Below are 55,827 nucleotides of genomic sequence, written 5' to 3'. Positions count from 1 at the left end.
GAAACCGCGGCGCAGGGCATCAGGCGACGCGAACGGGGATCTTGGCTTGCTCGGAGCGCGCATGGCCACTCTCCTCTTGTGTCGTGGAATCGAGCGCCTGGGCATCGGCGCCGGCGTCGACGGTGTCCGGAGCATGCTCCTCGACCAGCGACTTGAGCTCGGGAATGCAGCTGCCGCACTGGGTGCCGCAGGCGAGCCGTGCGCCCAGCGCCTCGACGCTGGCGTCGCCGGCGCGGATGGCCTCGACGATGGTCGTCTGGCCCACCTGATGGCAGCTGCACACCAGCGGGCCGGCATCGGCCTCGCCGGCGTCGCAGCCGGCCAGCAGCCGGCGACGCACGTCGCCCTCGAGCGTCGCCTCGGCGAAGCGCGCATCGAGCCAGGAAAGCCCCGGCAGCTCGGCGGGCGGCGCCACCATCAGCCACCAGCGCAGCCGGCCGTTCTCGAGCCCCGCGGCGCGCAGCCGACCGCCGGCCGGGTCGTCGCTCCACAGGCTCGGCGCCGTGGGCAGCCACTGCCGCGCCCAGGCCAGCCAGTCGCGCGGCGAATCGTCCGTCTCGCCGCCGGCGAGCTGCCAGCGCTGGCAGTGGGCCAGCGGGATGCGCGCCCAGTAGGCGCCGTCGTCGCGGCCGGCGAAGTCGCCGGCTTCGCCCGGGGCGATCAGCAGGGTCGCCTCCCAGCCCACCGCCAGCGGCGCCAGGCTCACCGCGCCGTGCTTGGCTTCGGGCTGGCCGGAGATCGGGTCGAGATGGGCGGCGAGCAGGCCGCCGGTGCGCGCCGCGCCGGTGAAGCGGTCGGTCCAGTGCATCGGCACGAAGGCCTCGCCGCGGCGCTGGCCCTTGGTCAGCCGCACCCGGGCGCGGTACTCGCCGCCGGCGCCGGTCAGCCGCGCCAGCTGCTGGTCGCCGACGCCGAAGGCGGCGGCGTCCTCGGGGGTGATCTCGGATGAAGGGCTCGGCGCGGTGATTCGATCAGCCGCGGCGCCCGGGCGGTGCGGGTCATGGGTGTGCCACTGGGTCGCGCACCCGGCCGGTGTTGAGGCGCAGCGGACGCGCGGCACTGAGCGCCTGTTCGGGGCCGCGCGGACGCACCGGCAGCAGCCGGGCCCGGCCGTCCGCGGTGGCGAAGCGACCGTCCTCGAACAGCCGCGCGGTGCCGCGGGGGGCCTCGGCGGTCACCGGCCACTGGATCGGCGCCAGGGCGTCGTAGCCGGCGCGTTCGAGCCCCGCCAGCGCCGAGATGTCGAACGGCCGCGCCTCGTGGCCCGGCTGCCCGGGGGCGTTCTCGAAGCCGGAGAGCCGGGCGTGCTCGGCGAAGATCTCGCCGGGATGGCCGTAGTCGAAGGCCTCGCCGAAACCCAGCCGGCGCGCCGCCTCGCACACGATCCACCAGTCGTGGCGCGCCTCGCCCGGCGGCGGCAGCATCCCGCGCTGGCGCGAGATCCGACGCTCGGAGTTGGTCACGGTGCCGTCCTTCTCCGACCACGACGAGGCCGGCAGCACGATATCGGCGTAGGGCAGCAGGTCGGTGTCGGCCATGCATTCGGAGACGATCACCAGCGGGCACGTCTCGAGCGCCGCCCGCACCCGATTGGCGTCGGGCAGGCTGACCGCGGGATTGGTGGCCATCACCCACAGCGCCTGGATCTCGCCGCGCTCGATGGCCTCGAACAGCGCCACCGCCTTGTGCCCGGGCGCCTCGGGCAGGGTCGGCGTCAGGTGGTCGGTGGCCCAGAAGCGCGTCACGCGGTCGCGCGCGCCGGGGGAGTCGTAGTCCATGTGGGCGGCGAGCTGGTTGGCCAGCCCGCCCACCTCGCGGCCGCCCATGGCGTTGGGCTGGCCGGTGATCGAGAACGGCCCGGCGCCGGGCAGGCCGATCTTGCCGCCGGCCAGGTGGCAGTTGATGATCGCCTGGCACTTGTCGGTGCCGCTGGACGACTGGTTGATGCCCTGGGAGTAGAGGGTCACCACGTGCAGCTGGCTGGCGAACCAGTAGAAGAAGGTCTCCAGCCGCTCGGCGTCGACGTCGCAGTCGGCGGCGATGGCCGCGATGGACACGTCGTCCTCGCGGGCCGCGGCCAGGGCCGCGTCGAGCCCGTCGGTATGCTTGCCCAGATAGACGTCGTCGAGCCGGCCCTTGTCGGCCATCCAGGCCAGCAGGCCGGTGAACAGCCGGGCGTCGCTGCCGGGCCTGAGCCCCAGGTACAAATCGGCGATCTCGCAGCTGTCGGTGACCCGCGGGTCGATCACCACCACTCGCATCAGCGGATTGCGACTCTTGGCGGTGCGCAGGCGCTGATAGAGCACCGGATGGTTCCAGGCCAGGTTGGACCCCACCAGCACCAGCAGCTCGGCCTCCTCCAGGTCCTCGTAGCAGCACGGCACGGCGTCGGCGCCCAACGAGCGCTTGTAGGCGGCCACCGCCGAGGCCATGCACAGCCGCGAGTTGGTATCCAGGTGCGGCGTGCCGAGAAAGCCCTTGAACAGCTTGTTGGCGACGTAATAGTCCTCGGTCAGCAGCTGGCCGGACAGGTAGGCCGCCACGGCGTGATCGCCGGCGCGCTCGCGGGTGGCCTGGAGGCGGCCGGCCACCGCCTCGAGGGCGGTGTCCCAGTCGACCTCGACGCCGTCGACCCGGGGCCGGGTCAGGCGGCCGTGATCGCCCAGGGTCTCGGCCAGCGCCGAGCCCTTGACGCACAGCCGCCCGTAGTTGGCCGGGTGGTCGCCGTCGCCCTCCACGCCGGTGATGCGCCCGTCCTCGATGTCGGCCGTCACGCCGCAGCCGACGCCGCAGTAGGGGCAGGTGGTGCGCGCCTGTTGCATGCTGCTCTCCTCGATCATGGTCCCGACACGACGACGCCCACCGCCATGCCGGGTGGCACGGGGGTGGGCGTCGTTGCCGTGAGTCGCCGCCGTGGCGACTCGGGAATGTCTTTCCATGAGAAAAGCAAACGGCATGCCAGGCGGAAGGAAAGCGTCGGCACTCAAGCCATCTCGGCCGTCTCGGCGATCTCGCCTGCACCAGCCGGCGGCATTTTCCGCCCCGCTCCGCCTCTTCGTGGTGCAAAAGGACGGCGTCGGCGACCGATGCACCACCGTCGCTCGGCGCCGATGCGGCTGGAATGGCTCTTGCATGAACTGGGCCTGACCGTTTCCCCATCACGAGCCCTATGCCATGCCCCAGCCCTTGCGAATCCTGCTGGTCGACGACGAGAGCGTGCGCGCCGCCATGGTCGAGGAGGCCCTCGGCCAGGAGGGGCACGAAGTGATCTGCCACCTGCAGAGCCCGGCCAGCCTCAACGACATGGTCGAGCGCCACGCGCCCGACGTGGTCATCATCGACATGGAATCCCCCGACCGCGACACCCTCGACAGCATGTCGCAGCTGCACCGGGAGAACCCGCGGCCGGTGGTGTTCTTCGCCGACCAGCACGACCCCGACTCCATGCAGGCCGCCCTCAAGGCCGGCGTCAGCGCCTACGTGGTCGACGGCCTGGTGCCTACCCGGGTCCGGGCGATCCTCGAGGTCGCCGTGGCCCGCTTCGACGCCTTCCAGTCGATGCGCCAGGAGCTCGACCGCACCCGCACCCAGCTCGCCGACCGCAAGCGCATCGAGAAGGCCAAGGGCATGCTGATGAAGCACCAGGACTGCGACGAGCCCCAGGCCTACCAGACGCTGCGCAAGCTGGCCATGGACCGCGGCCAGCGCATCGGCGAGGTGGCCGGCAACGTGATCGATATCCTCGAAGGACTGGAGAAAGGCCTATGAGCATGCCCCATGCCCCCGAGCGTCCCCGACTGACCCTGGGCATCGTCCCGCTGCTGGACGCCGCCCTGCCGATCGTCGCCCGGGAAGGCGGCTTCTTCGCCGCCGAGGGGCTCGACGTCACGCTGTCGCGGGAGAGCGCCTGGTCGACCCTGCGCGACAAGCTGGCCGCCGGCATGCTCGACGGCGCCCAGCTGCTGGCCCCGCTGCCGCTGGCCATGAGCCTCGGCGCCTCCGGGCCGCCCTGCGACGTCCTGGCGCCGCTGGTGCTCGGCCGCAACGGCAATACCCTGGTGCTGTCGTCCTACTGGGCGGAAGGCATGGCCACGCCCCTCGACGGCTCGCCCGGCGGCCGGGACCCGGCCGTCAACGCCCGCGACTTCGCCGAGCGGCTGCGCCGGCGCGGCGCGCCACGTCCGCGGCTGGCCATGGTCCACCCCTTCTCCGGCCACCACTACCAGCTGCGCGACTGGCTGACCCTGGGCGGCCTCGACCCCGATCGCGACGTCGAGCTGGTCGCCCTGCCGCCGTCGCGCATGGTCGAGGCCCTCGAGCAGGGGCGCATCGACGGCTTCTGCGTCGGCGAGCCCTGGGGCAGCCAGGCCGCCCAGCGCGGCGGCGGGCATGTCGTCGCCACCGGCGCCCAGCTGTGGCCCGACCATCCCGAGAAGATGCTCGGCGTGACCCGCGACTGGGCCGGGCGCCACCCCGCCACCCTCGCGGCCATGATCCGCGCCCTGGTCGCCGCCGCCGACTGGCTGGCCGAGGCGCCCGAGCACCGTCGCCAGGCCCGGGACTGGCTGGCCCTGCCGCCCTATCTGGATCGCGCCCTGGAGCATCTGCCGACGCTGCCGCTGGGCGAGCCGCCGGTGGCACAGCGCCTCACCGGGCTGCGCCCGGAGGTCGGCGAGATGGCAAGGGTCGTGGACCACCTGTCCCGCCAGCTCGATGTCCCCCTCCGGCGCGGCGTGGTCGAGGCCTGCTACAGCCCCGTGCATTTCGATGCCGCGACGCACCAGGAGCGTGCATGACGGCGCCGTCAGGGGCCGCCCCGGCGGCGGTCATCGCCCGGCGATGATTATTTAACTCTCTGAGTTTTCTGACTTTCACCCTGTCCTGGCCCGAACCTTGATAGGAACAGGCCAGAACGGAGGGCCCGGCCCTTCGGCGGTCAACGGCGATCGCACCTCGAAGTCCAGACGAAGACGTCTCCACGCTCCCCAATGCCGGGGAGCGTCGAGGCGTCTTCTGCGTTTATGGAGGGAATCCGAGATGAGTCCCGATGACCCGACAGCCACCGCCTTGCCCGATGGCCCCATGCCATCGCCCGCGGCGCCCGTCGATCACCTGGTGATCGTCGGCAACGGCATGGCCGGCCAGCGACTGGTCGAGGCGCTGGTCCAGCGCGAGGGCGCGCCGCGCCGCATCACCCTGATCGGCGCGGAGGCCTGCCCCGCCTACAACCGCATCCTGCTGTCGCCGCTGCTGGCCGGCGAGATGGAACGCGAGGCGCTGACCCTGCGCGACGCCGACTGGTACGCCGAGCGCGGCGTCGAGCTGGTGCTCGGCGAACGGGTCGAGCGCATCGATCGCGCCGCCCGCCGCCTGACCACCGCCGGCGGCCGCGAGATCGCCTACGACCGCCTGGTGCTGGCCACCGGCTCCACCCCCGCCCTGCCGCCGGTCGACGGCCTCGAACTCGACGGCGTGCACGCCTTCCGCGATCTGGACGACGCCGCCGCCCTGACCCGCGCCGCCGAGCGCGGCGGCCGCGCGGTGGTGATCGGCGGCGGCCTGCTGGGCCTGGAGGCCGCCGAGGGACTACGCAAAAGAGCGCGTGCCGGCCTGTCGGTGAGCGTGCTCCAGCGCGCCTCGCGGCTGATGAACCGCCAGCTCGACGCCACCGCCGCCGGCCTGCTCCAGGCCGAGCTCGAGGGCCGCGGGCTCGAGATCGTCACCGGCGCCGACCTGGAACGCCTGGAGGACGACGGCCGGGGCCGCGTCTGCGCCGTGCGCCTGGCCGACGGCCGCCGGCTGCCCGCGGACTGCGTGGTGCTGGCCATCGGCATCGCGCCCAGCGTCGAACTGGGTCGCCGAGCCGGCCTCGAGGTCCACCGCGGCATCGTCGTCGACGACCGCCTGACCAGCAGCGACCCGGCCATCCACGCCCTGGGCGAATGCTGCGAGTTCGAGGGCCGCACCTATGGCCTGGTCGAGCCGATCTGGCGCCAGGTCGAGGTGCTGGCCGCCCGGCTGGCCGGCGAGGACGTCGAGGGCTACGTGGAAGCGCCCACCGCGACCAAGCTCAAGGTCAGCGGCATCTCGCTGTACGCCTTCGGCCCCATCGAGCCCGACGTCGACCACGAGGTGCTGACCTACCACGACCCCGAACACGGCGACTATCGCCGGCTGCTGCTGCGCGACGGCCGCCTCGAGGGCGCCGTGCTCTATGGCGATACCGCCGCCGGCCCCTGGTACTTCGCCGAGGCGCTGGCCGGCCGCCATCTCGACGCCTGCCGTCAGGCGCTGCTGTTCGGCCCGGCCGATGCCAGGGCCCTGCTCGACGCCACGAAGGCCGAAGCACCGAATCCCGCCACGCCCCACGCCCAGGACCGCTCCCCGCAGGAGGAAGCCGCATGAACACGCCCAGCCAAGCAACTCCCCCGCTGATCATCATCGGCAACGGCATGGTCGGCCATCATCTGGTCGAACAGCTGATCGAACGCGGCGCCACCGAGCACTACCGCATCACGGTGTTCGGCGAGGAGCGCCACCGCGCCTACGACCGCGTTCACCTGTCCGAGTACTTCGCCGGCCGGGACGCCCAGTCCCTGGCCCTGTGCGACGCCGACTTCTACGCCGAGCACGGCATCGAGCTGCGCCTCGCCGAGGAGGTCACCGCCATCGATCGCGACGCCAGCGAGGTGATCACCGAGCGGGGCCGCTATCCCTATGCGCGGCTGGTGCTGGCCACCGGCTCCTTCCCCTTCGTGCCGCCGATTCCCGGCCACGAGCGCGACCACTGCCTGGTCTATCGCACCCTGGACGATCTCGACGCCATCCGCACGGCGGCCGCGGACGCCACCACCGGCGTGGTGGTCGGCGGCGGCCTGCTGGGCCTGGAGGCGGCCAACGCCCTGCGCGGCCTGGATCTCGACACCGCCGTGGTCGAGTTCGCCCCCCGGCTGATGCCGATGCAGGTCGACGCCGAGGGCGGCGAGCTGCTGCGCGAGAAGATCGAGGCGCTGGGCGTGCAGGTGCTCACCGACCGCGCCACCCAGCACATCGAGGACGGCCAGGCCAGCCGCCACCGCATGGTGTTCCAGGACGACAAGGTGCTGGAGACCGACCTGATCGTGTTCTCCGCCGGCATCCGCCCCCGCGACCAGCTGGCCCGCGACTGCGCGCTGGAGATCGGCGAGCGCGGCGGCGTGGTGATCGACGACCGCTGCCTGACCAGCGACCCGGCGATCCTCGCCGTCGGCGAGGTGGCGCTGTGGCAGAACAGCATCTTCGGCCTGGCGGCCCCCGGCTACCAGATGGCCAAGGCCGCCGCCGACACCCTGCTGGGCGGCGAGCTGACCTTCGACGGCGCCGACATGAGCACCAAGCTCAAGCTGCTCGGCGTGGACGTGGGCGCCATCGGCGACGCCCACGGCAGCCGCAGCCCCGGCGCACGGACCTTCCGCTACCTCGACGAGCTCAAGCAGGAATACCGCAAGCTGGTGGTCTCCGGCGACGGCAGGAAGCTGCTCGGCGCCATGCTGGTGGGCAACAACGACGCCTACGACACCCTGATGCAGTACTACAGCAATGGCCTGGAGCTGCCGGAGGATCCGGCGGCGCTGATCGTGCCGTCCTCCGAGGGCGCGCCGACGCTCGGCGCCGACGCCCTGCCCGACGACGCCACCATCTGCTCGTGCCACAACGTCACCAAGGCCGCGATCTGCGAAAGCCTCGACGCCGGCGCCATGGACCTCGGCGCGGTCAAGGCCGAGACCAAGGCCAGCACCGGCTGCGGCGGCTGCGCGGCGCTGCTCAAGAACGTGGTCGATCACGAGCTCGAGGCCCGCGGCGTGGAGGTCGACACCTCGATCTGCGAGCACTTCGCCCACACCCGCCAGGAGCTGTTCGACATCGTGCGGGTCGAGGGCATCCGGACCTTCGGCGAGCTGATCGACAAGCACGGCGCTTCCCACGACCATCGCCTGGGCTGCGATATCTGCAAGCCGGCGGTGGCCTCGATCCTGGCCTCCTGCTTCAACGAGCCGATCACCGACGCCGCGCACATCCCGCTGCAGGACACCAACGACACCTTCATGGCCAACATGCAGAAGAACGGCACCTACTCGGTGGTGCCGCGGGTGCCGGGCGGCGAGATCACCCCGGACAAGCTGATGGTGCTGGGCCAGGTGGCGCAAGAATACGGGCTTTACACCAAGGTCACCGGCGGCCAGCGCATCGACCTGTTCGGCGCCCGCCTGGAGGACCTGCCCGACATCTGGGGCGAGCTGATCGCGGCCGGCTTCGAGACCGGCCACGCCTACGGCAAGTCGCTGCGCACCGTGAAGTCCTGCGTCGGCAGCACCTGGTGCCGCTACGGGGTGGCCGACAGCGTGGGCATGGCGATCCGGCTCGAGCATCGCTACAAGGGCCTGCGCTCGCCGCACAAGCTCAAGTTCGCGGTCTCCGGCTGCACCCGCGAATGCGCGGAGGCCCAGAGCAAGGACATCGGCGTGATCGCCACCGAGCACGGCTGGAACCTCTACGTGTGCGGCAACGGCGGCATGCGCCCGCGCCACGCCGAGCTCTTCGCCACCGACCTCGACGACGCGCAGCTGATCGCGATCATCGACCGCCTGCTGATGTTCTACGTGCGCACCGCCGACCGCCTGCAGCGCACCTCGGTGTGGCGCGAGAACCTGGAGGGCGGCCTCGACTACCTCAAGGCCGTGGTGCTCGAGGACAGCCTGGGAATCAACGAGGAGCTCGAGGCCCAGATGCAGACCGTGATCGACAACTACGAGTGCGAGTGGGCGGGCGCCATCAACGATCCGGAGAAGCTCAAGCGCTTCCGCAGCTTCGTCAACGATGCGCGCCCCGACCCGGACATCATCGTCACCGAAGAGCGCGGCCAGTTGAGACCCGCGTAAGGCATCGCGCTTCCGATAGCGGGATCGACGCCGGGGACAAGCCTAAGCGAGGGGTTTTTGGCCATGGATGGCCAAAGTAGCGCCCAGGGATGGGTTCATAGCGCCCTCGCGTGGCTTGTCGCCGGAGAGTCGACCGCCATTGATACCTGGCCATTCGCTCCCGAGGAATATCCATGACCACCGCAACCGCAGCAGCCCCGACCATGACCCCGACCTGGCAGACCCTCTGCACCCGCGCCGACCTGGTGGCCCACTCCGGCGTCGCCGCCTGGATCGAGACCGCCGAGGGCACGGCCCAGGTGGCCCTCTTCTACCTGCCTGGCCACGCCACCGAGCTCTACGCCGTGGATCATCGCGATCCCTTCTCCGGCGCCAACGTCATCGCCCGCGGCATCGTCGGCGACGCCCGGGGCGAGCCGGTGGTGGCCTCCCCGCTCTACAAGCAGCACTTCCGCCTCGACGACGGCCAGTGCCTGGAGGACGACGCGATCCGCCTGCGCACCTGGCCGGCGCGCCTCGAGGGCGACGAGGTACAGATCCTGACCTGATGCTGCCCGCCCGAATGCCCCCGACCGGCGCCATGGCGCCGGTCGTTCTCGCCGCGGCGTTGAGAAAACGTCGATTGTGCGAAGCAGCAGAATTGGCCCATGCTGGAATCGAAAACCACATGTGACGGTCTGATGAACAGACCGCTGCCATCAACGAGGAGGTGAGCCCGGAGCCCAGGCCTGCACGTCGCGTCTGTCACGGAACCGACATCCCGCGCTGACAGTGTCGACATCGAGGCGTCATCTGTTTTGACGTCGTCCCGGTGATTATCAGGAGAGCCGCGCCGATGGTACGCATCGACAAGAAAGCCACCCGGCTTTACGTGCTGGACACCAATGTCCTGATCCACGACCCCGCCGCCCTCTATCAGTTCGATGAGCACGAAGTGGTCATCCCCATGACCGTGCTCGAGGAGCTCGACAAGCACAAGAACGGCATTCGCGAAATCGCCCGCACCGCCCGGCAGGTCAGCCGGACCCTCTCGGACCTCACCGCCAACGTCGATCTCAGCCAGATCCGCGAAGGCATTCCCATCCCGCGTCTCAACGGCCCCGAAGGCCGCCTGCGCCTGCTCTGCTACGACGATCTCGAGACCCCGGATCACCTCGAGAACAGCCCCGACAACCGCCTGCTGACCGAGACCTGCCGGCTGCGCGACGAGCGCGCCGACGCCTCGGTGATCCTGGTCACCAAGGACATCAACCTGCGGGTCAAGGCCGCCGCGGTGGGCGTGCCGGTGGAGGACTACCTCACCGATCGCGCCTTCGACGACAGCGACGCCATGCTCGGCGGCGCCCGCGTCTACCCCGAGGCGGGCCCCGACGGCCGCGGCCTGTGGGAGAGCCTCAAGGCCGACGTCAAGGTCGAACGCGACGACAGCGGCAAGGTGGTGTATCGCCTCAACGGCGAGATCCCCGCCGACTGGCACCTGGGCATGCTGGTCTCCGACAGCGACGACGAGGCCAGCTTCGAGGCCATCGTGCGCGACCTGGGGCCGAAGCACGCGCATCTGGAGCTGCTCACCAACTATCGGCACGGCGCCAGCGTGTGGGGCGTTCACGCCCACGACAGCCGGCAGAACTTCACCCTCAACCTGCTGATGGACGACGAGGTCGACCTGGTCACCATCGCCGGCAGCGCCGGCACCGGCAAGACCTTCATGACACTCGCCGCCGCCTTCCAGCAGACCCTCGACACCAAGCGCTTCGAGCGCATCGTGTTCACCCGGGCGCCGATCTCGATGAGCGAGGACATCGGCTACCTGCCCGGCACCGAGGAGGAGAAGATGTCGCCCTGGATGGGCGCCTTCCACGACAACATGGACAACCTGCTGCGCGACGAGCACGACGGCAGCACCACCTGGAACCAGGAGGCCACCCGCCAGCTGCTGGGCTCGCGGGTGCAGATCCGCGCCCCGGGCTTCATGCGCGGCCGCACCCTCAACGACACCTTCCTGATCATCGACGAGGCACAGAACTTCACGCCCAAGCAGCTCAAGTCGCTGCTGACCCGGGCCGGGCGCAACACCAAGATCGTCTGCCTGGGCAACGTGGGGCAGATCGACACGCCCTACCTCACCGCCAATACCTGCGGCATGGCGGCGGTGGTGCAACGCTTCCGCGACTGGCCCCACGCCGGCCACGTCACCCTGAAGAGCGTCGAGCGCTCGCGTCTGGCCCTGGCCGGCGAGGAGCTGCTCTGACTCTCGGACGCCTCGCCTGAACGACACGGGCCGGCACCTTTCGGTGCCGGCCCGTTGGTTGTCATGCAGACGGCGTCTGGCGCCGTGACGATAACCGCATCAGCTGCCGCGGTTGAAGACCTTCTCGATCGGCGCCTCGCTCTCGCTGCCCGGCCCCTTCTTCAGCACCTTGCAGGCATCGTGATAGAGGCTGACGAAGCGCTGGCAGGAGGCGCAGTGCACACGATCATCGGGCTTCTTGATGCTGCCGATGCCGAACGTCGCATCAGCCGCCGCGGTTGAAGGCCTTCTCGATCAGCGCCTCGCTCTCGCTGCCGGGGCCCTTCTTCAGCACCTTGCAGGCATCGTGATAGAGGCAGACGAAGCGCTGGCAGGAGGCGCAGTGCACACGATCATCGGGCTTCTTGATGCTGGAGACCCGCATCAGCTGGCTCCCGCAGCTGGGGCAGCCGACCGGGAGGCGAAGGTCTTCTGACAGAGACATCGGTGACTCCTTTCCATTGGATTCCGTCCCTTATCCTGCCGCAATCCCGGGGGGGTTCGCTACCGGCCCGACGCATCAGGGGCCCATCACGGCATGGCGCCCCGCCCGCTTGGCGATGCGCTGCGTCGAGGCGGCGGCGCACCCGCCGCTGCCGCCATCTCGGCCGGCAGCAGCGCTCGCGAAAGCTCGGCGGGAGCGCTTCGGAATCCTGGGGATCAGCGGCCCAACCGGGCGGCGATCCAGGGGCCGATGTCCGCCACCTGCTGCGGGCAGACGGCATGGGCCATGGGGTACTGGCGATAGCGGACCGGGTAGCCCAGGGCCTCGAGGCGGTCGCGGGCGGCCTGGCCCAGCGCCTCCGGCACCACCGGATCGGCGTTGCCGTGATGGATCTCGATCGGCAGGTCACGGTTGGCCGCGGCCGGCTCGAGGCTGTCGACGGTGGCCAGGTAGGTGGACATGGCGAGCAGCCCGCCCAGCCGCTCGGGGAAGGTCAGCGCCGCCTGATAGGCCACCGCGCCGCCCTGGGAGAAGCCGGCGATGATGATCCGCTCGGCGGGCACGCCCTGGGCGATCTGCTCGTGCACCAGCCCTTGGATGCGCTCGGCGGATGCCCTGAGCTGGGCCTCGTCGACGCGGCGATCGAGGCTGGCCTCGAGGATGTCGTACCAGGCCGGCATGGTCATGCCGCCGTTGATGGTCACCGGCAGGCGCGGCGCGTGGGGCAGGATGAAGCGGACGTCGAGGTCGTCCGGCAGCCCCAGGGCCGGCACCAGCGGCTCGAAGTCGTGGCCGTCGGCGCCCAGGCCGTGGAGGATGAACACGCAGGCGTCGGCGGGTCGCCCGCTGCGTGGCTCGATGGTCAGCTCGTCGGATGCGCTCATGGCTCGTCTCCAGCACAAAAGCGACACCCTAGCGCAAAGCGACCCGTCGAGCGAGGGGCGCCCGGCGCGGCGTCAGAACGGCCAGATCAGGGGAATCAGCCCCAGCGCCACCGCGGCGGTCAGCAGGTTGAGCGGCGCGCCCACGCGCAGGTAGTCGCCGACGCGGTAGCCGCCGGGGCCGTACACCATCAGGTTGGTCTGATAGCCGACCGGGGTCAGGAAGCTGGCCGAGGCGGCGAACATCACCGCCACCACGAAGGGCATCGGACTCACGCCCAGATGCTCGGCGGCGGCGACCACCACCGGGAAGCTGATCACCGCCGCGGCGTTGTTGGTCACCAGCTCGGTCAGCAGCGCCACCAGCAGGTAGGTGCCGATCAGCAGCCACCAGGGGTTGCCGTCGACCCAGCCCATGGCGCCCTGCGCCAGCGCCACCGCCGCGCCGTTGGCCTCCAGCGCGGCGCCCAGGCCGAAGGAGGCGGCGATGGTCAGCAGCACCTGGGTATCCATGCCGCGCTTGGCCGAGCCGATCGAGCAGCAGCCGGTGAGCACCGAGGCCGCCGCGCCCAGCATGGCGGCGCTGAGCAGGCTGGTCACGCCGCTGGCGGCGAGCAGCACCACCACCGCGAGGATGCTCCAGGCCAGCCAGGCGCGCTCGTGCACCGGCCGCGCCGAGCCGTTGACCTGGCTGATCAGCAGGAAGTCGCGAGACTGGCGGTGGCGTTCGATGAACGGCGGACGCGCCTCCAGCAGCAGCACGTCGGCCGGCTGCAGGCGAATCTGGCCCAGGTTGCCGGCCACTCGCTCGCCGCCGCGGCATACCGCCAGCACCGCGGCGCCGTAGAGGGTGCGAAAGTGGCCATCGCGGATGCGCTGGCCGATGAACTGGCACTGGTCCGAGACCACCGCCTCCACCAGGCGGCGCTCCTTGAAGTCCTTCTGCAGGCTCGACTCGTCGTGATGCGAGGGGATCAGCCCGCGGATCTGCTGCAGCTCCACGGCGCCGGCCGAGGTGCCGGCGAAGATCAGCCGGTCGCCGCCCTTGAGCCGCTCGCCGGGCCCCACCACGCTGACCACGTTGCCGTCGCGCTCGATCTCGACCAGGAACAGCTCCTGCAGATGACGCAGCCCGGCCTCCTCGACGCTGCGATCGACCAGCGGGCCGCGCGGGTCGACCTCCATCTCGATGGTGAACTCGCGGGGATTCTCGAACGCCTCGGTGGCCCCCGTGCGCGGCGGCAGCAGGCGACGCCCGACCAGCAGCAGATAGGCCAGCCCCACCGCCGCCACCGGCACGCCGACCCAGGCGATGTCGAACAGCCCCATCTCCAGCGACGGATAACGCGCGATCATCAGGCCGTGCACCACCAGGTTGGTGCTGGTGCCCATCAGGGTGATGGTGCCGCCGAGGATGGAGGCGAAGCTGAGCGGCATCAGCAGCCGGTGGGCCGGCAGGCCGAGGCGTCGGCTCCAGCTCAGCACCGCGGGAATGAAGGTGGCGACCACCGGGGTATTGTTGAGGAACCCGCTCAGCGAGGCCACGGGCAGCACCAGGCGCGCCAGGGCACGCTGCTCGCCCCGGGGGCGTCCCAGCACGTAACGGATGATCAGATCGATGCCGCCGGTCTCGCGGATGCTCGCGACCAGCACGTACATGAAGGCGACGGTGAACAGGCCGCTGCTGGAGAAGCCGGCCAGCGCCTGGTCGGGGGCGACCACGCCGAGGCCGATCAGCAGGACCAGCGCGCCCATCAGCACCATGTCGGGGCCGATACGGGTCAGCGCCATGATCGGGAAGACGGCGGCGACGACGGCGAGCGAGATCCAGGCGTCCGGGGACATGGTGGGCATTCCAGGGAGAGTACGAACCATCCCATTGTGCCGGCCGCCACATATTCTAAAAAGTTATTTTTAGAAATTCATTTATATGAAAAAGGAATTATGGCTGACCCCACCGTTGCGGCGGGGCCAGCCGTTACACCACGTCTCAGCCGATGGCCTTGATGTTGGATGCCTGCAGCCCCTTCTTGCCCTGAGTGACCTCGAAGGACACCTTCTGGCCTTCCTGCAGGGACTTGAAGCCCTCGGCCTGGATCTCGGAGAAGTGGGCGAACAGGTCGTCACCGCCGTCGTCCGGAGAAATGAAGCCAAAACCCTTGGTGTCGTTGAACCACTTGACGGTACCGGTCGCCATTGTCACATGCCTCGCATTGCCTGTTGAATCCGCGCGATGAGGGCGTCTTGCCGCTTCACGGCACGCGGCCCGCGCCCCGATGAGCGCAGGCCTGACACTATACCGCAGTCATGACGGCCCCGTTACAGCGATTTCTCACGCAGCCAGCCGCAACGGCGCCTCGTCGCCCTGGCAGGGCGCGCCGGGCTTGGCCGTTTCCGGGGCACTGGCGTCGGTCACGGTACCCGGGCGAGGGGCGGATCGAGGACTCAGAGCTCGTGGCCCAGCACCACGCGGCAGATATCGGAGAAGCTGCGCGCCTCCGGCAGCGTGGCCACGTCGGTGCCCAGCGCGCGGCCGATGTCGGCGGCCGAGATCACGCCGCGGATGCGCTGCTGGCCCAGGCGGTCGGTCTCGGTCACCAGCAGGTGCTGATCGCCGTAGGCCTCCAGCTCGCGCACCAGCTGGCCGATGGACAGGGCCGCCAGTCGCTCCATCGACAGCGCGTGCAGCTCGGCGCAGGGGGTCTGCACCATGCGCGCGGTCACGTCCTCGCGGTCGATGCCGCGACGCTGCATGGCCTGGGTGATCAGGCGGCCGCCGATCACGTCGCGGGCGTTGAGCACGCCCACGCAGTCGCCGTCGTTGTCGACCACCAGCAGCAGGCGCACGCCGGCGTGTTCCATCACCTTGCGGGCATCGACGACGGAGGTGTCGGCGGGCACGGTGAGCGGCAGCACATGCTGAAAGTCGGTGAGCACCGTCAGCGCCGGGCTGTCCGGCGAGAGACGCGGCGGCATCGGCGTGGTGATCGGGGTATGGGCCGGCAGCACGTCGAGACGGTCGGGGGAAGCGGTCAGGGTAGGCATGAGGGTTTGACTCCTTGTTCGGTCACAACCGGCTGTTCACGCCGGATGTCCCCACACTGCGCCCGCGCAGATTAAGAGAACCTTAAGGGATTTCCCGCGACGCCCCGGCGATTGACAGTCGCCCGGCCGCGGCTTGCAATAGGCCTTTCCCCATCGCAATGGAGTGCGAAGATGTCCCGACCGCCCCGCCGTTTTCTCGTCTACGGGCTGATCCTGGCCGGCCTTCTCGCCTGCCTGACCGGCCTGGTGCTGGCCCCGGCCTGGGGCTGGGCGCTCGGCGCCCTGGCCCTGGCCGCGCTGGCCGCGATGGGTACCCACGACATCGTCCAGCGCCGCCACACCGTCAGCCGCAACTATCCGGTGACGGCCCACCTGCGCTACCTGCTGGAATCCTTCGGCCCCGAGATCCGCCAGTACTTCATCCAGCGCGACACCGAGCAGGTGCCCTTCTCCCGAGAGCAGCGCAGCCTGGTCTACCGGCGCGCCAAGGGCACCATCGACAAGCAGCCCTTCGGCTCCCTCGAGGACATGCAGGCCCCCGGCTACGAGTGGATGAACCCCTCGCTGGCCCCGGCGACCATCGACGACGACGATTTCCGCGTGACCGTCGGCGCCGGGCGAGCCCGGCCCTATGACGTCAGCGTGCTCAACGTCTCGGCGATGAGCTTCGGCGCGCTGTCGCCCAACGCCATCAGCGCGCTGAACGACGGCGCCCGGCGCGGCGGCTTCTACCACGACACCGGCGAGGGCGGCATCTCGCCCTACCATCGCCGCGGCGGCGACCTGGTGTGGGAGATCGGCTCCGGCTACTTCGGCTGTCGCGACGCCAACGGTGGCTTCGACGCCGACCGCTTCGCCGAGCGCGCCACCGACGACGCGGTGAAGATGATCGAGATCAAGCTCTCCCAGGGCGCCAAGCCGGGCCACGGCGGCATCCTGCCGGGGGCCAAGGTCACCGCCGAGATCGCCGCCACCCGCGACGTGCCCGAGGGCGAGAGCGTGGTCTCGCCGCCCGCCCACAGCGCCTTCTCCACGCCCCGCGAGCTGATCGCCTTCATCTGCCGGCTGCGCGAGCTCTCCGGCGGCAAGCCGGTGGGCATCAAGCTGGCCATCGGCCATCCCTGGGAGTGGTTCGCGCTGGTCAAGGCCATGCGCGAGGAAGGCGAGCACCCCGACTTCGTGGTGGTCGACGGCGGCCAGGGCGGCACCGGCGCCGCGCCCCTGGAGTTCGCCAACCGCCTGGGCATGCCGCTGACCGACGCCCTGCTGCTGGTGCACAACGCCCTGGTCGGCGCCGGGCTGCGCGAGAAGGTCCGCGTGGCCGCCGCCGGCAAGGTGATCAGCGCCTTCGACGTCGCCCGCACCATCGCGCTGGGCGCCGACTGGTGCAACTCGGCGCGCGGCTTCATGTTCTCGCTGGGCTGCATCCAGGCCCGCAGCTGCCATAACGACCGCTGCCCCAGCGGCGTGGCCACCCAGAATGCGCTGCGCGGCAGCCGGCTCGACGTGCCGCTCAAGGCCGAACGGGTGGCGCGCTACCAGGCCGGCACCCGCGAGGCGCTGGCCGAGATGATCGGCGCCGCCGGGCTGCGCCACCCCGGCGAGCTGGGCCCCGAGCACATCATCCGCCGGGTCTCGCGCCACGAGGTGAGAACCCTGGCCACGCTGTTCGACTTCGTCGCGCCCGACGCCCTGATCCAGGGCGATGCGGCCCGCCACGCGATCTTCGCCGACTACTGGGACGGCGTCACCGCCGACAGCTGGGCCCCGCCGGAGCGCCTGATGCGGCTGCGCGAGAGCAAGCTGGTGTGAGCGACGCCCGGACGCCCGCGAGCGACGCCCCGGATGCAACCGCCTTCCGGCGATGGTAGGCTACGCCGATTCCGGTCATGGGCACCTCTCATCGCCCCTTACTGACCGGACGACCCTCGCTGGGGAGTAGCTGGCTCACGCCCGATGCGTGAGAGCGCCTGTCAACATAGTCGGCCAGATGCCGTGGCAGGTGCGCCGGCGCGTCGCTCGATACGCTCAGGTATCGCGACCGCGCCCGGTCGGCGAGACCATCGACGGTACGACGCCCAAGGCCGGGCGTGTCGTATCGTCGTGGTGAATCGCCCGGCCGGACCACGTGACTCCCATGACCCTGCTGTCCACCACCCTGCTGGCCTTCTCGATGTCCACCGACGCCTTCGCCGCCGCGATCGGCAAGGGTGCCGCCGTCGACCATCCGCGTTTCCGCGAAGCCCTGCGCACCGGCCTGATCTTCGGCGTCGTCGAGGGCCTGACCCCGCTGATCGGCTGGGCCCTCGGCCTGGGCGCCTCCCAGTACATCGCCAGCTGGGACCACTGGATCGTCTTCATCCTGCTGCTCGCCCTCGGCGTGCGCATGATCCGCGCCGGCCTCGAGACGCCGGAGCCCGACGAGGACGCCCCCGCCGCCAAGCCGGGGCGTCAGGCCTGGTGGCTGATCGCCGCCACCGCGGTGGTCACCAGCATCGACGCCCTCACCGTGGGCATCGGCCTGGCCTTCATGGAGGTCAACATCCTGCTGACCGCCCTGGCGATCGGCGCCGCCACCACCCTGATGGCCACGCTCGGCGTGATGCTGGGCCGCCGCCTCGGCGTGCTGATCGGCCAGCGCGCCGAGGTGCTCGGCGGCGTGATCCTGATCGGCATCGGCACCGTCATCCTCACCGAACACCTGGGTCTCTGGTAAGAGGCCTGTGGCAAGAGGCCTGTGGCTAGAGGCCTGTGGCAAGGGGCTGGGGGAGCCCGTCGTGAACCGCCGGCCTCAGTGGCGATGATCGCCGGACCCCGGCGCTTCCACGTCGTCGGCGCAGCGATCGCGAGACTCCAGCTGGATGGTGGCGTGAGCCACGTCGAAGCGCTCGAGCAGCACCGCCTTGATCGCCACCAGGGTCGCCTCGCGGTCGGCGCCCTCCTCCACGGCGGCGTGCAGCGACAGCAGATGACGCCCCGGCGTCATCGACCAGGCGTGAACGTGGTGCACGTCGTACACGCCGTCCAGCCGCTCGGGGAGCTCCCGCTCGATGCGCGCCACGTCCAGCGACGCCGGCGCGCCCTCGAGCAGGATATGCCCGGACTCGCGGGTCAGCCGCCAGGCGCTGCGCAGAATCAGTGCCGCCACCAGCAGCGACAGCAGCGGGTCGATCGGCGTCCAGCCGGTGGTCAGGATCACCAGCGCGGCGACGATGGCGGCCACCGAGCCCAGCAGGTCGCCCAGCACGTGCAGCGCCGCCCCGCGGATATTGAGGTTGTCGCGATCGCCCAGGTGCAGGATGGCGAACACCGCCAGATTGACCAGGAAGCCCAGGGCGGCGATGGCCAGCATCGGCGTGCCGGCCACCTCGACCGGCGACAGGAAACGCCGCAGCGCCTCAATGGCGATCCAGACCACGATGGCGATCAGCGTCAGGCCGTTGACGAAGGCGGCCAGGATCTGCACCCGGTCGTAGCCGTAGGTGCGGCGGTGATCCGCCGGACGCTGGCTGAGCCGGGCGGCGAACCAGGCCAGGGCCAGCGCCGCGGTATCGGTGAGCATATGGCCGGCATCGGCCAGCAGCGCCAGCGAACCGGACAGGATGCCGCCCGCCACCTCGGCGATCATGAAGCCGCCGGTCAGTGCCACCGCCCAGGCCAGGCGCTTCCGGCTGTCGGCGCCGGCGTGATGATGGCCATGCCCGTGGGAGTGAGCATGGTCGTGATCGTGTGCCATCCGGCCTCCTTGTCCCGAGATTTCCTGAGCGTCCCTGTAGGCGACGTCCCAGCATAACCCGGCCCGACAGGCGGGCATATCTTTACCTTCATGGTGCATCCTGACACCATATCGCACCTTTTTTGTGCACAATCCGACGATGAAGACCTACTTCCGCAAGATGCGCGGCGCCCGCTATCGCCGCGGCGACGTCGACTGGCGCGACGCCTGCTGGTCATGGCTCGGCGCCTTCGCCGGCATGAGTGCGGTGGCCTGGCTCAGCGAGCAGTGGCTGGCCCTGCACCTGCTGGTGGTCGGCTCCTTCGGCGCCACCTCGGTGCTGATCTATGCCGCCCCGGCGAGCCCCTTCGCCCAGCCCCGCAACGTGGTGCTGGGCAGCATCCTGTCGGCGCTGATCGGCGTGGCCTGCTTCCAGTGGCTGGGCGCCACGGCGATGGCCGTGGCGCTGGCGGTCTCGCTGTCGGTGCTGGCCATGCAGCTGACCGAGACCGTGCACCCACCCGGCGCGGCCTCGGCGCTGATCGCGGTGATCGGCGGCCCTGAGGTCCACGCCCTGGGCTGGTGGTTCCCGCTGGTGCCGATCGGGCTCGGCTGCACGCTGATGCTGCTGGTCGCCATCCTGGTCAACAACCTGGCCCGCCACCGCCGCTATCCCCGTCACTGGTAGGGCCGGGCCCCGTCGCTGCGCGACGACTCCCGCCCGCGACGCCTTGTCGGCTACCATGGGCTGACTCGAGCAGGGCCTGGCGTGTCGCTCACTCACGCCTCCCGACCTCATCAGCACCTTCAGGGAGCGCCTCGACAATGACGTCAGCCGATACCGCCCGTCCCGATCCCGCCGCCGCCGAACTGCCGGACGTACTCGCCGGGCCGATCCTGCGCCGCCTCGCGCCAGACCGCGTGCGGATCTGGCTGGTGGGTTCCCGGCCGCTGTCCGGCAGACTGCTGCTGCACCCGGAGGGCCACGGTCCGCGTCGGCTGGCGCTGAACGAGCGCCGGGTGCGCCGGCTGCCGCTGGGCCGCCACGCGGTGCTGCACCTGATCGACGTGGCGCTGGAGACGCCTCTGCCCGTCGGCGTGGTCATCGACTACGACCTGCGCCTGGCGGGCGAAGACGGCAACGAGACCGGCATCGCCGACTGGGCCCCGCACCTGCTGCACGAGGGCGCCCGCCGCCCGCGCTTCGTGCTGGCCGAGGACCACCGCCGGCTGCTGCACGGCTCCTGCCGCCGCCCCCACCACGACGGCCCCGACGCCCTGGTGCGCGCCGACGGCTGGCTCGCCGAGCGCCGCGACGACGCCGAGGCCTGGCCGGCCTGGCTGTTGATGACCGGCGATCAGGTCTACGCCGACGACGTGGCCGGCCCCACCCTGGTGGCCATCCACGGCCTGATCCAGCGCCTGGGCCTGTTCGACGAGCCGCTCGAGGGCGCCACCGTGGCCGACAGCCAGGGCCTCTACGCCGCCGACGCGACCTACTATCGCCGCGAGGAGCTGCTGCCCGACGTGGAGAGCAGCGCCAACCTGCGCGAGCGCGTCTTCGCCGGCGCCCGCAAGCCGGTGTTCACCTCGGCCCACGCCCGTAACCACCTGATGACCTTCGCCGAGGTCATGGCCATGTACCTGCTGGTGTGGTCGCCGGTGCCCTGGCGGCTGGTGACGATCCGCAAGCCGGCGATCTCCGCAGACGACGGCGCAGCCTTCGACGACGAGGCCGCCATCCTCGAGCGCTTCGTCGAGGGCCTGCCGGCGGCCGCCCGGCTGCTGGCCCACGTGCCGTCGCTGATGATCTTCGACGACCACGATGTCACCGACGACTGGAACCTGACCGCCGACTGGGAGGCCTGCGCCTACGGCCATCCGTTCTCGCGGCGCATCCTCGGCAACGCCCTGCTGGGCTACCTGCTGTGCCAGGGCTGGGGCAACGACCCGGAGCGGCTGGCCGCACCGATGGACGAGGCCGCCGCGCTGCTCGATGCCGCCAAGGCTAGCGACGGCTGGCTGCCCGCCGAGGCCCACGATGCCTGCCTGCACCACCTGCAGCGCTTCGAGGGCTGGGAGTTCCAGGTCCCGGGCACGCCCCGGCTGGTGGTGCTCGACACCCGCACCCGCCGCTGGCGCAGCGAGCGCAGCCCGCGCCGGCCCTCGGGGCTGATGGACTGGGAAGCGCTGTCGGACTTCCAGCAGCAGCTGCTCGACGCGCCCTCGGCGATCATCGTCTCGCCGGCGCCGATGTTCGGCGTCAAGCTGATCGAAGGCATCCAGAAGCTGTTCACCCTGGCCGGCAAGCCGCTGCTGGTGGACGCCGAGAACTGGATGGCCCACCGCGGCGCGGCCAGCGTGATGCTCAACATCTTCCGCCACTCGCGTACCCCGGGGCACTACGTCATCCTCTCCGGCGACGTGCACTACTCCTTCGCCTACGACATCCGCATCCGCCACCGGCGCGGCGGCCCGCGGCTGTGGCAGATCACCTCCAGCGGGCTCAAGAACGCCTTCCCCGACACCCTGCTCGACGCCTTCGATCGCGCCAACAGCTGGCTCTACGCGCCGCGCTCGCCGCTCAACTGGTTCACCCAGCGCCGGCCGATGCGCATCCGCCCCCGCGACCCCGACCGCGCCAAGGCCGGAGAGCGGCTGTGGAACGGCACCGGCATCGGCCTGGTGGAGCTCGATGACCAGGGCCGCCCCAGCGACATCCGCCAGCTCGACGCCCGGGGGTTTGACGTGCGCTTCCCCCCGCCCCCAGCCGAGAAGGACTAGCCGGAAAAGGACTAAGCGGTGGCCGCGCGCCTTGCTGCCCCACGGCGCCGCACCAGCGCATCCACCGCGGCCATCACGATCATCGAGGCGCCGACCAGCGGGAAGATCGCCCCGCCGATGGCCAGCAGCGCCAGCACGCCGCGCAGCCGGCGCGGATCGGTCGGGGCCGGCGGCACGCCGAGCTTCCCGGCCGGGCGGCGCTTCCACCACATCGCCGCCGCGGACACGCACAGCAGCACGATGCCGGCACAGGCCAGGGCCAGGATCAGCCGGTTGGCGAGGCCGTACTGCTGGCCCATGTGCAAGTTGATGCCCCACTCCAGGCCGCGCCCCAGCGGGCCGTAGTCGGCGTAGCCCATGTCGAGCAGCGTCTCGCCGCGATACTGGTCGAGGTGCACGACGCGCTGTCGGCTCAGGTCGTCCGGGTAGGCAGAGCCGGTATAGACGCCCGTCGGTCCGGCCGGCAGGTTGATCGCATAGCCCGGCGCCAGGCCCTTGGCGTCGAAGATCGCCACCGCGTGGTCGAGGCCGATCGGCGCGACCGCGTCGGCATTGGCCTCGGAGGTCGGGAGTTGCGCCTGCTCCAGCGACCAGGTCGTGGTCTCGCGCTCGGCCAGGCGCTCGTCGGACATCGGCACGTTGACCCGCACGCCGTCCGGATAGCCGTAGTTGTGGCCGTTGGCCAGCTCGTTGACCTTGCTGCCCCACACCGCCGACCAGGGCATGCCGGTCACGGCCAGAAACAGGATGAAGCCGCCGACGAAGAGCCCGGTCACCGCGTGCAGGTCGCGCCAGAACACCCGCTTGCCCGGCCGTCCGCGCACCGACACCACGCCGCCCCGCCGGCCCCGCGGCCACCACAGGTAGATGCCGGTCAGCACCAGCAGGATGGTCCAGCCGCCGACGATCTCGATCAGCATGCTGGCCTCGCTGCCGAACAGGCTGAGGCTGTGCAGCTGGCGGACCCACCACATCACGCTGCCCCGGTAGGGCATCTGGCCGGTCACCTCGCCGTTGTAGGGATCGACGAACACCGCCATGCGGCTGCCGTCAGGGCGGGTCACGTCGACCTCGGCGGCGCTGGACGCATCGGCCGGCGGCACATAGCGGAACGCCTCGCCGTCGACCGCGGCCAGCGCCGCGTCGCGCTGGACGCCGGGAGGCACCGTATCGGACTGACGCGCCTCGACCGTCATCATGTCGGCGTGCCACCAGCGATCGATGTCGTCGTGGAAGAGATAGAGGGCACCGGTGACCGCCAGGGAGATCAGAAACGGGAGGACGATCAGCCCGGCATAGAAGTGCCAGCGCCAGACGGCGCGATAGAGATCCTGCGCTCTGGGACGCATGGCGGGACGGCTTACGGAAGGTTGGCTCATGGGAGTCTCGCTCGAGGAAGTCGGAGGCACGCCTGCCCTCGCCTGGCGTCGTGTCGACGCCGGCGAGCGAAGGCCAGGCGATTCACATCGGGGGGATCACGAGCGAGATCGGGGTGGCGCGCGGGTCGGCGCCTGGGGGAAGACCGCCGGCCCGCCATGGGGCGAGCGGGTCGCCACGACCGGGGCGGTGATGGCGTGGGACGGCACCGGGGCAACGCTCGGCAGCAGCGCCGATAGCACCGGCATCCGCTGGAACAGCGAGCAGTAGCCGCAGGCCTCGTGCCGGTGCGGCGCCGCCTCGTTCGTCATGGCCACCGACGACGCGCCCCGGCTCATCGCCTCGTGATGCCTGCCTTGATGCGCCGCCCCGTGATGGGCCCGCTCCGCGGCGCTGAACTGGCCAATCAGCGGCCCGGCCACCACCAGCCACATCGCCAGCAGCGCGAGGCGCGCGACCGATCGGCGATAGCGGCGAGTGACGAGCGTTAGGATCATGAGCGGGGCCGGCCGGAACGAGGGGCCTCATGATAGCCCAGATGCCCCGGGGCGAGAGCCACCGCGACAGGGTGCCGCGGCGCTTCCGTCGTGACACCTGCGATACCGCTCATCGCCCGCCCTCGCCCCTTCGGCGTCGCCGCAGCCGCGCGGCGAGGCGTGAGAAGAGCCCCATCAGCGCCCAGGCGTAGAGCGCCGCCACCAGGTCATCGAGCACGATGCCGATCCCCCCGGGCATCGCCTCCACCTGGCTCACCGGCGGCGGCTTGGTGGCATCGAACAGACGGAAGACCGCGAAGGTGCCTGCCAGGGTCAGCGGATGGCGAGGCGCGGCCTGGCCGAGCATCGCCACCGGGAAGGCGACGATCTCGTCGAGCACGATGCGCCCGTCGTCCTTGCCACCCAGGGTGTCGGAGGCCAGCTGGCACAGCGGCATCGCCGCCACCAGCAGCGCGGCGGCCAGCCCCAGCCGCCAGCGACGCGAGCGGCCCAGCAGCCACCAGGCCAGCGGCAGCGCCAGCAGCGAGCCGACGGTGCCCGAGGCCCAGGGCGACAGGCCGAGACCGAAGCCGGTGGCCGGCCACATCCATAGCGCTTCCATCGCTCCTCCTCGGTGGCGGCCGCGGAATCAGCCGCGCAGCACGTGGCGCAGGATCTCGACCACCTCGGCCGGGGTGGTCGCCCAGGCCATGGCGGCGGCGTCCACTTCCTTGAGCGGGTGAACGATGTCGTCGCCGTGCAGGGTCACGTAGGGCTTGCCCAGGGCGGCGCAGTAGCCCGCGTCGAAGGCCGCGTTCCACTGCTTGTACTTGTCGCCGAAGCGCACCACCACCAGGTCGCTCCGCTCGATCAGCGTCTTGGTGCGGATGGCGTTGACCTTGGACGACTTGTGGTCGCGCCAGAAGCCCTCGCTCTGCGGGCCGAGATGATCGCCGGCCGCATCGCTGGCGTCATGGTCGGTGACCGGTGCGGTGAAGGCCACGTCCAGGCCCGCGGCCTCGGCGCCGAGACGGATCTCCTCGCGCCAGTCGGTGTGGATCTCGCCGGACAGATAGACGGTGAAGCTCATGGTGTCGGTTCTCCTCATGGGCCGGCTCGCGCCGGTCTTGTCGGTCGGATCGACAATCCTACGTCATCGCGCTTTGTGCACAAGGTTACGGTGAAATGAATACACGGCCATGACTTCGACAAGCCGCGCCTGGCCGCGCATCATGGGGCGCCCACGACGGCAACGAAGGACGCGACAGTCTCCCATGGCGCTCGACACCACCGCGCTCAACCGGCGCATGACCCACTTCGACGACCACGACGATCTGTGGCTGTTCGGCTACGGCTCGCTGATCTGGAAGGCCGACTTCCCCTTCCTCGAGCGCCGGCCGGCGCGCATCCACGGCTGGGTGCGGCGCTTCTGGCAGGGCTCCCACGACCACCGCGGCACGCCCGAGGCCCCGGGGCGCGTGGCGACCCTGATCGCCGAGGAAGGCGCCGCCTGCCTGGGGATGGCCTACCGCATCACGCCGGAGACCCTGCAGCCGCTCGACGTGCGCGAGAAGAACGGCTACCTGCGCGAGCTCACCCCGCTGCACTTCGAGGACGGCACAAGCGCCATGGGGCTGACCTACCTGGCCACCGCCGACAACGCCGCCTTCCTCGGCGAGGCGCCGCTCGACGACATGGCCCGCCAGATCGCCGGGGCCGAGGGCCCGAGCGGCCTCAACCGCGACTACCTGCTGCACCTGGAGGCGGCGCTGGCGGAGCTCGGCGTGACCGAGGAGCACGTCAGCGAGCTGGCCCGCCGGGTGCGGGAGCATCGAAACGACGCGACGGCATTGGGTGTACAATGAAACCCTGATCGCATGGCAGCCGGCGTCCCTCCGGCCACGACGCCCAGGGACGCGAGGCTGCGTGGATTCCACGAGCACGAACACGGGAAGAGTGATGAGCGACAAGATCCAGGTGGCGGCCCCGCTGGTCATCCTGCACGGCGACGAGATGGCCCAGGTGGCCTTCGAGAAGATCATCGATACCTTCGTGACCCGACCGCTGGCCATCGAGCTGGTCGAGATCGACCTGACAGCCGAGAACCGGCTGCTCACCAACGGCCAGGCCGTCCTCGACGCCATCGACGCGCTCAACCGCCACCAGGTCGGGATCAAGAACGCCGGCATGACCGTCAATCGCGAACAGCGCGACGCCCTGCTCGCCCGGCACCCCGAGCTCGACGCCGCCACCCTGCATCCGCTGGCCACCAAGTCGCCCAACGGCGCTATCCGCAAGGGCATCGGCGGCAACATCACCCGCGAGGACATCGAGTTTCGCAACCTCAAGGTCGAGCGCCCGACCTGGGTCGGCCGCGACATCGAGGTCGAGACCATGGAGCACGGCGGCACCAAGGACAGCTACAACGCGCTGTCCTCGGCCACCGGCGTGGTCAAGCTGCTGTTCGTGGGCGAAAGCGGCGACCCCGTCGAGCTGCATCGCCGCGAGGTCAACAAGGGCGACCCCTGGCTGCTGGCCACCAACGACCTGGACGACGTCAGGGCCTGGGCCCACCGCTTTTTCCGGCGCGCCCTCGACGAGAAGCGCGACATCTACCTGGGCCTCAAGGACACCGTGATCGCCGGCTATGACGGCGTGATGCGCGCCGCCATCGAGGACATCTACCGCGAGCACTACCAGGCCGACGCCGAATCGCTGGGGCTCGCCTACCACTACGAGCTGATCGACGCCCAGGCCGCGCGACTGGTCGCCAACCCGCCCGAGCGGGCGCTGTGGGGCGTGCCGGACAACAACACCGGCCGCAAGCTCTACAAGCTGGTCGAGCAGCTCAAGCGCCACGGCATACCCGACCGCAAGGCCCAGGTGTCGATCTCGCGGATGAGCGCCGGCGGCGGCGACCAGTACGGCAGCTTCAACGCCCCCGCCAGCGAGGACGGCATCCTCAAGGTGGTGGTCGACGGCGAGGAGAAGCACGCCCGCCGCGTCAAGCAGGGCGACCCCATCCTGCTGATGTCCAACGACCGCGAAGCGATCAAGGACTGGGTGCTGCAGGTGTTCCGCGACGCCTCGCGCAAGGACAAGGAGGTCTACTTCGGCCTCAAGCGCGAGTACATGGACTACGACGAGGTGTTCAGCGACGTCATCACCGAGGCCCGCCGCGCGCTGGCCCACAACGACACGCCGCCGCCGTCGTTCATGATCATGCGACCCTCCAGCCAGCTGATCAAGATGATCACCGACCCGCCCCGCAACGCCCTCTACCCGGCGCAGAACCTGGACGGCGACATCTTCTCCGACATCTCCGCCGCCCTCGGCGGCAGCCTGGCCACCGCCAGCTCGATCATCGAGAGCAAGAACGGCACCATGCTGTTCGAGGCGCCCCACGGCACCGCTCACGATCTGTACCTGAAGTACCTGGAGAGCGACGGCAAGGAGGCGCACTTCAACTCCTCGGCGCTGATCTACGCCGTGGGCAACGCCCTGGAGACGCTGGCCGAGCGCGAGGACAACGCGGCGCTGGCCGACTACGCGCGGCGCCTCAAGGCGGCGCTGATCGACACCATCGGCGACGGCATCGTCACCGGTGACCTCAAGGGCAAGACCACCGATCCGGCCAACGAGACCGTGGTCGACATGCACGGCTTCCTCGACGCCGTGGAGGCGCGCCTGACCGCGTGATCGCTCCCGCTTCCCTCATGCTGCACTTGTCTGCCCCGGCGGCGTCATGCTGACGCTGCCGGTGTACGTGGCCGCCGCCCTGGCCGAGATCGCCGGCTGCTTCAGCGTCTGGGCCTGGTGGCGTCAGGGCGCCTCGGCGCTGTGGCTGCTGCCGGGGCTGGCCAGCCTGGTGCTGTTCGCCTGGCTGCTCAGCCTCTCCTCGGCCGACCAGGCCGGCCGCGCCTATGCCGCCTACGGCGGCGTCTATATCGTCGCCTCGCTCGCCTGGCTGTGGGCGGTGGAGCACCGCCTGCCCGACCGCTGGGACCTGCTCGGCGCCGCGCTGTGCCTGGCCGGCGCCGGCATCATCCTGCTGGCCCCGCGGGGCGGCTGAGCCGATCCGTCACATTCGGCATCCTCGGCGCGACAACCGCCGATGATTGACCTAGGTTCCATCGGTTCACGCCATCTCCCCCGGTGAGCGCCACTCGGCCCGGGGCCGGGCCTGCCTTGGCCAACCGGGAAACGGTTCCGGCCGGTTGTCGATCGGGACATCTGCCGCTGCCTCGGCTGCGAGGCCACCTCGCCGCTGAGCCATAACGACGATCCGCGCCGGCACCTCCGCCATTCCTGAAGGCCCCTGCCTGCCGACGTCCTCACCGCATATTCCACCCTGGAAACGGCGACAGATCAGCACACCCGCCTGGTTTCAAGAGAAACCAAGGTCGTACCCCCTATCGTTTTGCGTCGATGGTAGAATTCGCGCGCCTGCCCGGGCGACACCCGGGCAGGGCGTCGACAGGCCATCGCCCTCGCGTGTCCCGAGCCCCGCGGCAACCCCGCGGCGTGGCCACGTGGTGATACGGCGACCCCGGCGCACGACACGTTCATGCACCCCGTGATTCCACAAGAGACACCCATGATCGCTACCCTCAACTCCCTGGGCCGCCCGCTGCTGCGGCTGGGGCTGATCCCCCAGATCGCGCTGGGCATCGTCGCCGGCCTGCTGCTCGCCACCCTCGCCCCCGATACCGCCCAGTCGGCCGCCCTGCTCGGCCAGGTCTTCGTCTCCGCGCTGAAGGCCGTGGCGCCGGTGCTGGTCTTCGTGCTGGTGGCCGCGGCGATCGCCAACCATCGCCAGGGCCAGCCCACCCACATCCGCTCCGTGCTGGTGCTCTACCTCATCGGCACCCTGGTGGCGGCGCTGGTCGCCGTGGCGGCGAGCTTCGCCTTCCCCACCAGCCTGGCGCTGAACGCCCCGGCGGCCAGCGGCACGCCGCCCGGCAGCGTCACCGAGATCCTGCGCAACCTGCTGCTCAACGCCGTGGCCAACCCGGTCGAGGCACTGATGGAGGCCAACTTCATCGCCATCCTGGCCTGGGCCGTGGGCCTCGGGCTGCTGCTGCGCCGCGCCGCGGACACCACCCGCACCGCGCTCAAGGACCTGTCCGATGCCGTGTCGGGCATCGTCCAGATGGTGATCCGCTTCGCCCCGCTGGGCATCTTCGGCCTGGTCGCCAACACCCTGGCCGAATCCGGCCTCGACGCCCTGCTCGACTACGGCCGCCTGCTGCTGGTGATCGTCGGCTGCATGGTGTTCGTGGCGCTGGTCACCAATCCGCTGATCGTGTTCCTGAAGACCGGCCGCAATCCCTATCCGCTGGTGTTCACCTGCCTGCGCGGCAGCGCCATCACCGCCTTCTTCACCCGCAGCTCGGCGGCCAACATTCCGGTCAACTTGGAGCTGTGCAAGCGTTTGAAGCTGCACGCCGATACCTATTCGATCTCGATCCCGCTGGGCGCGACGATCAACATGTGCGGCGCCGCCATCACCATCACCGTGATCACCCTGGCCGCTGCCCATACCCTCGGTATCCAGGTCGATTTCGTCACCGCGCTGCTGCTGTGCATCGTCTCGGCGCTGGCCGCCTGCGGCGTGTCAGGCGTGGCCGGCGGCTCGCTGCTGCTTATTCCCATGGCCGCCAGCCTGTTCGGCATCTCCGCCGACGTGGCCATGCAGGTGGTGGCGATCGGCTTCGTGATCAGCGTGGTGCAGGACTCCACCGAGACGGCGCTGAACTCCTCCACCGATGTGCTGTTCACCGCCGCGGCCTGCCGCGCCGACGGCAACACCGACGAGGCCTGAGCCTCGCCTGCCCGGCCGCTGCGGCGGCCGGGTACCTTTTCGCTTTATCCTCCTCCCGCCTTCGCTTCTTCCCTTCCTCCTCGCCACTGCCCGCGGCGTCTCCCGCCCCTTCTCCTTCATCGTGCGCCTTGCGGCATTCCCGGTCGCTTCCTACCCCGGCCCGGTATAGCGGCGCCGGCCGGACGGCCTCCCTTGACAGTCGGTTGTTCTTTTTATAGAACGTTCCTTATATCGAACAATTCGTGGACACCCCCTCGTACCGGAAGCTTCCATGGACCATCTCGCCCTCAGCACCCTGGGCCAGCACCTTCAGCGCCTGCGCCAGGAGCGCGGGCTGTCGCTGTCGCAGCTGGCCGCCGCCGCCGGCATCGCCAAGTCGAACCTGTCGCGCCTCGAGCAGGGCAACGGGAACCCCACGCTGGACACCATCTGGCGGCTGGCGGTGCAGCTGAACATGCCCTTCGGCACCCTGGTGGCGCCGATCACCGTGCCCCTCGGCGAAGACGGCGTGCAGGTGAGGCTGATCGACCAGGGCCAGGAAGGCCGCCAGGTCGACGCCTACTGGATGCGCTGCGCCCCCCATACCGATCGCCATGCCGAGGGGCACACCCCCGGCGCCACGGAATCGCTCACCGTGCTCAGCGGCGAGCTCGAGGCCGGCCCCGAGGACGACCTGCGCACGCTGCACGCCGGCGACAGCCTCGCGTTCGGCGCCGACCGCCCCCACCGCTATCGCACCGGCGAGCAGTGGGCGACGCTGATCCTGACCATCGTCTACGCCGAGAGGGAGGCATCATGATCGACCAGGCGACCTCGGCGCCTTCCCGCGCCTGGCTGTCCGGCGTGCGCGAGGCCTTCCCGCTGCTCGGCGGTTACGTGCCGGTGGCGATCTCCTTCGGGCTGATCGCCGTTCAGGCCGGCTTGACGGCCTGGGAGGCGACGCTGATCTCGACGCTGATCTACGCCGGCGCCTCGCAGTTCCTGCTCATCGGCATGATCGCCGGCGGCGCGCCGCTGTGGCTGGCGGTGGCCATGACGCTGCTGCTCAACGTGCGCCATGCGGTCTACGGCCCCAACCTGGCGCCGTGGCTGGACCGCAGCCGCTGGTGGCTCGTGCTGATGCACGGCCTGACCGACCAGGTCTTCGCCCTGGCCCATCACCGCTTGCCGCAGCTGCCGGAAGCGCAGCGCCTCGGCTGGTTCACCGGTGCCGCGCTGCTGGCCTGGACCAGCTGGATCCTCGGCACCCTGCTCGGCGCCCTGGCCGGCGACTGGCTGATGGCGCGCTGGCCGCTGCTGGGCGAGATACTGCCCTTCGCTCTGCCGGCGCTGTTCCTGGTGCTGGTGGCGCCGCGTTGCACCTCGAAGCGCTGGAGCCTGGCGCTGATGATCAGCATCGGCGTGGCGATGCTCTGCAGCCTGGTCGGCTATACCAACATCGGCATCCCCATCGCCGCCGCCTGCGGCGCCCTGTGCTTCACCCTGGTCCGCTTCACGCCGGAGGCGCCCCATGAGTAACGACCTCTGGCTGGCCCTGCTGGCCACGGCCCTCGGCACCCTGCTGATTCGTCTGCTGCCGCTGCTGTGGATGCAGCGCCGTCTCCGTCGCCTCGACGGCGCGGACGGCATCGAGGCCATGCCCCGCTGGCTCTCCCTGCTCGGCCCGATGATGGTCGCCGCGGTGCTCGGCGTGTCGCTGGTGCCTGATCGCCTCGACGCCATCGGCTGGCTGGCCACCGGGATCGGCGTGCTGGCGACCCTGGTCGTGTGGTATCGGCGGCGCTCGCTGGGCTGGCCGGTGGTCGCCGGCGTCACCGCCTTCGGCCTGGTGGAGGTCCTGGCCGCCCTCCCCTGACGCTCCGGCGCAGCGTGGAAAGACGGCGCCTTGACCGTCACGACGGCGAGGCGGCAGTCTGCGCGAGCATGATGCCGCTCTCATCGGCCTCGACCATCGACATGACAGGGAATGTGGTATGTCCAGTGATCGCCTGCAGGACCTGCTCCAGCGCGTGACTCGGCGCGACCGACAGGCCTTCGCCGAACTCTATGACGCCACCTCGGCGAAACTCTATGGCACGGTGCTGCGTATCCTGAAGGAACGGGGACGCACCGACGACGTCGTGCAGGAGGTCTACGTCACCATCTGGCAGAAGGCCGGGCAGTTCGACGACGGCCGGGCCTCGGCAATCGCCTGGATGGCGAGCATCGCCCGACACGCCGCCATCGACGAGCTGCGCCGACGGCCCCGGGCGCCCCATGAGTCGGACGACGTCCTCGACCAGACGCCCTCCGATGCCCCCGGCGCCCGGGAGCACGCCGAGCGCGACGAGAACGCGCGCCGCCTGCATGCCTGCCTGGCCGAGCTGGAGGGCAACCGCCGGGACATGGTGCGCCTGGCCTATCTGGATGGCTGGTCCCGGGCCGACCTGGCCGCCCACTTCGAGCAGCCGGTGAACACCGTCAAGACCTGGCTCCATCGAGCCCTCAAGCAACTCAAGGGGTGTCTGGCGTCATGACAGACCACGACGACATCGACATGCTGGCCGCCGAGTTCGTGCTCGGCACCCTGGGCGCCGACGAGCGCGCCGAGATCCAGCGCCGCCGACGGGCAGACCCCGAGCTGGACGGCCGCATCCTCGAGTGGGAGAGGCGCCTCGCGCCCCTCGGCGATGACATCGCCGCGGTGGCACCGGGGCCGGACCTGCTGGCGAGGATCGAGCGGCGCATCGAGGCGCTGGACGCCACGCCGGTCACCGGCGAGCGCGAGGGCAAGGTCTCCCAGCTCGACGCCATGCGGCGCCGGCTGCGCTTCTGGCGCTGGAGCACCGGGCTCGCCTCCGCCGCGGCGCTGGTACTGGCCGCGGTGCTGATCGTCCCCGTCGAGCCGGGGCCGAGCGAGTCGCCGTTCGTGGCCGTGTTCCAGCAGGACGACCAGCAGCCCGCCTTCATGCTCTCCGTGGACCTCGACAGCCGTCGCCTGAACGTGCGGCCGGTCACCGCCGAGCCGCTGCCGGATCGCGCCTATCAGCTGTGGATCAAGGATGCCTCGCTGGGGCCGAATCCGCGCTCGGTGGGGGTGCTCAACGACGACCTGAGCCTGCCGGCCGACGCCCTGAGCGACTTCGATCCCGAGCTGCTCAAGCGCGCCACCTTCGGCATCAGCATCGAGCCGCCCGGCGGCTCGCCCACCGGCCAGCCGAGCGGCCCGGCGATCCACGGCTACCTCTATCCCACCGGTCAGGACGCCTCGGCCCAGCGGCTGTGATTTTTTTCGCGCCGAGGTGAAACCATCGTCGCTCGTCTCTCGTAACTGCGGGCACGCCCATCCCAAACCCTTTGCTTCGATGGGGCGTGCTCGGAACTCAAGGAGAGAATGATGATGACCAAGTTTATGGCAAGCGCATTCGTATCCGCCGCTCTGCTCACCGGCGCTTCCCTGGCTCAGGCGGAAATGCACGGCGACATGCATCCGGAAGTCTGGGCCGATGACCAGTCCGTCGCGGGCGGCACGGTCACCGCGGAAAAGGTCATGGCGGGCAGCAACGGCTGGCTGGTGGTGCACCGCACCGATGACAGCATGAAACCCGGCCCGGTGGTCGGCCATGCCCCGCTCAAGGAAGGCGAGAACATGGACGTCACCGCGATCCTCACCGAAGACGTCAGCGCCGGCGACCAGCTGATGCTGATGGTGCACAGCGAGGAAGGCGGCATGGAGACCGGGATCTTCGAGTACACCCTCGGCGCCTCGGAAGACGGCCCGATCAAGATCGACGGCAACCTGGTGATGAGCACCATCACCGCGCAGTAAGCCGCCCGGCAGACCGCCAGAACGACAAAGGGGCCCCCAGGGGCCCCTTTGTCGTGCGTATGATCGAGGCGCCCGCCCCGTCACGCCCCGCCGGCCTCGCGCCCGCGCCACAGGCCGGAAAGCGAGACCGCCAGGATCGACATCAGCACCAGCGCCAGCGACGGCACCAGCACCGCCCAGGGCGCGCGCTCCAGGTAGGGCATGCTGTCGGCGAGCAGAAGCCCCCATTCCGGGGCCGGCGGCCGCGGGCCGAGCCCGAGGAAACCGAGGGCGGCCAGCGCCAGCGCGGTGCCCGGCAGGCGCAGCATGGCGTGGCGGAACACCGGCCCGACCAGCGCGGGCAGCACGTAGCGCGACAGCAGCCGCCAGCGCCCCACGCCGAGCACCGGGGTGATGCGCACGTGCGGCTGGGCCAGGGTCTCGCTGACCAGCGCCGAGGTGTGCGCCGCCAGCGGCGCCCAGCTCACCGCCGTCACCGCGATCACCGCGCCGGCGGCGCTCGGCCCCATCAGGCCGGCCACGATCAGCCCGGCAATCACCGGCGGCGTGGCGTTGGTGACCTCGATGGGCCCGGCCGCCAGCCGCGGCATCAGCCCGATCGCGAGCCCCAGCACGAAGGTGACCAGCACCGTGGCCAGCGCCATGCCCATGGTGGAGAGCGCGCCGTGGCTGACCCGCGCGAGGATGTCGCGGCCGATGCCGTCGGCGCCCAGCGGCAGCCCCGCCCCCGGCGGCTGCAGGCGCAGGTAGGCCGAGGTCATCGGATCGCGGGCGAGCCCCGCCAGCACGATCGTCAGCAGCAGCGCCGCCGCCACCGACGGCACGATCCAGCGCCGGCCGCCGCCGTGGGCCACCGGGGCCGCCACCGGCACCGCGCCGGCCCGCATCGCCCGGCCCAGCAGCAGCGAGCGGCCGAGGTTGGCCAGCCCGCCCAGCGCCACGGCAATGGCCAGCAGGATCAGGATGCCGGTCTGCAGCGCCGGCAGGTCCTGGGCGGAGGCCGCGCCGAGCGTGGCCCGGCCGAGGCCGGGAATCGAGAACACCTGCTCGACGGCGATCGCCCCGCCGGTCAGGCCCACCACCACCAGCCCCACCTGGGGCATCAGGCTCGGCAGGGTGCGCTTCAGCGCGGCCAGCGCCAGGCACCGCCGCGAGAAGCCCGCCATGTGCCAGGTCGCGACCCAGCGCTCGGCGAAGGCCGAGGTCAGGCCGTCGCTGAACAGCCGCCCCAGCAGGCCGCCGGCCGGCAGCCCCAGCGACAGCGCCGGCAGCACCAGGTGGCGCCACTCGCCCCAGCCATAGGGCGGCAGCCAGCGCAGCCAGGCGGCGAACACCACCAGCAGCAGCGCCGCGAGCAAAAACTCCGGCAGCGCCGTGACGGCCGCGGCCATCGCGCCCGAGCTCGGCGCCGGACGACCGTCGAGGCCGCGCCGCAGGGCCGGCAGGCAGACCAGCAGCGCGGTGGAAAGCGCGACGACCAGCGCCGCCGCCATCAGCGCAAGCGACACCCCGGCCGCCTGCAGCAGGCCCGGCAGCACCGGGGTACCGGAGATCCAGGAGGTGCCGGCATCGCCGTGCAGCAGGCCGCCGACCCAGTGGCCGAGCGTCTCGAGCGGCCCCATGGCCAGGCCCAGCTGCTCGCGGATGGCATCGAGTGCCTCCGGGGTCGGGTTCTGGTCGCCGGCCCGGGCGCGCAGGATGCTGAGCGCCGGGTCGCGCCCCGAGAGCCACGGCAGCAGGCCCACCAGCACCACCACGCCGCCGAGGGTGAGCAGCCGCGACAGGGTCGGCAGCAGCGCGCCCCACGCGATCGACGGGCCGCGCAACGAGGGTCGCTCCGACGGGCTCGCGCCCTTACTCGGCGCCATCGTCGATGAACCGGGTGTGCTCGTTGATCAGCTCGCGCTCGCGCGGGTCGCGCACGGCGCCGGCGACGCGGGTGGCCTCGCCCTGGATGACCCGCTCGTGGAGCATCGGCACCGCGGCATCGGTGGCGAGGATCGCCGCCTCGGCGTCGATGATCGCCTGGCGGCGCTGCGGCCCCGGCTCCAGGTCGGCGGCCTTCTCCAGCGCCGCCTCGACCTCGGCATCGCACAGCTGGGCGATATTGAAGGAGCCCTCGCAGGCGAAGTCGCTGACCATGTAGGCCACCGGGTCGCCGGAGTCGAGCATGGTCGCCCGGGACAGGATGAAGGCGTCGAACTCGCCGGCCAGCATGTCCGCCTCGATGTGCGCGTACTGGCGCACCTCCTGCTGGACGTCGAAGCCCGCGGCCTCGAGCTGCTGCTCCAGCAGCACCGCGACCTCGGGCAGCTCGGCGCGGTCGGTGAAGGTGCCCAGGGTGATGGCGACGCCCTCCGGGTCCGCGGCCTCGGGCCGCCCCTGCACCGGCGTGCGCAGCCCGTCGGCCCACTGCAGCGCCGGGCCCAGCAGGCCGTTGGCGATGTCGGCGCGATTCTCGTAGACGGTGCGCACGATGGCCTCGCGGTCGAGCGCCTCGCGCGCCGCCGCCCGCAGCGCCGGGTCCGCCAGCGGCCCGGACTCGGTGTTGAGATAGAGGGTGTTGGTGCGCGGCATCGGCACCTCGTGGATCAGCTCGGGGTCGATCAGCGCGACCTGGGACACCGGCACCGCCTCGACCACGTCGGCCTCGCCGGTGCGCAGCGCCGCGCCGCGGGCCGTGCCGTCCGGCACGTAGTCGGCATCGATGCCGGCGAGCTCGGCGCGCTCGCCCCAGTAGCCCTCGAAGCGGTCGAGGCGCGCGCTCTGGGTGCCGTTGATCTCCTCGAGCACGAAGGGCCCGGTGCCGGCCTCGGTCGGATTGACGGTGCCGTCATCGCGGTAGGCCCGCTCGGCGAGGATCGCCAGCTGCGGGCTGGACAGGCGATTGGGCACCAGCGGATCGGCCTCGGCGGTGCGCACGATCACCGCCCCGTCGCCGTCGGCCTCGATCGTCATGTCCACGCCGTCGAGGATGCGCGGCTTGGGCGCGGCGTTCGTGGCGGCAGTCAGCGAGGCCACCACGCGCTCGGCGGTCAGCGGCGTGCCGTCGTGGAAGGCCACGTCGTCGCGGATCGCGAAGCGCCAGCGGTACGGGTCGAGCCGCTCCCACTCGGTGGCCAGGAAGGGCTCGGGGCTGCCGTCGTCATCGAGGCGGATCAGCGTCTCGGCGGTGCTCCAGCGCGACAGCTTGAAGGCATCGTCGGTCAGCGGGTTCAGCCCGGAGCGCGGCGGCTGCAGCATGGCGACCCTGAGGCGCCGCTCGCCGGCATCGGCGGTCTCGGTGGCGCTCTCGCCGACGGTCTCGCCGGCATTCTCGGTGGAGGCCGACTCCTCCTGCTGGCAGCCGGCCAGCAGGGCCAGCGAGAGCAGCGTGAACGGAAGCGGCAAGGCATGACGAAGGGACAAGGGGCGAAGGCTCAAGGGGCTAGCTCCTGGGAACGATGGGCCGGCGTGGCGGCGGAAAGGGAACCGGGGGTAAGAGACGTCGGAGGAAGATCCTGGCCCGGCAGCATGGCCGCGGCCCGGATCAGCGCCGCCGTGCGCTCGTGCGCCGGCGCGCGGAACAGCGCCTCGGTGGGGCGGTCCTCGATGATCGCGCCGTCGTCCAGCACCAGGGTGCGCTGGCACAGCCGGCAGACCACCGAGAGGTCATGGGAGATCAGCAGCAGGCCGATGCCGGCCTCGTGGTGCAGCGTCTTCAGCACCCGGGTCACCTGGGCCTGGAGCGGCAGGTCGAGGCCGCTGAGCGGCTCGTCGGCCAGCAGCAGCCGCGGGCGCACGGCCATGGCCCGGGCGATGGCCACCCGCTGGGCCTGGCCACCGGAGAGCTCGGCCGGGCGGCGCATCAGATAGCCGCCGTCCAGGCCGACCTGCTCCAGCGCCTCGCCCACCCGCGGCTCGTGCGGGCCCTCGATGCCCAGCCGCACCAGCGGCTCGCGGATCAGCTCGCCGACGCGCATGCGCGGGTCCAGCGAGGCCGCCGGATCCTGGGGGATGACCTGCACCACGCGGCGATACCAGCGCAGCGCGCGCGCCGAGCCCGGCGCGATTCGCCGCCCCCGGCAGACGATCTCGCCGCCGTCGGCCCGGGTCAGGCCGAGCATCAGGTTCAAGAGCGTCGACTTGCCGGCGCCGGATACCCCGGCCAGGCCGATCAGCTCGCCGGGGTACAGGCGAAAGTCGATGTCGCGCAGGGTGTAGCGCCAGTCGCGGCCGCCCCACCAGCGCCGCGGCCCGGGCATGCGCTTGCCGACCCCGGAGACCCGCAGCAGCGAGCCGTCGTCGTTGAGTTCGGGCATCGTCATGGGCCTACCCTGCCGCCCGAAGACGCGGCGGCTCGGCCGGCGCCTGGAGGCGTTCGCGGTGGCCCAGCGCCGCGACCAGCTCGCGGGAGAAGCGGTGACGCGGCGCGGCGATGATGTCGGCCAGCCGACCGCTCTCCACCAGCCGGCCCTGATCGATGATCAGCGCGCGCTCGCACAGCCGCGAGGCGGCGGCCATGTCGTGGGAGATGAACAGCAGCGCGGGCGTGTCGGCGGTGCCGGTGGTCTCGCGCAGCAGCGCCAGCACCTCGGCCTGGGTCAGCACGTCGAGCGCCGTGGTGGGCTCGTCGGCGACGATCAGCGACGGCCGGCAGGCCAGCGCCAGCGCCAGGCAGGCCCGCTGACGCTGGCCGCCGGAGAGCTCCGCCGGCGAACGCCGCATGACCCGCTCGGGCTCGGCGAGGTTCATCCGCCCCAGCAGCGCGACGGCCGCCTGCTGCGCCTCGCGGCGGGAGAGCCCCTGGAAGCGCCGGAAGGGCTCGCGCAGCTGGACGCCCACGCTGACCAGCGGGTTGAGCGCGGCCTGGGTGTTCTGGAACACCATGCCGGCGCGGGCCTGCGCCGGCCGCCGGGTCGCGCGCACCCCGCCGACCTCGAGGCCGTTGAGGCGGATGGCGCCGTCGATGCGGGCCGCGGGCGGCGTCAGGCCGAGGATCGCCCCGGCGGTAAGCGACTTGCCGGAGCCCGACGGGCCGATCAGGCAGACCCGCTCGCCCGGCTGGACGGCGAACGAGAGGCCGTCCACCACCGGCCGCTGGCCGAGCCGGATGCGCAGGTCATCCACCCCGAGAACGGGGGCGTATGCCGGTGATGTCACGTCATGCTCCTGTCTCGCCGCTCGCGAAGGGCGGAAGGTTATAACATAACGTGTTGCAGAAACACCATCCGCGGGCTCGCATGACGCACACCTTCATCGCGGTGTCGCCACGCCGGCCCGGGTCGGCGCGAGCAACGGTCTAACCGCCGAGATGATCGATACGCCCTTACGTCAGCGCGCCCCGGTCAGGCAGCGTGCGACAGCACGCGATGATCTGTTCGCGCAGCCAGCGATGTGCCGGGTCCTTCTGATAGCGGCGATGCCAGCTGAGATGGAAGGGAAAGGCGTCGAAGGCCACCGGGGGCGCCACCGGCGTCACGCCGAACTGGCGCCGGAAGTGCTGGCAGAGCCCCGTGGGCAGGCTGGCGATCAGCGAGGAACGCTCAAGCAGCGGAGGCACCGCCATGAAGTAGGTCACGGCCAACGCCACCTCTCGCTTCAAGCCCTGGCCCTCGAGCTGCTTGAAGATGCCGCTTTTCAGGCGCGCATGGGGCTGCACCAGGACATGGGCATAGCGCTCGAAATCGTCCCTTGTCATCTGCCCATTGCCTTCCAGCCGCTCCAGCAGCGGGTGCCCGTTGCCGACCAGACACTCGATCCCCTCGCGGATGACCTCGCGCACGACCAGATTATCGGGAGGATCGACCTGGCGCCCGAACGCCAGATCGGTCGTGCCGCTCATGACGCCGGCCTCGCTCATGTCCTGTGACAGGCGACGCACCTGCAGGGTGATGCCCGGCGCCTGCTCGCGCAGGACCCCGGCCAGCGCGGGCAGTATCAGCACTTCGAAATAGTCGTTGGCCGCGATCTCGAAATGGCGCTGCTCGGTGGCCGGTGAAAAGTCCCGCTCGCTGGTAATCAGGCCATCCAGATCGGTCAACGCTGCCTCGATGACGGGAAAGAGGTGGTCGGCCTTCTCGGTCGGACGCATGCGCTGGCGGTCGCGGATGAACAACGGGTCGTTGAACAGCTCGCGCAGGCGGCTCAAGGCAGCGCTCACCGACGGCTGGCTGAGATGCAGGCGTTCTCCCGCGCGGGTGACGTTCTGCTCCAGGTACAACGCATGGAAGGTCCGCAGCAGGTTGAGGTCGTAGTTGAGTTTCATCCGGGGCACTCACGGCAGCGTCTGAGGTGGCGGCGACCCACCAGCTATTTGCCTCAATAATAGTGCGTATACGCACTATCGATTATGGCGATGGTCGAGCAGAGGTTACCGTGACACCAGACGTAAACGCAGCACTCGACTCACAGGAGCCCATCATGACAGGGGGACAGATGACAGACACTGCCAGCGAAAAGATCGTACTGATTACCGGTGCCTCCAGCGGCATTGGCGAGGCCACCGCGCGCACGCTGGTAGAGGCCGGCCACAAGGTGGTCGTCACGGCGCGCCGCGAGGAGCGTCTTGCCGCCCTGGCGGAGGAGCTGGGTCACGACAAGGTACTGGCCATTGCCGCCGATGCCACCGACTACGATCAGATGGCGGACGTCGTGGCGCGTGCGGTAGCCCACTACGGCCACCTGGACGTTGCCTTCGCCAACGCCGGCACCGGCATCAGCCAGCCGGGTACGGAACAGGGCGACCCGGAGGAGTGGAAGCACGTCATCGATATCAACATCAACGCGCTGCTGTGGACCGCTCACGCCACCCTGCCCCACCTGAGAGCGCGCCAGGGGCATTTCATCCTCACCAGCTCGGTGGCGGGGCGCGACACCCATGCGGGGTCGATCTACAGCTCAAGCAAGTGGTTCGCCTACGGCTTTGGCCAGAACCTGGCGCTGGAAATGGCCGAGTGGCAGGGCCGCTGCACTACCATCACCCCGGGCATGGTCAACACGCCCTTCTTCGACCAGCCCAAGCCGGACAAGCTGCACCCGCAGGACGTTGCCGACGCCGTGCTGTACGCCATCAGTGCCGCGCCGCGAGCCAATATCCGCGAAGTGCACCTGATGCCGACGCGCTAGACGAAGCCTGCGCGTCACCCCCATCATCGAGCTTGCGGATGATTCCGCACGAGACAGGAGAGCCCCATGAGCAAGGTACTGGTTGTTGTCACCTCCCACGATACCCTGGGAGATACTGGCAAGAAGACAGGCTTCTGGCTGGAAGAGCTGGCAGCGCCCTACTACGTGCTGAAGGACGCCGGTGTCGAGGTCACCCTGGCGTCTCCCCAGGGCGGAAAGCCTCCGCTAGACCCGGCCAGTGAAGGCGAAGACTTCCAGACAGACGCCACTCGCCGCTTCGACCAGGACGAGCACGCCCAGCGTGACCTGGCCAACACCGCGGTGCTGTCCGAGATGAAGGTCGAGGATTTCGATGCCATCTTCTACCCCGGCGGCCATGGTCCGCTGTGGGACCTGACCCATGATGCGGACTCCATTCGCCTCATCGAGCAGTTCCACGCCGCCGGCAAGCCCGTCAGTGCGGTCTGCCACGCGCCTGCGGTGCTGCTGAAGGCGAAGAAGGCGGATGGCACGCCCTTCGTCGACGGCGTGCGCGTCACCGGCTTCACCAATGGCGAGGAAGACGCCGTCGGCCTCACCGAGATCGTGCCGTTCCTGGTGGAAGACAGCCTGCAGCAGCAGGGTGGCCTGTACGAGAAGAAGGCCGACTTCACCGCCTTCGCGATTCAGGATGGGCTGGTCATCACCGGCCAGAACCCGATGTCCTCCGAGGGCGTCGCCGAGCTGTTGCTCGACAGCCTGAAGGCATAAGGCCCGCTCGCTGAAGATTCGAAGGCCCCCACGATATCGCTGGGTCGATATCGTGGGGACCGGGCCACCCTCCGCATCACTCGTCACCGGCTTCGCGCCGGTGACCCTCTTCATCGATGCCTGGCTGGGCCTGCGGGGCACGGCCCGGCGCCACCCCTCACATCTCTGGTCGTTCGAGACCGCCCCCTTGCACGCTGGGGGCACAAGCGTGACTCCGAAATTCGCGGATAAAGGTGGTGTAACAACAGGGCTTGAACCTGCGACCGAGGGATTATGAGTTAGCCCCAAGGCATGCCAATGTTTGCCAAAGCCAACAATATCAATGCATTGCAAAGCCGCTCACACGCCTATGCCGGCTTTCAGGTGTCTATGGCGTCGACATCATGTAGACACTATGCCAGCGGATTTTGAAGGCGAAGTGAAGCATGCCAAAACATGCTTTTATGTGGAAAAATCAGAGGGTTGGGAGCGCCGTACCTACCAATACTCGTTTACTCTGACCATCTCGGCTGACGCTTTTCTTTCCCTCTAAAGATCAAGAGACACATCACCATGAATCAACGCTAAAAAGATGCTTCAACATTTTAACTGCGGAAACGGGAGATAGCCCGTGATAAAATATCCTTGCTAGAATTCCATCAGACAAAGGGCCTACCCCTCCTTCTTCCCCCTCAATAAACACCATTTTTTTATTAATAGTAAAAGACATACAACCTCCTGTCTCTTTTTTGATTTTTTCAGCCTCCTTTCTAGTTGACCACCTGGCCTTCAAGCCCATTGAATTGCACAACTCAATAAACGCATCAAGATCAAGGCCAAACCTAACCACAACCCGCCCAAACAAAACATCAAACTTTGCTTCTTTATCTATATGCCTTGATAGAACTGGGAGCGCTAAAGGGATCCCCATGCAATCGATGAAATTTACCTTTGGGAAATCAGCATTGCCAGCACACTCTTCAAACCAGTAGTTGAAAATAACATCTGAAGCAAAACGAAAATTATTGCGATAAGCAGCAACAAAAAGACAGCTCTCTATAACATCAAGAGCCCACCCCCTTTCTTTAGATCTCTCTATTATATCATCTAGCTTTTCATCCCAAGAATCCATCTCCGCATCAGACTCTGATATTCTCACCTGATATTTGGAGTCAGGATCATAACTATCACCAGATTCCATAATCTCTTGGAAGTGCTTCATTCTTCCTTTTTGCCGCATCACCCTCTCAAACTGCTTATATACTTTCTTACCTTCACGTTCCTTGAAAAAGCTCAATGCTTTAGCACACCTTGTTTTCTCGTAGAAAGATGAAAAATCAAGTATCCTTTTATTTACTTCGCCTTCTTTAACCTCAACTATTGTATAGCCGCGATCTGGGTCAAATGCAACGACATCCCCCACTTGGACGAAAGAGGTCAAATCAGAGAGCAACGCAATTGAATAAAAATCTTCTGAAGTCAAACTATCCACTGCTGCCTTCATTGACTCAACGCTCGAATGCTTTAACGATGGCTGTCTTTGTTCTTTATACAATCTTCTTGCAATATATAGCTGGTAGCTAAAAATCTGCCACACTGCTACATCCATAATGCCTCTCAAAAGGAGCTCTCTCTCGAAACTAACATCCTCTTCCAGAAAAGCTTTTAACACCTTTTCTTGGGCTTCATAAAACCCTTTGTTAGCGGACGAAAAAAACCTTTTACGATAAGAGACATCTTGCATTGCATCCGCATCGCACCCTAACTCTTCTACCACTTCCCTAGCACCATCAGAAACAAGCTCAAAAAGCTTTCTGCACTCGCTCTCCATATCTGCCGGAAAAGCTTTAATAACTACTCCTTTAACAGAACTTTTTTCTCCTCTTTTTTCGGTTCCATCGCCCATGACACCTGTTCTCCATCATAGAAAATAATATTTTTGCTCAAGGCCGACCTCCTATCCTTGGAGCCTTCCGCCCTGGTACCACCTTGCCGCTGCCTTTCCGGCTAGTCGGTATCCGTCCCTGTCTGCTTGAGCGTCTTCCGCCTCTGCTCGATTTCCGAACTGACCTTTTCTGAATTATCACCCACTAATTCCACCACTATTTTTACGCACCTCAAAAATTACATACTTCATCTTTCACTCTCAAATCTATTAATTGTCGCAATAAGGTCATTCTTTCCAGATTTTTTGATTTTTATTCTCACCTTGTCGCTATCTGAGATCTCAAAATCCAAGAAATAGCTTTTAGCCACTAATATATCAAAAAGCTCTATTGCCTCGTTTTTTGAAATTTCCAGACTCACCCACTCAACACCTTCTTCTGAGTCAACAGACTCAGACATATAATAGGGATGAGTCCGCTTAAAACCCTTGCTACGCATAGATGAGCCCGGCACTCTTGATACAACATTATCAAGATAAGTAACCCTTTGCTCAATAGATTGCAACTTATCAATTATCAGCTCTACAGCGCTTTTTTCAGCTCCATTGAAATCTCCATCCTGAAAAGAACTCAATATGTTATTCTCTATGATATTAGATTGCGCAGCAATATAAACAGGATTACCGTTCTTTTCATTTAAAAGCTTATCATTAGAAAGCATTGCCACTAAACTACTCTTAAGCTCTTCCACACCCATCATGTCATTTTGATACTTAATTGTTCTTTGATCCTGAGTATCAAAAGGAAGATTTGTAGAGTCTTCAGCAAGCAAAATAATTGGTTTTGCTGTTGCATGTCGAATGCCGAGTTCATACATCACATTCGCATTCAGCGTTGTGAGATTAACAATCACAAGATCATCTTCAATCAAGTGCCTGATAACTCTTTGGGTTATTGAACCAAGATCGCTTTCCTCGTGTGAGGATGTAACCTCATCGTACCCATGAGCCAAGAGAACTGGTCTAATCACCGTAGCAATCAAGCCATCTGTAGCCCTTCTTATATCGGACCTATCTGCGCCGATTGGCGTCACAACGAAAGCTTTCTTGCTTTCTTTTTTAACTTCGCTTTTTTTCGCATTTCCGCTAGACTTATTCATCTTCAACCCCTACCAACAACATCTACAGATCCGTCTTTATGATTCAGCTCCAACCTTTCCAGTCTCAGGCCAGAGGTTTTGCATGCCTCATTAATTATCCTATCTCTTTTCTTTCTATCCACTCTATTATGACTGGAGTCGTCCAGTTCAAGCGCGCAAAAAACCTTAAAAGCCCCCTTATCACAAAGAACATAGTCAAAGTGCCATTGTGACAACTGGCGAAACAGCGACAGGTACTCTTTGCTTTTCGAGTGGTACTTTTTTGAATTCGGCTGAATAACATCAACCACACGCACCTGACAAAAGATATAGTATTTCTCACCATACCTTTTCTCTATAACTTTATAGACTTCTCTTTCGGTTGGAGTCATCAGGTGGGAGCGTGCAATGTAGGCGTCACCGCGTTCCATCAGTGTCTCAGAGTAGTTTTTATCTTTCCCTCTCCGTCTACGTTTTTTCTGCCTACCGAACAAGACCTGCAGCAGTGCCAGAGCACCCAGAAGTAGTACGCCGTAGATCACATAGGTAACGACCGTTCCGCCGATATCATGCATGGCCTCGTACATGGCCCCCTCCGTGGTTTGTCATCGTTATCCACTTAGATTGTTCCCTGCTCAAGGCCGACCTCCTATCCCTGGAGCCCTCCGCCCTGGTACCACCTTGCCGCTGCCCTTCCGGCTAGTCGGTATCCGTCCCTGTCTGCTTGAGCGTCTTCCGCGCCTGCTCGATCTCCGGGCTGATCTGCCCTGCTTCTTCGATCACCTGTTCATTCATCAGCCACCTCGTGAACGCCGGCCACCAGCAGCAGACCCAACTCAATCCGTTTCACCATCGGCGTAATGTGTGTACTTTTTAGCACTTCCCGTCACCCGATCTGAAGGGTATTTTGCCGCGTTTTTGTCCATCTTCGCCCGGCATGCCGATTCGATATCCACGCCCAGCTTGCCCGCCAGCCGGATCAGGTAGAGCTGCACATCGGCAATTTCGTCGCGCACGGCGGCCAGTTGCTGCTCGTCCAGCTCCCTGGACTGCGCCTCGGTCAGCCACTGGAAGCACTCCTGCAGCTCCGCCGCCTCCACCGTCAGCGCCATGGCCAGGTTCTTGGGCGAGTGGAACTGGTCCCAGTCGCGCTCGGTGGCGAACTGGTCCATGGCGTCATGGAGCTGCTTGAACGGGTCTGACATGGGGTACTCGCCTGGTTCTGCGATATCGGATATCCGTGAGCATGCCTGCTCTACCGCTCGCCATCCAGCCGGTATCGGCATAGGCGGCCATCCCGCTTGAACGCGGGTTCAGGGAAGGCCTGTAAGAACGGCGTGTTGCTCGGTGAAGCATCACCGGCCGGTCACGGACGCGAGCCGCCACAGGCCTGGAGCCAGGCTTGCGAAGTGCGACGTACATATAGAGAAGGAAATAAGGGGAAGGCGCGCTGAATGCTGGATAATAGAAGAGGATGGTGGGCCCAGTAGGACTTGAACCTACGACCAAGGGATTATGAGTCCCCTGCTCTAACCAACTGAGCTATAGGCCCTTATCAGCGGCTGCGTATGATAGCGAAAGCCGAGAGACAAGGCCATAGCCGCTGGCCTTGCGAGGGGGCGATGGCTCGGGAGAAGATGCTCAGGCTCGACCCTCCTTGGCCACTAGAAGAGACCCCATGTTCCTGCTGATCGGCTTCGCAGTCCTTTCCATCGGCGTTTCCTTTCTCTGCTCGCTGCTCGAGGCGGCGCTGCTCTCCACCACCCCGAGCTACGTGGCCCAGCTACGCGACACGAAGCCCAGGCTGCACGCGCGGCTCAATCGCCTGAAGCAGAACATCGATCAGCCGCTGGCCGCCATCCTCACCCTGAACACCATCGCCCATACGGTGGGCGCCACCGGCGTCGGCGCCCAGGTCACGGTGGTGTTCGGCGAGGCGTGGCTGGGGGTGGCCTCGGCGCTGATGACACTGCTGATCCTGTTCGTCTCCGAGATCATCCCCAAGACCATCGGCGCCACTTACTGGCGGCAGCTCGCCGGCATGCTGACCACCACGCTCGATGCGATGATCTGGTGCCTCAAGCCCTTCATCTGGATGTCCGAGCAGATCACCAAGCGGATCGGCAAGGACGCCATGGACACCGACATGCGCGGCGAGATCAAGGCGCTGGCCCAGATCGGTCAGGAGGAAAAGGCGCTGGACCCGGAAGAGACGCGCGTCATCGTCAACATCCTCAACCTGCACGATATCCCCGTGAAGGACGTGATGACCCCGCGCACCGTCTCGGTGACGGTGAAGGCCGGCATGACGGTGAAGGCGTTCGACGACGAGCTGGGCCACTCGCCCTTCACGCGCTTCCCGGTGATGGATGGCGGCGAGCAGGCGCTGGGCTACATCCACAAGGCCGACACCTACCAGGCCGACGACGATGTCGACCTCAAGTCGCTGATGCACTCGGTGCCGACCATTCAGGCCGAGGACAACGTCGAGCAGGTGTTCACCATGATGGTACTGGGCCGTCAGCACCTGTGTGTGGTCTACGACGACCTCGGCACCTGGGTCGGCCTCATCACCCTGGAAGACATCATCGAGACGATCCTCGGCCAGGACATCGTCGACGAGACCGACAACGTGGCGAACCTGCGCAAGTACGCCCGCCAGCGCTGGACCAAGCAGCTCAAGAAGCAGGAATCGCCGTGAGCTCCAGTATCGTGTAGGGCGCCTCGCAGGCGTGGCGTTCGTCGCGCTCGTCCACGCTGCCGAGCTCGAGGTTGCGGTCGTTGTCGTAGGCCACGAACAGCCGCTCGCGGTCGAGCACGGCCAGGCCCTCGGCCTTGTGCTCGAACTCCAGCGCTTCCCCTTCGGACGTGGTCACCAGCCGCGGCGTCACGCCGTCGCGGAATTCCTCCAGGCCGAGCTCCCACAGGTAGCCGCCGATGCGCTCCCGGCCGCCCTCTTCGACCTCGAAGCTGGTCAGGAAGTAGAGCCGGCCGTGGTAGGGATCGTACTCCAGGCTCGAGAGCCCGCACTCGAAGCGCACGCCGTCCTGCTCGTGGGGCACGAAGCGGAAGTGCTCGCGCAGGGCGTCGATGAACTCGATGTTGCCGCTGTCGGTGATCTGGTAGTGCGCGCCCACCACGCGGCTGACGTACTCGAAGTCGTCGTGGGCGTTGCCCTGCTCGCGCACGCCGAACAGCAGCAGGCCGTCGCCGCGCTCGCCGGGCACCGTGGCCAGCCCCTCGAGCTTGTAGTAGGGGTAGCCGATGGCGAGGTTGAGCTTGCGCCGCAGCTCCAGCGAGCCCTCCACGCCGTCGCGCGGGTCGGGGTCCACCACCTGCACCGCCTCGGGTTCGCCGAGCGGCCAGATCAGCAGGTGGTTGTAGTCGTTCAGCCCGTGGCCCTGCTCCTCGATGCGGTCGAAGCCGGTCACCGCCAGCACGTGGCGGCCGTCGGTGGTCAGCGCGAAGTCCTCGTACTTCACCGCCTGCTGCAGGCGTGCGGCGGAGAGGTATTCCAGTTGCGCGTCGTCCGGGCCCTCGGGCGTCAGCGGCAGGGCGAAGACCGCGGAGCGCTCGTCGCCGGGCACCGGCTTGTCGCTGGCCATCAACAGCCGTTCGCCGTCATACAGCACGGCGGAGATCTCGGCGTTGACGAGCTCGCCGGCCTCGTCGCGCAGGCCGGCGGGGAAGCAGTGGATCGTGCCTTGCTGAAGAATCCGGGCTTGGGCCATGGGTCGGTCTCCGTCGGGAAATGTCGAGCCCGTTCAGGCTAGTACGCCCGACGGGCCTCACGCGATACGACAGCGCCCGCGCGGGTTCGTCTCCTTGTTCGCTGCGCATTTTCTGCACGGGCTTCCCTCTTCTCTATTCCCTCCCCCCTCTTCCCTCCCCCGTGTCCGCCCATCCACCGCCGCTTGAATAAAAAAATTCTTATTCACGGTTCAGTTCCGCGCCTCGCCTGCGTCATCACTCCTGCACATATCATTAATGATAAAGATTTGTATTCGTAAGGGAGCATTGTCTCGTGCTCGCGAGGCATCAGGCGCCGGGCCATGTGGCCCGGCCAGGCAGAAAGAACGAGGTGCCCATGACATCACGGATTGAAGCGCCCGGGCCGCGACTCGGTACCGAGCCCGCCCCGCTGGCATCCCATCAGCTGTTCAACGCCCGGCACGCCGAGGCCTACTGGCAGCAGGCGACCCGCTGCATCGACCTGGTTCGTCGCAAGGTGGCCGAGGTCGAGCGGCCCTTCACCGGCGCCCGGCCCGAGGAGCTGCGCGGCCGCTTCGAGGCCATCGACCTCGACGCGCCGCTCGGCGAGCTGCGCCCGGCCCTGGAAGAGCTGGAGCGCGTCTACCTGGACGACGCCGTCTACTTCCATCATCCGCGCTACGTGGCCCACCTGAACTGCCCGGTGGTGCTGCCGGGCGTGCTCGCCGAGGCGATCCTGGCGCCGATCAACTCCTCGCTGGACACCTTCGACCAGAGCGCCGGCGGCACCTTCATCGAGCAGTCGCTGATCGACTGGACGGCGGAGCGCATCGGCCTCGGCGAGGACGCCGACGGCGTGTTCACCAGCGGCGGCACCCAGTCGAACCTGATGGCGCTGATGATCGCCCGCGACCATCACGGCGCGCGCCAGGACCGCCCCGGCGGCAACAAGCAGCAGGGCCTGCCGGCGGACCATCGGCGGCTGCGCATCCTCGGCTCGGAGCTCAGCCACTTCAGCCTGCAGAAGTCGGCGGCGATCCTCGGGCTCGGCTACCAGGCGGTGATGCCGGTGGCCACCGATGCGGACTACCGCATGGACCCGCAGGCGCTCAAGGCGCGCCTCGAGGAATGCATCGCCCTCGACCTGATCCCGATCGCGGTGGTGGCCACCGCCGGCACCACCGACTTCGGCAGCATCGACCCGCTCGAGGAGATCGCCGCGCTGTGCCGCGAGCACGGCATCTGGCTGCACGTCGACGCCGCCTACGGCGGGGGCCTGCTGTGCTCGCGCCGCGAGCGCCACCGCCTGGCCGGCATCGAGCACGCCGACTCGGTCACCGTCGACTATCACAAGACCTTCTTCCAGCCGGTGAGCTGCAGCGCCTTCCTGGTGCGCCGCGCCAGCGACCTGCGCCACGTCACCCATCACGCCGACTACCTGAACCCCGAGAGCCAGGCGCTGGCAGGCACGCCGGACCAGGTCAACAAGAGCCTGCAGACCACCAAGCGCTTCGACGCCCTGAAGCTGTGGATGACGCTGCGCATCATGGGCGCCGACGCCCTGGGCGAGATGTTCGAGCGGGTCATGGACCTGGCCGGCGAGGCCCACGCGCGGCTGTCCGCCCGGCCCGACATCGAGGTGCTGCTCGACCCGCCGCTCAGCACCCTGATCTTCCGCTACCGGCCCGAGGAGCTCGACCTGGACGACGAGGCGCTGGACGCCCTGAACGCCCACGTGCGCGCCGCCCTCTCGCGCCACGGCGAGGCGGTGATCGCCGCCACCCGGGTCGATGGCCGCCGCTACCTGAAGTTCACCCTGCTCAACCCGGAGACCACCGTCGACGACCTCAGCGCCATCGTCGAGCGCATCGGCGCCCACGCCCGCGCCTGGTGCGATGGCGCCGCCACCGCCTCGGCCCACGCCGTCGCCTCCTGATGCCACGAGACCTGTCCATGACCCAGCACGTTCACGACTTCATCGCCATCGGCCTCGGGCCCTTCAACCTGGGGCTGGCCTGCCTGGCCGACCCCATCGAGGAGCTCGACGGGCTGTTCCTCGAGCGCCGCGACGGCTTCGACTGGCACCCGGGCATGCTGCTGGAGGACGCCACCCTGCAGACGCCCTTCCTCGCCGATCTGGTGACCATGGCCGACCCCACCAGCCGCTTCAGCGTGCTCAACTACCTGAAGCAGCAGGGCCGGCTCTACAACTTCTATATCCGCGAGAGCTTCTTCCTGCTGCGCAACGAGTACAACCGCTACTGCCAGTGGGCGGTGGAACAGCTCGACAGCGTGCGCTTCTCCACCGAGGTGGAGCGGGTGGAGTTCGAGGACGCCAGCGGCCTCTACCGCGTGAGCTGCCGCGACACCGGCAGCGGCGAGGCGCGCGAGTACCTGGCCCGCCATCTGGTGCTCGGCACCGGTACCACGCCCTGGCTGCCCGAGGGCTGCCGCGACGTCGAGCCGCGGCCGATGCACTCCGGCGAGTACCTCCAGCGCAAGGCCGAGCTGCAGCGCCAGCCGGCGATCACCGTGGTCGGCAGCGGCCAGAGCGCGGCCGAGATCTACCGCGACCTGCTCGCCGACATCGACCGCTTCGGCTACCGGCTCGACTGGATCACCCGCTCGCCGCGCTTCTTCCCGCTGGAGTACGCCAAGCTGACCCTGGAGATGACCTCGCCGGACTACATCGACTACTTCCATGCCCTGCCCGAGGCGACGCGCAACGCGCTGACGCGGGAACAGAAGGGCCTCTACAAGGGCATCAACGAGGACCTGATCAACGACATCTACGACCTGCGCTACGCCAAGGAGCTGGTCGGCGAGGTGCGCTCGTCGCTGTTCACCAACGCCCAGCTCGAGACCTGCCGTTTCGATGCCGAGCGCGGCGAGTACGACCTGACCCTATGGCACACCGAGCAGCAGCGCCACTATCGCCATCGCACCCAGGCGCTGGTCATGGCCACCGGCTACCGCTACCACATGCCGGACTTCCTGGCGCCGATCGCCTCGCGCATCGCCTTCGACGAGGCCGGGCGCTTCGCGGTGGGCCGCTTCTACGACATCGACGGCGGCGAGGGCCGGCTGTTCGTGCAGAACGCCGAGCTGCATACCCACAGCCTGGCGGCCCCGGACCTGGGCATGGGCCCCTATCGCAACGCCTGCCTGATCCGCGCGATGACCGGGAAGGAGATCTACCCGGTGGAACGACGCATCGCCTATCAGCGCTTCGGCGCGCCCGACGAGGCGGTCTTCGAACCCGAGCAAGCGGAGCCCGCATGACCCCGACGCCCTGGCTGGTGGCGGTGACCGCGGTGGCGGTGATCAGCGATGCCATGCTACTGCCCTTCTACCCGCAGTTCTTCGACGCGCGCTTCGGCGTGACGGACCCGTCCCACGTCGGCGCCTACCTGGCGATGAGCTGCCTGGTGGTGCTGGTGGCGCTGCCCGCCTGGGCGCGCCTGGCACGCCGGGTCGGCACCCTGCCGCTGCTGCTGGTCACCCAGCTGGTGGCGGGCGGGCTCAGCCTCGCCTGCGCCGTGGTCACCTCGCTGCCGTGGTTCTGGGGCCTGTCGCTGGCGATGCTGGTGGCCAAGGCCAGCTACCTGCTGGTCTACCCCTACCTGATGCACTTCGAGCCCCAGGATCGCCACGCGACCCTGATCGGCACCCTCTCGGTCGTCGTGCACGCCGGCGGCATCCTCGGCGCCATGGTCGGCGGCCTGGTGCTGGAGCACTGGGCCGCGGCCCAGGTATTCCGCGTGATGGCGCTGGGCGACGCCCTGCAGGTCGCGGTCTGCGCCTGGCTGATCCGCCGCGGCCGCGCGCCGCATGCGGCACCGGCCACCGAGCGGGGGCCGGCCTCCAGCGGCGCCATCCTGCGCCTGGGCCTGGTGATGCTGCTGTTCTACTTCAGCGCCTACCTGGCGCGGCCGTTCTTCGCCCGCTACTGGGAGCTGGCCTCCGGGCTCTCCGGCGAGGTGCTGGCGGGCGCGGTGTTCGCCATCCCCGGCGCCGTGGCGGTGGCCCTGCTGGCGATCGACCTGCTCGCGCGCCGCCCCGCCGGCCAGGCCATCCTGCTGCCGCTGGCCATCGGCCTCGTCGGCCTGCTGCTGCAGGCCAGCGGCGAGGTCACCGCCATCCTGGCCGGCCGGGTGCTGTTCGGCTGGGCGCTGTTCCGCATCACCGTGCGCCTGGAGCTGCGCCTGTTCCAGCTCAGCACGCCCGACCGCTACGCCAGCGACTTCAGCAAGGTCCACGTCTTCCAGGGCCTCGGCGTGCTCGTCGCCTCCTGGGGCGCCGGCCGCCTGGTCGAGGCCTTCGGGCTGACCGCTCCCTTCCTCGTCGCCGCGACGGGCCTGGCGCTGTGCGCCCTGGCCTACCGGCGGCTGCTGGCCGGCGCCGAGACGCGCGCGGCCGCCCCCTCCGATTCCGTTTCTGCAAGGACCTGATCCATGACCCTGTTCCAACCGACGCCGACCACCCAGCCCCTCTATTCGCGCCACGCCCAGGGGCTCAGCACCTTCTCGCTGCGCCCGCTGCACCTGCCCGAGGACCTGGCGCTGATCCACGAGTGGGTCACCGCGCCGCGGGCCCATTTCTGGGGCATGCAGGGCCACTCGCCGGAGCGCGTGCAGGCCTTCTATCGCGAGCTCCAGGAGAGCGAGCACGCCCAGGGCTACCTGGGGCTGTTCGACGGCCGGCCGGCCTTCCTGGTCGAGTGCTACGACCCGCGCCACGACCCCATCGGCCGCCACTATGACGTGGCCGAGGGCGACCGCGGCATGCACTTCCTGGTGGCCCCGGCCGAGACGCCGCTGCCCGGCTTCAGCACCCAGGTGATCACCGCCATCCTGGCCTTCATGTTCGAGGATCCAGCGACGCGTCGCATCGTGGTGGAGCCGGACGTCAATAACCGCCGAATCCATCCGCTCAACCGCCGGGTCGGCTTCGTCTACGACCGCGAGGTCGCGCTCGAGGACAAGACCGCCCATCTGGCCTTCTGCGACCGCCAGGGCTTCGCCGCGGCGGTGAGCCGGCAGAACCCGCGCCTGGATCCGGCCCTCGCCGCCGACCCGGCCCGCGCCGCCGGCCACCTGCGCCCCGAGCTCTGGGCCCGGGCCAACCGCTGGCTGATCCGCAAGGCGATCGCCGAATTCGGCCATGAGCGACTGCTGGCCCCCGAAGCCGTGAACGCCGGCACGGCGGGCGACGACGAGGCCGCCGACTATCGGCTGAGCGCCCCCGAGGGCAACGTCGAGTACCGCTTCCGCGCCCGGCGCCGGGCGCTGGATCACTGGTCGATCGAGCTCGACTCGCTGGAGAAGCGCGTCGACGGCGCCCCCGCCGAGCTCGACGCCCAGCAGTTCATCCTCGAGTTCCGCGGCCCGCTCGGCATCGGCGAGGCGATGCTGCCGCTCTATCTGGAGGAGGTGGCCAGCACCCTGTTCGGCGGCGCCTACAAGCTCGACGGCACCCGCCCGGACGCCGCCGGCCTGGTCGACGCCGACTTCCAGACCCTGGAGGCCGCCATGACCGAGGGCCATCCGGTGTTCGTGGCCAACAACGGCCGCATGGGCTTCGACGCCGTGGACTATCACGCCTACGCCCCGGAGGCCGCCGCACCGATCACCCTGGTGTGGCTCGCCGTGCACCGCGAGGACGCCCACTACAGCGCCATCGAGGGGCTCGAGTACGAGGCCCTGCTGCGCGACGAACTCGGCGAGGCGACGCTTCACGACTTCCACCGCCGCCTCGAGGCCCGCGGGCTCGATCCCGCCGACTACCTGCTGATGCCGGCGCATCCGTGGCAGTGGTTCCACAAGCTGGCCATCACCTTCGCCGGCGAGGTGGCCCGCCAGCGCATCGTCTGCCTGGGCTACGGCAGCGACCAGTACCGCGCCCAGCAGTCGATCCGCACCTGGTTCAATACCAGCCGGCCGAGCCGGCGCTACGTGAAGACCGCGCTGTCGATCCTCAACATGGGCTTCATGCGCGGCCTCTCGCCGAGCTACATGCGCGCCACGCCGGCGATCAACGACTGGATCAAGCGCCTGGTCGACGGCGACCCGGAGCTCCGCGCCCAGGGCTTCACGGTGCTGCGCGAGGAGGCCGCCATCGGCTTTCGCCGCGACGCCGTCGAGCCGGCCTTCGACACCTACAGTGCCTACAAGAAGATGCTCGCCTGCCTGTGGCGCGAGAGCCCGGAGCACTACCAGCAGGACGGCCAGCGGCTGATGACCATGGCCGCGCTGCTCCACGTCGACGGCGATGAGCAGGCGCTGCTGCCACGGCTGATCGCGCGCTCGGGCCTCACTACCGAGGACTGGCTGTCGCGCTACCTGCGGGCCTACTTCCGCCCGCTGCTGCACTGCTTCTTCGCCTATGACCTGGTGTTCATGCCCCACGGCGAGAACCTGATCCTGCAGCTCGAGGACGGCGTGCCGGTGCGCGCGATCATGAAGGACATCGCCGAGGAGATCGGCATCATGAACGTCGATGCCGAGCTGCCCGAGGCCATCGCCCGCATCGCCGTGGACGTGCCGGAGCCGCTCAAGGTGCTGTCGATCTTCACCGACGTCTTCGACTGCTTCCTGCGCTTAATGTCGGCGATCCTCGTCGAACAGGGCGGCATCAGCGAGTCGCGCTTCTGGGCGCTGGTGGCCGACTGCGTGATCGACTACCAGCGGGATCACCCCGAGTTCGCCGACAAATTCACCCGCCACGACCTGTTCGCGCCGGAGTTCACCCGCTCCTGCCTGAACCGGCTGCAGCTCAACAACCACCAGCAGATGATCGACCTGGCCAACCCGGCCAAGAACCTGCAGTTCGCCGGCACCCTCGACAACCCGATCGCCGCCTACCGCCCCGCCGCCGCGGCGCGTGAGGCAGATCGCGAGCGAGCGCGCGAGGAGACCGAGGCCACGCCGAGCTGATCGCTCGGTTCGCCGACGCCATGCCCGTCATGGCGTCGGCGAGTGCACACTTCGCCCGGGGGCCCGCTCCCGGGCGATTATATTTGATAATGATAATTATTATTGAATAGAATCACCGCTCCGGCACAACGAACGGAGCGTTTCACGAATGGATGCCACGACCCTCGATACCCTCTTCCGCGCCCACGCTCGGGACATCACCGCCTTTCTCCGTCACCAGCTGCCCTGCCCCGACCTGGCCGACGATCTGTGCCAGGAGGTGTTCCTGCGTCTCGGTCAACAGCCATCCGGCCGAGGCGCTTCCGGCACGCGACTGGAACAGCCCCGCGCCTACCTGTTCCGCATCGCCCGCAACCTGCTCATCGACCATCATCGCCGCAGCCAGGCGCGCCCCGCCGACCGGCCGCTGGAGGACGACGACCTTCCCTGCCTGGCCTGCCCCTACGCCGTGGTTCCCTCAGACCCCGAGGCGGCCGCCGAGCGCCGGCTGTGCCGCCGCGGCCTTGCGCGCACCATGGCGGGCCTGCCGCCGCGCCTGCGCCAGGCGCTGGTCTGGCATCGCCTGGAAGGGGTGCCCCAGGCCGAGATCGGCCGCCGGCTCGGCGTCTCGGAGCGCATGGCGGGCCGCTACGTCAAGCAGGCCATCGTCCACTGTCGCGACCGGCTGATGCCCGCCATGGCCTGACGCGCCTCACGAAGAAGCGATCTTTGATAACGATTCCCATTTGATCTACCATGGCCCCACGCTTCTTCCGGTG

At 68.4% G+C, this 55,827-nt stretch carries 52 protein-coding genes and 1 tRNA gene (1 of these 53 cut by a window edge); 28 read left to right on the top strand and 25 right to left on the bottom strand.

What is annotated here, in order from left to right; all coding sequences use genetic code 11:
• The 3 genes in view from cobA to UYS_RS17305 are tightly spaced (each overlapping or abutting the next) and all read right to left on the bottom strand, a layout consistent with a single transcriptional unit that may run on beyond the window.
• Window positions 1-63, bottom strand: the beginning of a protein-coding gene (cobA, locus tag UYS_RS0210840; RefSeq protein WP_026068493.1) for a uroporphyrinogen-III C-methyltransferase. 882 nt of this gene lie to the left of the window's left edge; the window shows 63 of its 945 coding nt (coding positions 1-63); the start codon lies at window positions 61-63; its stop codon lies beyond the left edge, outside the window.
• Window positions 20-1,060, bottom strand: a complete 1,041-nt coding sequence (locus UYS_RS18860) for a molybdopterin dinucleotide binding domain-containing protein (RefSeq protein WP_237738455.1) — start codon at window positions 1,058-1,060, stop codon at window positions 20-22. Before UYS_RS18860 ends, cobA begins: the two co-directional genes overlap by 44 nt.
• The gene (locus tag UYS_RS17305; protein ID WP_237738454.1) at window positions 999-2,822 is read right to left on the bottom strand and encodes a molybdopterin-dependent oxidoreductase; all 1,824 of its coding nucleotides are present in this window, start codon (window positions 2,820-2,822) and stop codon (window positions 999-1,001) included. Before UYS_RS17305 ends, UYS_RS18860 begins: the two co-directional genes overlap by 62 nt.
• A gap of 352 nt (window positions 2,823-3,174) precedes the next feature.
• On the opposite strand from UYS_RS17305, the gene UYS_RS0210830 reads away from it, so the two are divergent.
• From UYS_RS0210830 to UYS_RS0210805, 6 genes are all read left to right on the top strand, one after another.
• A complete protein-coding gene (locus tag UYS_RS0210830) occupies window positions 3,175-3,768 on the top strand; it encodes an ANTAR domain-containing response regulator (RefSeq protein WP_016855528.1) in 594 nt (197 codons plus the stop codon).
• On the top strand, window positions 3,765-4,796 hold the full coding sequence (locus UYS_RS0210825; protein WP_016855527.1) for a CmpA/NrtA family ABC transporter substrate-binding protein: 1,032 nt from the start codon (window positions 3,765-3,767) through the stop codon (window positions 4,794-4,796). Before UYS_RS0210830 ends, UYS_RS0210825 begins: the two co-directional genes overlap by 4 nt.
• Before the next feature lie 286 nt (window positions 4,797-5,082).
• Window positions 5,083-6,405 (top strand): NAD(P)/FAD-dependent oxidoreductase, encoded by a 1,323-nt coding sequence (locus tag UYS_RS0210820; RefSeq protein ID WP_016855526.1) that lies wholly within the window; start codon window positions 5,083-5,085, stop codon window positions 6,403-6,405.
• Window positions 6,402-8,918 (top strand): nitrite reductase large subunit NirB, encoded by a 2,517-nt coding sequence (gene nirB, locus UYS_RS0210815; protein WP_016855525.1) that lies wholly within the window; start codon window positions 6,402-6,404, stop codon window positions 8,916-8,918. Before UYS_RS0210820 ends, nirB begins: the two co-directional genes overlap by 4 nt.
• A gap of 173 nt (window positions 8,919-9,091) precedes the next feature.
• Entirely contained in the window at window positions 9,092-9,466 is a 375-nt protein-coding gene (gene nirD, locus UYS_RS0210810) for a nitrite reductase small subunit NirD (RefSeq protein WP_040478285.1), read from the top strand.
• A 287-nt stretch (window positions 9,467-9,753) separates the two neighbouring features.
• Window positions 9,754-11,169, top strand: coding sequence for a PhoH family protein (locus tag UYS_RS0210805; protein WP_016855523.1), 1,416 nt, complete (start codon window positions 9,754-9,756; stop codon window positions 11,167-11,169).
• A gap of 99 nt (window positions 11,170-11,268) precedes the next feature.
• Here the strand turns inward: UYS_RS0210805 and UYS_RS18990 are convergent, their stop codons facing one another.
• From UYS_RS18990 to UYS_RS0210775, 6 genes are all read right to left on the bottom strand, one after another.
• Window positions 11,269-11,391: a hypothetical protein gene (locus UYS_RS18990; RefSeq protein WP_016855522.1), complete on the bottom strand. Its 123-nt coding sequence runs from the start codon at window positions 11,389-11,391 to the stop codon at window positions 11,269-11,271.
• Window positions 11,392-11,434: 43 nt separating this feature from the next.
• Entirely contained in the window at window positions 11,435-11,653 is a 219-nt protein-coding gene (locus tag UYS_RS0210795; RefSeq protein WP_016855521.1) for a hypothetical protein, read from the bottom strand.
• Window positions 11,654-11,868: 215 nt separating this feature from the next.
• On the bottom strand, window positions 11,869-12,537 hold the full coding sequence (locus UYS_RS0210790) for an alpha/beta hydrolase (RefSeq protein ID WP_016855520.1): 669 nt from the start codon (window positions 12,535-12,537) through the stop codon (window positions 11,869-11,871).
• Window positions 12,538-12,609: 72 nt separating this feature from the next.
• Complete coding sequence (locus tag UYS_RS0210785) at window positions 12,610-14,379, bottom strand: SLC13 family permease (protein WP_016855519.1); 1,770 nt, start codon at window positions 14,377-14,379, stop codon at window positions 12,610-12,612.
• Window positions 14,380-14,524: 145 nt separating this feature from the next.
• On the bottom strand, window positions 14,525-14,731 hold the full coding sequence (locus UYS_RS0210780) for a cold-shock protein (protein WP_016855518.1): 207 nt from the start codon (window positions 14,729-14,731) through the stop codon (window positions 14,525-14,527).
• 248 nt (window positions 14,732-14,979) lie between these two features.
• Window positions 14,980-15,579 (bottom strand): CBS domain-containing protein, encoded by a 600-nt coding sequence (locus UYS_RS0210775; protein WP_016855517.1) that lies wholly within the window; start codon window positions 15,577-15,579, stop codon window positions 14,980-14,982.
• A gap of 171 nt (window positions 15,580-15,750) precedes the next feature.
• Between UYS_RS0210775 and UYS_RS0210770 the strand changes: the two genes are divergently transcribed.
• On the top strand, window positions 15,751-17,391 hold the full coding sequence (locus UYS_RS0210770) for an FMN-binding glutamate synthase family protein (protein ID WP_016855516.1): 1,641 nt from the start codon (window positions 15,751-15,753) through the stop codon (window positions 17,389-17,391).
• A gap of 325 nt (window positions 17,392-17,716) precedes the next feature.
• Complete coding sequence (gene mntP, locus UYS_RS0210765; protein WP_016855515.1) at window positions 17,717-18,295, top strand: manganese efflux pump MntP; 579 nt, start codon at window positions 17,717-17,719, stop codon at window positions 18,293-18,295.
• Between the two features lie 75 nt (window positions 18,296-18,370).
• Here the strand turns inward: mntP and UYS_RS0210760 are convergent, their stop codons facing one another.
• On the bottom strand, window positions 18,371-19,315 hold the full coding sequence (locus UYS_RS0210760) for a cation diffusion facilitator family transporter (protein ID WP_016855514.1): 945 nt from the start codon (window positions 19,313-19,315) through the stop codon (window positions 18,371-18,373).
• Window positions 19,316-19,454: 139 nt separating this feature from the next.
• Between UYS_RS0210760 and UYS_RS0210755 the strand changes: the two genes are divergently transcribed.
• Entirely contained in the window at window positions 19,455-19,982 is a 528-nt protein-coding gene (locus UYS_RS0210755) for an HPP family protein (RefSeq protein WP_016855513.1), read from the top strand.
• A gap of 137 nt (window positions 19,983-20,119) precedes the next feature.
• Window positions 20,120-22,078, top strand: a complete 1,959-nt coding sequence (locus tag UYS_RS0210750; protein WP_016855512.1) for a metallophosphoesterase family protein — start codon at window positions 20,120-20,122, stop codon at window positions 22,076-22,078.
• 11 nt (window positions 22,079-22,089) lie between these two features.
• On the opposite strand, the gene UYS_RS0210745 is transcribed toward UYS_RS0210750, so the two are convergent.
• The 4 genes from UYS_RS0210745 to UYS_RS0210730 all read right to left on the bottom strand — a co-directional run bounded on the left by UYS_RS0210745 (window position 22,090) and on the right by UYS_RS0210730 (window position 25,021).
• Entirely contained in the window at window positions 22,090-23,457 is a 1,368-nt protein-coding gene (locus tag UYS_RS0210745) for a PepSY-associated TM helix domain-containing protein (RefSeq protein ID WP_026068492.1), read from the bottom strand.
• Window positions 23,458-23,553: 96 nt separating this feature from the next.
• Window positions 23,554-23,952, bottom strand: coding sequence for a DUF2946 domain-containing protein (locus tag UYS_RS0210740; RefSeq protein WP_016855510.1), 399 nt, complete (start codon window positions 23,950-23,952; stop codon window positions 23,554-23,556).
• A 109-nt stretch (window positions 23,953-24,061) separates the two neighbouring features.
• Window positions 24,062-24,553: a phosphatidylglycerophosphatase A family protein gene (locus UYS_RS0210735; protein ID WP_016855509.1), complete on the bottom strand. Its 492-nt coding sequence runs from the start codon at window positions 24,551-24,553 to the stop codon at window positions 24,062-24,064.
• Between the two features lie 27 nt (window positions 24,554-24,580).
• Window positions 24,581-25,021 (bottom strand): YtoQ family protein, encoded by a 441-nt coding sequence (locus tag UYS_RS0210730; RefSeq protein WP_016855508.1) that lies wholly within the window; start codon window positions 25,019-25,021, stop codon window positions 24,581-24,583.
• A 184-nt stretch (window positions 25,022-25,205) separates the two neighbouring features.
• Here UYS_RS0210730 and UYS_RS0210725 point away from each other — a divergent pair, with 184 nt between their 5' ends.
• The 10 genes from UYS_RS0210725 to UYS_RS0210680 all read left to right on the top strand — a co-directional run bounded on the left by UYS_RS0210725 (window position 25,206) and on the right by UYS_RS0210680 (window position 33,563).
• On the top strand, window positions 25,206-25,796 hold the full coding sequence (locus UYS_RS0210725; protein ID WP_016855507.1) for a gamma-glutamylcyclotransferase: 591 nt from the start codon (window positions 25,206-25,208) through the stop codon (window positions 25,794-25,796).
• A 94-nt stretch (window positions 25,797-25,890) separates the two neighbouring features.
• Window positions 25,891-27,630 (top strand): isocitrate/isopropylmalate family dehydrogenase, encoded by a 1,740-nt coding sequence (locus UYS_RS0210720; protein WP_016855506.1) that lies wholly within the window; start codon window positions 25,891-25,893, stop codon window positions 27,628-27,630.
• A gap of 46 nt (window positions 27,631-27,676) precedes the next feature.
• Complete coding sequence (locus tag UYS_RS0210715) at window positions 27,677-28,003, top strand: YnfA family protein (protein WP_016855505.1); 327 nt, start codon at window positions 27,677-27,679, stop codon at window positions 28,001-28,003.
• Between the two features lie 525 nt (window positions 28,004-28,528).
• Complete coding sequence (gene sstT, locus UYS_RS0210710; RefSeq protein ID WP_016855504.1) at window positions 28,529-29,755, top strand: serine/threonine transporter SstT; 1,227 nt, start codon at window positions 28,529-28,531, stop codon at window positions 29,753-29,755.
• A gap of 271 nt (window positions 29,756-30,026) precedes the next feature.
• The gene (locus tag UYS_RS0210705; protein WP_016855503.1) at window positions 30,027-30,554 is read left to right on the top strand and encodes a helix-turn-helix domain-containing protein; all 528 of its coding nucleotides are present in this window, start codon (window positions 30,027-30,029) and stop codon (window positions 30,552-30,554) included.
• On the top strand, window positions 30,551-31,273 hold the full coding sequence (locus UYS_RS0210700) for an AzlC family ABC transporter permease (RefSeq protein WP_016855502.1): 723 nt from the start codon (window positions 30,551-30,553) through the stop codon (window positions 31,271-31,273). Before UYS_RS0210705 ends, UYS_RS0210700 begins: the two co-directional genes overlap by 4 nt.
• Window positions 31,266-31,610, top strand: a complete 345-nt coding sequence (locus UYS_RS0210695; RefSeq protein WP_016855501.1) for an AzlD domain-containing protein — start codon at window positions 31,266-31,268, stop codon at window positions 31,608-31,610. Before UYS_RS0210700 ends, UYS_RS0210695 begins: the two co-directional genes overlap by 8 nt.
• 118 nt (window positions 31,611-31,728) lie before the next feature.
• Window positions 31,729-32,271: a sigma-70 family RNA polymerase sigma factor gene (locus UYS_RS0210690; RefSeq protein ID WP_016855500.1), complete on the top strand. Its 543-nt coding sequence runs from the start codon at window positions 31,729-31,731 to the stop codon at window positions 32,269-32,271.
• Window positions 32,268-33,020 carry an anti-sigma factor gene (locus UYS_RS0210685; protein ID WP_016855499.1) on the top strand — a complete coding sequence of 251 codons (753 nt, stop codon included), beginning with the start codon at window positions 32,268-32,270 and terminating at the stop codon, window positions 33,018-33,020. Before UYS_RS0210690 ends, UYS_RS0210685 begins: the two co-directional genes overlap by 4 nt.
• Window positions 33,021-33,131: 111 nt before the next feature.
• Window positions 33,132-33,563, top strand: coding sequence for a DUF7282 domain-containing protein (locus UYS_RS0210680; RefSeq protein WP_016855498.1), 432 nt, complete (start codon window positions 33,132-33,134; stop codon window positions 33,561-33,563).
• A gap of 80 nt (window positions 33,564-33,643) precedes the next feature.
• On the opposite strand, the gene UYS_RS0210675 is transcribed toward UYS_RS0210680, so the two are convergent.
• From UYS_RS0210675 to UYS_RS0210650, 5 genes are all read right to left on the bottom strand, one after another.
• Window positions 33,644-35,389: an ABC transporter permease subunit gene (locus UYS_RS0210675; protein WP_016855497.1), complete on the bottom strand. Its 1,746-nt coding sequence runs from the start codon at window positions 35,387-35,389 to the stop codon at window positions 33,644-33,646.
• A gap of 28 nt (window positions 35,390-35,417) precedes the next feature.
• Window positions 35,418-36,986, bottom strand: a complete 1,569-nt coding sequence (locus UYS_RS0210670) for an ABC transporter substrate-binding protein (protein WP_237738453.1) — start codon at window positions 36,984-36,986, stop codon at window positions 35,418-35,420.
• On the bottom strand, window positions 36,983-37,870 hold the full coding sequence (locus tag UYS_RS0210665) for an ABC transporter ATP-binding protein (protein WP_016855495.1): 888 nt from the start codon (window positions 37,868-37,870) through the stop codon (window positions 36,983-36,985). Before UYS_RS0210665 ends, UYS_RS0210670 begins: the two co-directional genes overlap by 4 nt.
• 4 nt (window positions 37,871-37,874) lie before the next feature.
• Window positions 37,875-38,705, bottom strand: a complete 831-nt coding sequence (locus tag UYS_RS17300; RefSeq protein WP_040478282.1) for an ATP-binding cassette domain-containing protein — start codon at window positions 38,703-38,705, stop codon at window positions 37,875-37,877.
• 166 nt (window positions 38,706-38,871) lie between these two features.
• Window positions 38,872-39,810: a LysR family transcriptional regulator gene (locus tag UYS_RS0210650; protein WP_016855493.1), complete on the bottom strand. Its 939-nt coding sequence runs from the start codon at window positions 39,808-39,810 to the stop codon at window positions 38,872-38,874.
• Between the two features lie 170 nt (window positions 39,811-39,980).
• On the opposite strand from UYS_RS0210650, the gene UYS_RS0210645 reads away from it, so the two are divergent.
• The gene (locus tag UYS_RS0210645; RefSeq protein ID WP_016855492.1) at window positions 39,981-40,670 is read left to right on the top strand and encodes an SDR family oxidoreductase; all 690 of its coding nucleotides are present in this window, start codon (window positions 39,981-39,983) and stop codon (window positions 40,668-40,670) included.
• A gap of 66 nt (window positions 40,671-40,736) precedes the next feature.
• Window positions 40,737-41,420: a type 1 glutamine amidotransferase domain-containing protein gene (locus UYS_RS0210640; protein WP_016855491.1), complete on the top strand. Its 684-nt coding sequence runs from the start codon at window positions 40,737-40,739 to the stop codon at window positions 41,418-41,420.
• A 547-nt stretch (window positions 41,421-41,967) separates the two neighbouring features.
• Here UYS_RS0210640 and UYS_RS18505 read toward each other — a convergent pair.
• The 5 genes from UYS_RS18505 to UYS_RS0210620 all read right to left on the bottom strand — a co-directional run bounded on the left by UYS_RS18505 (window position 41,968) and on the right by UYS_RS0210620 (window position 45,975).
• On the bottom strand, window positions 41,968-43,305 hold the full coding sequence (locus UYS_RS18505; protein WP_156821601.1) for a hypothetical protein: 1,338 nt from the start codon (window positions 43,303-43,305) through the stop codon (window positions 41,968-41,970).
• 227 nt (window positions 43,306-43,532) lie between these two features.
• Window positions 43,533-44,444, bottom strand: coding sequence for a hypothetical protein (locus UYS_RS18500; RefSeq protein WP_156821600.1), 912 nt, complete (start codon window positions 44,442-44,444; stop codon window positions 43,533-43,535).
• 2 nt (window positions 44,445-44,446) lie between these two features.
• Window positions 44,447-45,010 carry a DUF2726 domain-containing protein gene (locus tag UYS_RS18085; RefSeq protein ID WP_083868124.1) on the bottom strand — a complete coding sequence of 188 codons (564 nt, stop codon included), beginning with the start codon at window positions 45,008-45,010 and terminating at the stop codon, window positions 44,447-44,449.
• Between the two features lie 249 nt (window positions 45,011-45,259).
• A complete protein-coding gene (locus UYS_RS0210625; protein ID WP_016855489.1) occupies window positions 45,260-45,628 on the bottom strand; it encodes a nucleotide pyrophosphohydrolase in 369 nt (122 codons plus the stop codon).
• A 270-nt stretch (window positions 45,629-45,898) separates the two neighbouring features.
• Window positions 45,899-45,975 (bottom strand) — tRNA-Ile (locus UYS_RS0210620).
• A gap of 126 nt (window positions 45,976-46,101) precedes the next feature.
• On the opposite strand from UYS_RS0210620, the gene UYS_RS0210615 reads away from it, so the two are divergent.
• On the top strand, window positions 46,102-47,124 hold the full coding sequence (locus UYS_RS0210615) for a CNNM domain-containing protein (RefSeq protein WP_016855488.1): 1,023 nt from the start codon (window positions 46,102-46,104) through the stop codon (window positions 47,122-47,124).
• On the opposite strand, the gene UYS_RS0210610 is transcribed toward UYS_RS0210615, so the two are convergent.
• Window positions 47,102-48,154 (bottom strand): hypothetical protein, encoded by a 1,053-nt coding sequence (locus UYS_RS0210610; protein WP_016855487.1) that lies wholly within the window; start codon window positions 48,152-48,154, stop codon window positions 47,102-47,104. The genes UYS_RS0210615 and UYS_RS0210610 overlap by 23 nt on opposite strands.
• A 356-nt stretch (window positions 48,155-48,510) precedes the next feature.
• Here UYS_RS0210610 and UYS_RS0210605 point away from each other — a divergent pair, with 356 nt between their 5' ends.
• From UYS_RS0210605 to UYS_RS0210585, 5 genes are all read left to right on the top strand, one after another.
• Window positions 48,511-50,070 (top strand): pyridoxal phosphate-dependent decarboxylase family protein, encoded by a 1,560-nt coding sequence (locus tag UYS_RS0210605; RefSeq protein WP_016855486.1) that lies wholly within the window; start codon window positions 48,511-48,513, stop codon window positions 50,068-50,070.
• A 17-nt stretch (window positions 50,071-50,087) separates the two neighbouring features.
• Window positions 50,088-51,416, top strand: coding sequence for a lysine N(6)-hydroxylase/L-ornithine N(5)-oxygenase family protein (locus UYS_RS0210600; protein WP_016855485.1), 1,329 nt, complete (start codon window positions 50,088-50,090; stop codon window positions 51,414-51,416).
• On the top strand, window positions 51,413-52,585 hold the full coding sequence (locus UYS_RS0210595) for an MFS transporter (RefSeq protein WP_016855484.1): 1,173 nt from the start codon (window positions 51,413-51,415) through the stop codon (window positions 52,583-52,585). The genes UYS_RS0210600 and UYS_RS0210595 overlap by 4 nt, the downstream gene beginning before the upstream one ends.
• A 3-nt stretch (window positions 52,586-52,588) precedes the next feature.
• Complete coding sequence (locus UYS_RS0210590) at window positions 52,589-55,069, top strand: GNAT family N-acetyltransferase (protein ID WP_016855483.1); 2,481 nt, start codon at window positions 52,589-52,591, stop codon at window positions 55,067-55,069.
• A gap of 148 nt (window positions 55,070-55,217) precedes the next feature.
• Window positions 55,218-55,754, top strand: a complete 537-nt coding sequence (locus UYS_RS0210585; protein ID WP_016855482.1) for an RNA polymerase sigma factor — start codon at window positions 55,218-55,220, stop codon at window positions 55,752-55,754.
• Window positions 55,755-55,827 lie beyond the last annotated feature (73 nt).

The sequence above is a fragment of the Halomonas smyrnensis AAD6 genome, assembly GCF_000265245.1.
GTDB classification, from domain to species: domain Bacteria; phylum Pseudomonadota; class Gammaproteobacteria; order Pseudomonadales; family Halomonadaceae; genus Halomonas; species Halomonas smyrnensis.
The sequence above is the reverse complement of the archived record's forward strand: the minus strand, read 5'-3'. Positions and strand labels throughout refer to the sequence as shown.

What these genes read in the sequence shown, in the direction of transcription:
- UYS_RS17305 (WP_237738454.1), bottom strand. Translation starts at nt 2,822, where the DNA reads ATGCAACAGGCGCGCACCACCTGCCCCTACTGCGGCGTCGGCTGCGGC.
- UYS_RS0210830 (WP_016855528.1), top strand. Translation starts at nt 3,175, where the DNA reads ATGCCCCAGCCCTTGCGAATCCTGCTGGTCGACGACGAGAGCGTGCGC.
- UYS_RS0210825 (WP_016855527.1), top strand. Translation starts at nt 3,765, where the DNA reads ATGAGCATGCCCCATGCCCCCGAGCGTCCCCGACTGACCCTGGGCATC.
- UYS_RS0210820 (WP_016855526.1), top strand. Translation starts at nt 5,083, where the DNA reads ATGCCATCGCCCGCGGCGCCCGTCGATCACCTGGTGATCGTCGGCAAC.
- nirB (WP_016855525.1), top strand. Translation starts at nt 6,402, where the DNA reads ATGAACACGCCCAGCCAAGCAACTCCCCCGCTGATCATCATCGGCAAC.
- nirD (WP_040478285.1), top strand. Translation starts at nt 9,092, where the DNA reads ATGACCACCGCAACCGCAGCAGCCCCGACCATGACCCCGACCTGGCAG.
- UYS_RS0210805 (WP_016855523.1), top strand. Translation starts at nt 9,754, where the DNA reads ATGGTACGCATCGACAAGAAAGCCACCCGGCTTTACGTGCTGGACACC.
- UYS_RS0210795 (WP_016855521.1), bottom strand. Translation starts at nt 11,653, where the DNA reads ATGTCTCTGTCAGAAGACCTTCGCCTCCCGGTCGGCTGCCCCAGCTGC.
- UYS_RS0210790 (WP_016855520.1), bottom strand. Translation starts at nt 12,537, where the DNA reads ATGAGCGCATCCGACGAGCTGACCATCGAGCCACGCAGCGGGCGACCC.
- UYS_RS0210785 (WP_016855519.1), bottom strand. Translation starts at nt 14,379, where the DNA reads ATGTCCCCGGACGCCTGGATCTCGCTCGCCGTCGTCGCCGCCGTCTTC.
- UYS_RS0210780 (WP_016855518.1), bottom strand. Translation starts at nt 14,731, where the DNA reads ATGGCGACCGGTACCGTCAAGTGGTTCAACGACACCAAGGGTTTTGGC.
- UYS_RS0210775 (WP_016855517.1), bottom strand. Translation starts at nt 15,579, where the DNA reads ATGCCTACCCTGACCGCTTCCCCCGACCGTCTCGACGTGCTGCCGGCC.
- UYS_RS0210770 (WP_016855516.1), top strand. Translation starts at nt 15,751, where the DNA reads ATGTCCCGACCGCCCCGCCGTTTTCTCGTCTACGGGCTGATCCTGGCC.
- mntP (WP_016855515.1), top strand. Translation starts at nt 17,717, where the DNA reads ATGACCCTGCTGTCCACCACCCTGCTGGCCTTCTCGATGTCCACCGAC.
- UYS_RS0210760 (WP_016855514.1), bottom strand. Translation starts at nt 19,315, where the DNA reads ATGGCACACGATCACGACCATGCTCACTCCCACGGGCATGGCCATCAT.
- UYS_RS0210755 (WP_016855513.1), top strand. Translation starts at nt 19,455, where the DNA reads ATGAAGACCTACTTCCGCAAGATGCGCGGCGCCCGCTATCGCCGCGGC.
- UYS_RS0210750 (WP_016855512.1), top strand. Translation starts at nt 20,120, where the DNA reads ATGACGTCAGCCGATACCGCCCGTCCCGATCCCGCCGCCGCCGAACTG.
- UYS_RS0210745 (WP_026068492.1), bottom strand. Translation starts at nt 23,457, where the DNA reads ATGAGCCAACCTTCCGTAAGCCGTCCCGCCATGCGTCCCAGAGCGCAG.
- UYS_RS0210740 (WP_016855510.1), bottom strand. Translation starts at nt 23,952, where the DNA reads ATGATCCTAACGCTCGTCACTCGCCGCTATCGCCGATCGGTCGCGCGC.
- UYS_RS0210735 (WP_016855509.1), bottom strand. Translation starts at nt 24,553, where the DNA reads ATGGAAGCGCTATGGATGTGGCCGGCCACCGGCTTCGGTCTCGGCCTG.
- UYS_RS0210730 (WP_016855508.1), bottom strand. Translation starts at nt 25,021, where the DNA reads ATGAGCTTCACCGTCTATCTGTCCGGCGAGATCCACACCGACTGGCGC.
- UYS_RS0210725 (WP_016855507.1), top strand. Translation starts at nt 25,206, where the DNA reads ATGGCGCTCGACACCACCGCGCTCAACCGGCGCATGACCCACTTCGAC.
- UYS_RS0210720 (WP_016855506.1), top strand. Translation starts at nt 25,891, where the DNA reads ATGAGCGACAAGATCCAGGTGGCGGCCCCGCTGGTCATCCTGCACGGC.
- UYS_RS0210715 (WP_016855505.1), top strand. Translation starts at nt 27,677, where the DNA reads ATGCTGACGCTGCCGGTGTACGTGGCCGCCGCCCTGGCCGAGATCGCC.
- sstT (WP_016855504.1), top strand. Translation starts at nt 28,529, where the DNA reads ATGATCGCTACCCTCAACTCCCTGGGCCGCCCGCTGCTGCGGCTGGGG.
- UYS_RS0210705 (WP_016855503.1), top strand. Translation starts at nt 30,027, where the DNA reads ATGGACCATCTCGCCCTCAGCACCCTGGGCCAGCACCTTCAGCGCCTG.
- UYS_RS0210700 (WP_016855502.1), top strand. Translation starts at nt 30,551, where the DNA reads ATGATCGACCAGGCGACCTCGGCGCCTTCCCGCGCCTGGCTGTCCGGC.
- UYS_RS0210695 (WP_016855501.1), top strand. Translation starts at nt 31,266, where the DNA reads ATGAGTAACGACCTCTGGCTGGCCCTGCTGGCCACGGCCCTCGGCACC.
- UYS_RS0210690 (WP_016855500.1), top strand. Translation starts at nt 31,729, where the DNA reads ATGTCCAGTGATCGCCTGCAGGACCTGCTCCAGCGCGTGACTCGGCGC.
- UYS_RS0210685 (WP_016855499.1), top strand. Translation starts at nt 32,268, where the DNA reads ATGACAGACCACGACGACATCGACATGCTGGCCGCCGAGTTCGTGCTC.
- UYS_RS0210680 (WP_016855498.1), top strand. Translation starts at nt 33,132, where the DNA reads ATGATGACCAAGTTTATGGCAAGCGCATTCGTATCCGCCGCTCTGCTC.
- UYS_RS0210665 (WP_016855495.1), bottom strand. Translation starts at nt 37,870, where the DNA reads ATGACGATGCCCGAACTCAACGACGACGGCTCGCTGCTGCGGGTCTCC.
- UYS_RS0210650 (WP_016855493.1), bottom strand. Translation starts at nt 39,810, where the DNA reads ATGAAACTCAACTACGACCTCAACCTGCTGCGGACCTTCCATGCGTTG.
- UYS_RS0210645 (WP_016855492.1), top strand. Translation starts at nt 39,981, where the DNA reads ATGACAGACACTGCCAGCGAAAAGATCGTACTGATTACCGGTGCCTCC.
- UYS_RS0210640 (WP_016855491.1), top strand. Translation starts at nt 40,737, where the DNA reads ATGAGCAAGGTACTGGTTGTTGTCACCTCCCACGATACCCTGGGAGAT.
- UYS_RS18505 (WP_156821601.1), bottom strand. Translation starts at nt 43,305, where the DNA reads ATGGGCGATGGAACCGAAAAAAGAGGAGAAAAAAGTTCTGTTAAAGGA.
- UYS_RS18500 (WP_156821600.1), bottom strand. Translation starts at nt 44,444, where the DNA reads ATGAATAAGTCTAGCGGAAATGCGAAAAAAAGCGAAGTTAAAAAAGAA.
- UYS_RS18085 (WP_083868124.1), bottom strand. Translation starts at nt 45,010, where the DNA reads ATGTACGAGGCCATGCATGATATCGGCGGAACGGTCGTTACCTATGTG.
- UYS_RS0210625 (WP_016855489.1), bottom strand. Translation starts at nt 45,628, where the DNA reads ATGTCAGACCCGTTCAAGCAGCTCCATGACGCCATGGACCAGTTCGCC.
- UYS_RS0210615 (WP_016855488.1), top strand. Translation starts at nt 46,102, where the DNA reads ATGTTCCTGCTGATCGGCTTCGCAGTCCTTTCCATCGGCGTTTCCTTT.
- UYS_RS0210610 (WP_016855487.1), bottom strand. Translation starts at nt 48,154, where the DNA reads ATGGCCCAAGCCCGGATTCTTCAGCAAGGCACGATCCACTGCTTCCCC.
- UYS_RS0210605 (WP_016855486.1), top strand. Translation starts at nt 48,511, where the DNA reads ATGACATCACGGATTGAAGCGCCCGGGCCGCGACTCGGTACCGAGCCC.
- UYS_RS0210600 (WP_016855485.1), top strand. Translation starts at nt 50,088, where the DNA reads ATGACCCAGCACGTTCACGACTTCATCGCCATCGGCCTCGGGCCCTTC.
- UYS_RS0210595 (WP_016855484.1), top strand. Translation starts at nt 51,413, where the DNA reads ATGACCCCGACGCCCTGGCTGGTGGCGGTGACCGCGGTGGCGGTGATC.
- UYS_RS0210590 (WP_016855483.1), top strand. Translation starts at nt 52,589, where the DNA reads ATGACCCTGTTCCAACCGACGCCGACCACCCAGCCCCTCTATTCGCGC.
- UYS_RS0210585 (WP_016855482.1), top strand. Translation starts at nt 55,218, where the DNA reads ATGGATGCCACGACCCTCGATACCCTCTTCCGCGCCCACGCTCGGGAC.